Below are 55,997 nucleotides of genomic sequence, written 5' to 3'. Positions count from 1 at the left end.
TCGACGTGGGTAACTCGTCGCGCTCGAATCACACCCATCGAGAGGACGGAGAGTGCGATGGCGAGGGCGACGACTGCGCTGGCAACGAATAGGGGGTAGTATCCCGTAATCGCAGCAATACCGGTAAACACGACTGGCCCGGCCGAGCGACCGAGGAAGGTGGTGCTGTTTCGAAGGCTCAGCGCGCCGCCGCGAAGGCCCGCCGAAACGAGGTCGCTGATTGCGGCATCGACCGCGGGCATCGAAAGCCCGAGTCCGACACCGAAGACGAGCATGGAGAGCGTGATACCAACCGGAGTGGGAACCAGCCACGCACCGAACAAACCGACGGCGTAGCAGGCGAACCCGACGGCGATGAGTCCGTAGTTGGACAGATAGCGAGCGAACCAACCGTTTTTCGCGGAGACGACGACGGACGAGGTTTCGGAGATTGCGAGAACGATGCCAATCGCGAGGGCCGACATGCCGAAATTTCCTTCGAGGAGGAACGGCATGATGGTGACAACCGCGCCGAACAGCAGGAGTTCGGTCATGCAGGCCGCGCCGTAGAGTACGAGGGCGTCGGTGCCGCTCAGCACCCGAACCGCACGGCGAAGGTACGCGATTCCCTGCGAATCGCGCTCGTGGGACGGTTCTTCGAGGTGTCGAACGGCGTAGAGAGCGAGCGGAAGTCCCACCAAGTAGGCGAAATACGGCACGTTCCACGAAACGGTCGCGAGCGCTCCGCCGACGAGCGGAAAAATCGCCGCCCCCGCCGAGAGGACGGCGTTGTTCATCCCGAGAACCGCGTTTCGTTGAGTTCCCTCGAACGTGTCGCCGATAAGCGTCACGGTCGTGATGAAAATTCCTGCCGCGGCGGTGCCGCCGATGAGACGAAGTGCGAGAACGGCCTCGAAACTCGGTGCGACCGCAATCGCCCCACCCGAGAGGCTGAAAACGACGAGGCCGCCGATGAGAACCGTTCGTCGGCCGATTCTGTCCGCGAGCATGCCGATGAACGGCGACAGCACGATTCCGACGAGGAAGTACGTGCTGATGAGCAGACTCGCCTGCGCGTCGGAAATGCCGAAGGCGTCCCTAAACACGGGCAGGGTCGGACTCACGAGTGGCACGCCGAGCGGCGCGAGAAGCGTCGCCGCGAGGACGATTTGTACCGTCGGCGAACGCCACGGTGAGGTCGGTTTCGATTCTGTCGATTGGGGGGAAGTCGAGTCGGTGGTGTTGGAAGTCATGTCGAGATCTCCTTGTCCATTGGTTTCTCGTACCACAGTTGAACGGACGACTGGAATCCCGTTAGCCTCATCCGTCAACCCCTGTTTCAGCGCGTGACGCAACTGTTCACGACTTGCGACCTGTCTCACCACGTGAGACACGACATCGCTATGGCACACGGTAGCAAACATATGGTATGGGAGAGCGCGGAGCGGAACCCCAAAGTCGAAACCGGGATGCGGAGCGACGGGGTAAAAACGCGAGTGGAGACGAGCGAACGAAGAGCAACGACAAGCGAAAACCGGCGGGCGACGGCAGCAGTATCCTCGACGAACTACTTCAGACGAATCTCGAACTACAGACCGACGATTCGAGCGAGTCGGAACAGCGAATCGACACCGACCAGTTGGTCGATTTCGTCCGGCACGGGCCGGTGTTGGAAGCCCTCGTTCACGCGCCACTCGACCGGCGCGAAATCGAAGCCGAGTTGGGTGTCTCGCGGGCGACGAGCCATCGGTTCACCCGATGGCTCGGCGAACACGACCTCGCAAAAAAGGTAGACGGCAGATTCAAACTGACGGGCTACGGCCAAGTGGTCGCGGAGGAAGTACGGCGATTCGAGCGAAATCTCGTAACTGCGGAACGACTCGCGCCACTGCTCGAAGCCATCTGCCAGAGCCACAAGGAGTTCGTCATCGAACCGTTCGCCGACGCAACCATCACGGTTGCGTCGCCAGCAGACCCGTATCGCCCGGTCCAGCGATTCCTCACGCTTCTCGACGAGTCGGACACCCTCCGCGGATTCAACACGACGCACATGGTGCCGCTTTCGCTGGGCGCGTTTCACGAACAACTGTTCGAGAACGTCGATACGGAAATCATCTACCTTCCGGATGCCGTCGAGAAACTGGTCGAGACGTATCCGGAACCTGCAACCGACGCGTTAGAACGCGGGCATCTCAAACTTCGGACGCGGGAGGCGCTCCCCTACGGGCTCGCCATCTTCGACGACCGAGTCGGAATCGGCGGCTACGACGAACGAACCGGAACGATGCAGGTGTTCGTGGACTCCGAGACGACCATCGCCCGAAAGTGGGCGGAGCGCGTCTACGACGTGTATCGAGAGCGGTCTGAACCGCTCGGCGAGGCGGAAGTGCCGAAGTAAGGAGGTGCGGAGTAGGAAAGTGCCGAGGTAGTTGAAGCGCGCCCGAAGGATTAGGTGTCACCGAGTCTCAATATCGAAGAATGGCGCACGAGACGCTCGGATTCCACTCGCTCACGGACGAGATTGCGGAAGAACTCCCAGTTTCCGGAACCGTTCCGGACTGGCTCTCGGGAAGCCTCGTCCGAAACGGCCCGGGTGCGTTCGAATTCGGCGACGTGGGCGTCGAACATTGGTTTGACGGCTTGGCCATGCTCCACAAGTTCACGTTCGAGGACGGCGGAGTGACGTATCGAAATCGGTTCCTCCACACCGAAGCGTACGAAAGCGCGCGAAACGGCGCGGTCAAAAGCGGCTTTGCGACGGGAACGACGACGCTGTTCGAGCGAATCAAAGGATTTCTGCTCGACGCTCCCTACGACAACGTGAACATCATCGCCGAACGAATCGGCAGGCGGTATCTCGCACTCACCGAAACGCCGCGCCGGGTCGAATTCGACCCAGAAACGTTGGCCACGAAAAACCACGTCCAGTACGACGGCCCCGAACCGGCGGGAAACTTCGCGTGTGCACATCTGAATCGCGACCCAGAAACGGGGGAGATGGTGAACTTCGAAATCGAATTCGGACGAACCAGCAAGTACCACGTCCATTCGATGCCGAGCGCGCGGGAACGTGACCACATCTGCTCGATTTCCGTCTCCGAACCGGCGTACATGCACAGTTTCGCGCTGACGCCGAACTACGTCGTGTTGACCGAATTTCCGTTCGTCGTGAACCCGCTCGACCTGTTTCGTCCGGGAAAACAGGGGCCGTTCATCGACCAATTCGAATGGAAACCAGAGCGCGGTACCCGGTTTTTCGTTATCGACCGAGCTAGCGGCGAGGTCGTGGCCGAACCGAGAACGGAGGCGTTTTTCGGATTTCATCACGTCAACGCGTACGAATCCGACTCACGGGCGGACTCGCCGGGCGAGGAACTGGTCATCGACCTCGAAACAGTTCCCGATACGGCCGCAATCGACACGCTCACCCTCGACCGTCTTCGGGCGGGCGAACTCGGTGCGTTTGCCGGGCAGTTAGAACGGTTTCGGGTAACGCTCGGAGACGGCGTCGAAATCGAGCGGGAACTGCTCTGCGACGGCACCTCCCTACCGACCGTCTCGCCCGCGAAATGGTGTCGGAACCATCGCTACGTCTATGCCCAAGGAACCGACCAACCGGTGACCGAGTGGCCGCGAGAACTCGTCAAAATCGACACCGAAACGGGAGCAGTCACGTCGTTCAGCGACGGCGAAAATCGGTTCAGCGAACCGATTTTCGTGCCCAAAGACGACTGGAGCAGAAAAAGCGAGACAGGAGATGGAAGGAACGAGGACGAGGGCGTCGTCCTCTCCGTCATGCTCGACGTTTCGGCGGAAACGTCGTTTCTCGTGGTGGTGGACGGGAAATCGTTCACGGAACTGGCGAAGGCGCGGGTTCCGCACGCGATTCCGTTCGATTTTCACGGCCGATTCTTTTCCGAACTGGACTGAGCCAAATTCGCACTGTCGCCGTCCTCGTCCCGTCTACCCCTGCGTTTCGAACACAGCAACTCGGGGGTTCGCCGATGTCGCGGCGTCTGTGCGAATTTTCGAATTTGTCGCAAATCGTCGTCGGTCAGTCCGGTTGCCATACCACCATCGCAACTTTGTTGCATATAAGCGTATGTTTAGTAGTAATCTAAATGAGTTGTCGAGAATAGTTAAAATATCAGCGAAAAAGGCAGATACGTCTGACGGGGTTTTAAATATAACCTCGTTGCGCACAGTTTCAGACAACGAGAGCAAATCATCATGCCACCACACCAACCGACAATACCGAAAGAGACGAGTTCCGATGCGATGAAATCGCCGCAGTGCTACGCGATACGACCGAACGAACGAGCGAGCGAGGCAGTCGTCCGAGCGGTTTCGAGCGCGAACGCGACCGAGTTGCAGTTTGACGACCCCCTGTACGACCACATCGACCCGGACGCGCTGGACGACCTGTTTCGTTCCCACCCCGGACGACAGCACAACGAAACGGCGGTCCATTTCGACTACCGCGGCTACACCGTCGTCGTCACCGCCGATGCCGTCGAACTGCGCTGAGTAGTAGCGTTTCGCTTCGCCGCACGGAATCATTATCCCGTGTCGGTTTGACATCGAAATATGGACGAATCATTCGACTGGTTTTCGCCGGACGACGGCGAGGAAGTGATTTGGGCAGGCAAACAGCATCCCTACAGTCTCGTTCCCGTGTTCGCCGTCGGAATCCCGCTTACCCTCGTCGTTTTCGGACTTCTCATCATCATCAGCGCGTATCTCACGTATCAGAACACGAACTATCTGGTGACGAACGAAGCACTCTACAAAAAGACGGGCGTGTTCTCGCGGAACGTCCAGCGAATAGAGTTCGACAAGGTGCAGGACACTTCCTACCGCCAGAGCTTTTTCGGCGCGCAGTTCGGCTACGGAACCGTCGATATAAGCACTGCCGGAGGAAGCGGCGTCGAAATGAGCTTCGACAACGTCGATGCGCCGCGGGATTTGCAGTCGCTCATCAACGAGCGAAACAAGAAGCGAGGAACGGGAGCCGCTTCCGGAGACGACAAAAACGCCGTTTTAGACGAGATTTTGGTCGAACTGCGTGCAATTCGAGACGCCGTCGAGAACAGCGGTGAACCTGCGAATCCGAATACGAATCCGAGTGCGGACGGAGACTGGGACTGGAACGAATCCGAAGACGACCGACTATGACTGGCACCGACTGGCTCGTGTTGGACGACGGCGAGGAAATCCAGTGGCAGGGCCATCCACGACTGATGAGCGTGCTTCCCGCGCTCGTCGTCGGACTGATTCTCATCGGCGGTTCGCTCGTCGTCGCGGCGACGAGCGAACCGCTTGTGCTGTTGCTCGTTCCGCTCGGAATCGTGATTCCGGCGTTCTCCTATCTTTCTGTTTCCAACACGCGATTCGTCGTGACCGACCGCGCACTCTACCGAAAAACCGGAGTTCTCTCCCGAAACGTCCGTCGGCTGTCGATAGACAGGGTACAGAACAGCAATTTCCGGCAGGGAATCCGCGGGACGATGTTCGACTACGGAACAGTCTCCATCGAGGTGGCTGGCGGCGGTGGTGTCCAGTTCCAGAATATCGAAACCCCGCGGGACGTTCGCGCGACGATAGACAGGCAGACGACGACCGATTCGATTCCCGGAACGCTCGCGCAGTGGAACGACGTTCTCGAAGCAGTCCGGGCGCTTCGATTTGCAGTGGAAGACAGAATAGAACGAAATCACCGATAACGCGACTGCGACGAAAATAGATGCTGAAACGGATTCGATGAGAATATCGTAGAAAACATAACGTATTTTATCGAGTTCCAACGATAAAACAGTACGTTTCCGAGTTACCGATATTTTGTTCATAAATTATTATTTTACCGTTATCCAAAAATATATACTCACAAGACACTGCTAGAATGATATGGGAAAACACAGCAGACGATCTTTCCTTGCGGCAGGTGGGGCGGCATTGGCAAGCACGATAATCGGAACACGACGGGTTTCCGCAGTCGATTCGACCGAACGGTACATCGTCGATACACGGGATGCATCCCCAGGTGCGCTTTCTGGTGTGGAAGTCGTTCACGACCTCGACCAGATCGATATCGCGGTCGTTCGTGGGTCGGAGAGCGATTTGGCTGGCGTCAGAGCCGAGCCCGACTTGAAACTGGAACTGAGTTCGAAAGCTGGCGACAGCGGCCCTGCAGTCGAGCGCGACAGCAAGGCGGGTGGCCCGCCGGAAAACCTCGGAAAAGGCAAGAAGAAGACGAACGACCCGCTGTACGACCTCCAGTGGGACAAGCAGGCACAGGACGTACCGGCAGTGCACACGAAAACGCGCGGAGAGGGGACGAGCGTCGCCATCATCGACTCCGGTATCCTGCCGGGACATCCCGACCTCCAGTCGCTCAACGAAGACCTCTCGCGGAACTTCACCTCGGACGGCGGCACCTTCGCACCGGTTGACAGCGACCACGGTACCCACTGTGCGGGTATCGTCGCGGCGACGGACGACAACGGAGAAGGCGTCGTCGGCACCGCACCGGGCGCGGAACTGCTCGGGTTGCGCGTCTTCTCCGGGCCGTACGCAAATCTCGGGGACATCCTCGCGGCCATCGTCTACGCGGGCGACGTCGAAGCGGACGTTGCAAACCTCAGCCTCGGTGCGTACCCCGTGCCGAAGGGAACCGAAGCCGCGGAAGTCCGAATCGAGGGCTACACTCGCGCCGCCAACTACGCCAACAGTCAGGGAACGCTCATGGTTGCCGCCGCAGGCAACGACAGTGCGAACCTCGACACCGACGGCGACGTCATCAGCCTCCCGAACGAGGTTGACAACTACATGAGCATCAGCGCAACCGGCCCAATCGGCTACCGATGGGGCGGCCCCGGCAACGGAAACGCGCAGAAAAAGCGCAACTATCACGCCGCACTGAACCACGTCCAAGACGAAACGTGGTCGCCAGCGTTCTACACCAACTACGGCGAGAGCGCAGTTGACATCAGCGCACCCGGCGGAGACGCCGACCTCGAAGCACTCGCCGAAATCGACGCGGCGAAGTACGACCTCGTACTTAGCACGACGTTCGACGATTCGTTTGCCCCGACCTACTCGTGGAAGGCGGGAACCAGCATGGCGGCCCCGGCAGTGTCCGGAGTCGCGGCCCTGATTCGCAGTCTCGCACCCGACATGTCGCCGCAGGAAGTCCGCGAACATCTGATAGAAACGGCCACGCCCCGCGACCCGACTTACCACGGCGAGGGCCACCTCGACACGAAGGCCGCGCTGGACGCGCTGGAGTAATCGGTTCGCCACGAACTCCGTCGCGGTGTTCGTATTTTACAGATGCAATTTTCACAAACCCGAATCTATTTCGCCGCACTCTGTGCAGTATCGGCTAGATGATTCCAGCCGGATTTTTTACTCACGAACGAGACGGAGTATCTCCGGGTCGGTTCTCGGACAGGCGTCAGACCGACACGAAGACGCAGGACAGCACGAGAGGACGCTGACGAATGTCGAAGGGGATTGCAGAGCGATACGCGGCGTTCGTCGCGTCGAACAGCCGATTCGTCATTCTCGCATTTCTCGTCGTCACGGCCCTCGTCGGGGCAGGAGCAATCGTCGGCGAGAGCGAGGACGGAGAAATCGGCCAGTTCGAAACCGATTCGCCGGAGCGTGACGCGCTTCAGGAAATCGAATCGACCTACGACACCGACGACGCAATCGTAACACAGGTCGTCGTGCGGGAGGAAGACGGGAACGTTCTCACGCGAGAATCACTGCTGAACAGTTTGCGCCTTCAGCAGGAAATCCGCGAAAACGAGTCCATAAACTCGACGCTTCGGGAAACGGGCGGAATGGTCGGCATCGAGAACGTGATTGCGACCGCCGCATACGTCGAGGATAGACGGAATCAGCGAGGAAACGGCAGTGCCGCCGAAGCGGGTGAAAGCGGTCAGTTCCCGCCAATCGACGCGCAAATCGAGGCGCTCGAATCGCGGTCGGACGAGGAAGTAGAAAACCTCCTCCAGCGTGTACTCGACCCCGACGCGACCGTTCCGGGCGGCGATCCATACGAGTTCCTTCCGTCGGATTACGAACCCGGTGCGACCAGCGCGGATGCGCGAATCACCTTCGTCTTCCAAGCCGACGAGAGCGGTTCCGACGAAGACCCGACGGCGGCGTACGACGCACAGTTGGCAATCGAATCGCTGGTCGACCAGCGATTCGACGACGCCTTCGTTTTCGGACAGGGAATCACCGACGACGCCTCTTCGCGGGCGGTCGGTGACAGTTTCACCATCATCACGCCCGTCGCGCTCATCCTCGTCCTCGGTGTTCTCGGAGTCGCCTATCGAGACGTTGCAGACGTGCTGGTCAGCGTCTTCGGCATCGCCATCGTCATGGCGTGGCTCGCGGGCGTACAGGGCTGGCTCGAAGTTCCATCGAGTCAACTGCTGATTGCGGTTCCGTTCCTGCTCATCGGACTGAGCATCGACTACTCGCTTCACGTCGTCATGCGCTATCGAGAGGCCCGAAACGGGTCGCTCGACACGGACGGAAAATCCACCGGCATCCGCGACCAGACGACGGCGATGCGTCTCGCCGTCGTCGGGGTCGCGCTCGCACTGGCCGCTGCCACGTTCTCGACCGGCATCGGCTTCCTTTCTAATTACGTGAGTCCGCTCCGCGCGATACGGGATTTCGCCGTCCTGAGCGCCGCCGGAATCGTGGCCACGTTTCTCGTCTTCATCGCGCTCGTTCCGGCGATGAAACTGGAAGTCGAACGACTGTTCCAGCGGTTCGGACGCGACCGGCGAAAACCGGCGGTCGGCGGCGGTTCGGGACCGATAAACTACTTGCTTTCCGGAACCGTGACGCTCGCACAGCGCGCGCCAGTGGCGATTATCGCCGTCGCGCTCGTCGCTGCCGTGGCCGGAGGCTACGGCGCGACGACCATCGACACGGAGTTCAACCAAGCCGACTTCCTCCCCGAAGACGCGCCGGAGTGGGCGAAATCGCTGCCCGGCCCGTTTGCGCCGGACAGTTACGACGTTCGGGACAACCTCGCATATCTCAGCGACAACTTCCGGCAGCAGGGAGAAGGCTCGGAAGCCCAAATTCTGTTACGTGAGAACGTGACTTCGCCAGCCACGCTCGACGCGATTGAGCGGGCGGCCAACAGTCCGGGCAAAGGGAGCACCATCGTCCGCCGCTCCGACGGAACCGCGGCGGTCGAAAGTCCGGCGTCAGTCATTCGCGCAGTAGCCCGAGAGAACGAAACGGTTGCGAACGCGGTTGCGGAGCGGGATACCGACGGTGACGGCCTGCCCGACAGGGACGTTGTGGCGGTGTACGACCTGCTGTTCGACGCGGATTCGGAACGAGCCTCGTCGGTGCTCGCTCGTGGTGAAGATGGTGGCTATCAGTCGGCGCGACTGCTCGTCGGCGTGCAGGCCGACGCGTCGTCGCAGTCGATAAACGAGGACGTACAAGCGTTCGCTTCCGCGATAGCGGGCAACGCGCCGGTCACGGCGATTGCAACTGGCGGGCCGGTAATCTCCGCCGGACTGCAAGACGCGCTGCTCGAAACGCTCATCGAAGGATTCGCCGTCACGCTCGTCGTGATTCTCGTCTTCCTCGTCGCGCTGTACTGGTGGCGACATCGCGCACCCGGTTTGGGCGTCGTAACGCTCGCACCCGTGGTGGTTGCGCTCGCGTGGTTGCTCGGCACGATGGCCGTGTTCGACATCGCGTTCAACAGCGAAACTGCGGTCATCACCAGCCTCGCCATCGGTTTAGGGGTCGATTACAGCATCCACCTCAGCGAGCGATTCGTGGACGAGCGCAGTCGCCGGGAATCGTTCGGAAGCGCGCTTTCGGCGGCGGTCACCGGAACCGGCGGCGCGCTGTTGGGAAGCGCCGCCACGACCGCCTGTGGTTTCGGCGTTCTCGCACTCGCGCTGTCGCCGCCGCTCCAGCGCTTCGGTATCGTGACCGGGTTGAGTATCGTCTACGCTTTCGTCGCGTGCGTAATCCTCCTTCCGTGTCTGTTCGCGGTTCGGGAACGAGTTCTCGACTGGCGGACAGCTGCGTAGTCGACGAGGTGAGGCGGGACGATTTCAACTCGATTGGGAGAGAGGAAGGGTTTAGGTTTCCTCCGGATTGGTGTCCTGCACTTCTACGATTTCTGCCTGTGGGATAACCGTCTCGTCGCCGCCAGTTCGAACCTGAATCGTCTGACCGGGGAGGTCGGGGTCGTCGTCGGTCGGTTCCTCCGGAACGGAGATGGCGACGACTTCGTCGATGGTGATAGCTCGGCGCTGAATCGGATTGCCTTCGTGTTCGACCGTCTCCCAGACGTTGGCGTCGAACTCGCTCATGCTCTTGCCGAAGTACTCCTCTGCATCTTTGTTCACCGAATCCTCGGTTTGTGATTCCCCTGCCGTCCGATTTCCGGATTCGACCTGTTCGTGTTGGTACTGGTGAAAATGTGCGAGCATCGTCACAGGTATGCCAGCTACTGACAAAAGAATTTGGCACGGTTACTGCGCCCGATATAGTTTATTAGACTCCAGTAACGCCATGTCACAGACCGAGGCTTCGGACAGGAATTTGCAGCGAGAAACTGCTGCTAGCCAAACCGTTATCCTTTGCAATCTCCGAAACCGGATGTGAATCTCTCTGTCGTTGACCTCTCGCCAGTTCCCGACGATGGCACTGCGACCGACGCCTACGCGAACACGGTTGCGGCCGCCCAACAGGCGGAACGGCTCGGCTACTCCCGATTCTGGGTCGCCGAACACCACGGGATGGCAGGCACCCTCGCGGGGACGACGCCCGAGGTGCTGCTCGGCCATCTCGCCGCCGAAACCGATTCCATTCGACTCGGGTCGGGTGCGGTGTTGCTCAACCATTATAGCCCGTTCAAGGTCGCGGAATCGTTCGGCGCGCTGGATTCGCTCGCACCCGGGCGTATCGACGCGGGCCTCGGCCGGGCGAACGGTTCTCCGGCCGCCGACCGCGCCCTCGGAACCGAGCGCCACGTGCAGAATCCGGACGAAGACCACGCCGAGAAAATCGAGGCCGTCGTCAATCACCTCTACGACGACTACCCCGACGGGCACGACTACAGCGACTTGGAAATTCCACGCTCGGGCGAAGATGCACCAGTTCCGTGGGTTCTCGGGTCGAGTCCGTCGAGCGCGGCGCTCGCAGGCAAACTCGGCCTGCGGTACTGTTTTGCGGCGTTCATTCGACCGCAGTTCGCCACCCGCGCATTCGAAGTGTACCGGGAACAGTTCCGACCGTCGCGGCTGGCCGGAAGCACCGAGAACCCGAACGGGATGATTGCGGTGAACGCGATTTGTGCCGAAACCGACGGAAAAGCGGCGCGGCTTCGAGCGGTGGCCGAAGCGTCGTACAAACGGATGCGACGTGGCGTCGTCGGAACCACGCCGTCAATCGAAGAGTCTATCGACGAACTCGGCGGCGTCCCCGAGCAAACCCCCGCGACGCTCGATTCCGACGAATGGCCGCGGGCGATTTCCGGAAGTCCGGAGACGCTCGCCGGTCTGTTGGAGCAACTTTCCGACCGCGTCGGGGTTGACGAGGTGATGATTCAACACGTCGTCGCCGACCACGACGACGGAGTTCAGTCTCACGAACTGCTGGCCGACGGCGTCGGACTCACGCCTCGTTAGTCGGGCAGTCGGTCGAGGGAGGCGCGGAAGAACAGCGCCCGAAAGCAGCCAGTGTGGAATCAGTTCGATTTCCGAATACAAAATCTGTGTATATTTTCCATAAAATCCGTGGACAACCTATATATAATCGTTTCACATGGTATGGCATATGACGGCCGGTCCACCAATCGACCAACTACACTACGAGGATGCGCCGAACGTCGATACCGTTCCCGGACCGAACACGCGGGCATTGCTGGAAAAGCAACGAGAGATAGATAGCAGCGCAGTTGCCTATCCCGAAGACATCCCAGTCGCGTTCGAATCGGGCAAAGGTGCGACGGTTCGGGACGCCGACGGAAATACGTACATCGACATGTTCGCCGGCATCGGCGTGTTGAACGTGGGGCACTCGAATCCCTACGTTCTCGATGCGGTACACGAACAGACCGATAAGTTCGTTCACACCGTTGACTTTCCGACCGAGGTGCGTCTCGAACTCATCGAAAAACTCGACGAGATTGCTCCCGGCGAACTGCAAGGGAACAATCGAGTCGTCTTCGGCGGCCCGACTGGGAGCGACGCCGTCGAGGCCGCGATAAAACTCGCCAAGTACAACACGGGCGGAGACGGTCTTATCGCCTTCCGCGGCGCGTATCATGGTGCGACCAGCGGCGCGATGAGTCTCACCGGAAACAAGAGTTTCAAAGGACATTACACGCCGCTTCTCTCGGACGTTGTCCACGCTCCGTATCCGCACCCGTTCGGCCAGGACAAAACGCCGGAAGAAGCGGTTGACCACGCGCTCGAAGAGGTGCGGGCGATTCTCGAAGACCCATACGGCGGGTTGGCGAATCCGGCGGGCATCTTCGTCGAACCGATTCAAGGCGAAGGCGGCGTCATCGCACCGCCCGAGGGATTTCTCACAGGATTGCGAGAAATCGCCGACGACAACGACGTGCTGCTCGTCTTCGACGAGATTCAGAGCGGCCTCGGTCGCTCCGGGCAGTGGTGGGCGAGCGAGTGGTACGACGTCACCCCGGACGCGATGACGACGGCCAAAGCGCTCGGTGGTATCGGGTTCCCGCTCTCCGCGACGATGTATCACGAGGACTTCGACACGTGGGGGTCGGGCGACCACGCGGGAACCTACCGCGGCCACGTCGTGGCGATGCGCGCCGGAACGCGAGCGATAGAGTACATTCAAGACCACGACCTGCTCGCTCACGGGCGAGAACTCGGAACGACCATCCGCGACCGCCTGCGCGATGTTGCAGCGGAAACGGATAGTATCGGCGAGGTTCGAGGGAAGGGACTGTTCGTCGGCGCCGAGTTCGTGGATGCGAACGGAAATCCGGACAAAGCGACCGTCAAAGCCGTCCAGCAGTACTGCTACGAACACGGCGTCCTCGTCTGGAAAGCCGGACGACACGGGAACGTTCTCCGCCTCCTCCCGCCGTTGGTTATCACCGAAGAATTGGCCGAGACGGCGATGGACATCATCGTCGAGGGCATTCGGCAGACGACCACCGAACAGCAGACCGCGTGAACCGGATTTCCACCATCATATAGAACAGCGACCATGAGCGACACCGACCCAATCGTAACGGACGACGCACCGCGTAACGACAATCCGTACTCACAAGGTGTCCGCGCTGGCGAGACGGTGTACGTGTCCGGATACGGCCCGGTTGACCCCGAAACCGGCGACGATGTTGCGGGCGACATCCGAACCCAGACCAATCAAGTGCTAGACAACGTCGCCGCCGTCGTCAACGAGGCGGGCGGCGACGGACTCGCCGACGTGGTCAAAGTAACCGTTTATCTGACCGATTTAGACGACTACGACGAAGTCAACGAGGCCTACGGCGCACGATTCTCGGAGAACCAACCTGCGAGGGTCTGCGTCGAAGTCGCTCGCCTGCCGGGAGACGTTCGTATCGAGATGGACGCGATAGCGTCTCTCGGCTGAGGGCGAAAATCAGTCGTTCAGCTCTTCGACGCGCTGGTCGCGTTGTGCTGCCGCGGCGTTGATTTTCTCGATGAACTCGCTCATCTGTTCTTTCATATCCGAGCGCATGGACGTTGCCGAGAAATCCTCCGACTCGGCGAGTAGGCGAACGAATACGCGGAGTTCTTCGTCGGTTATATCTTCGAAGTCGCCAAATTCGAGTTTGTCGATGACTTCGTCTACGTCGATTTGTCCGACCGGGTCGACGTTGAACTCCACGTTCACCATCCGGTAGTCCGACCCTGCCAACTCCTGTTCTGCTTTGTTGACACCCTGCCCGAGCATGTCCTTGAACGGCGTGTAGTAGCCCATCGTCCCGAGATGGAGGAACGCGAGCATATCGGTGATTCCCCGCGTGTAAGCGTCTCTGGCGTCGTCGTCGGGATTGAAGACGGTTTCTCGGTCGCGGTGTTCAAGGTGTTCGAACAGAATCGTACAGTCGAGAATGGCGTTGCGGAGGCGGCGGCGGATTCGGTTTCGTTTCTGCTTTTTCGAGTGTTCGGTGTAATCCGATTTTCGTCCGATGAGGAACTCCCTATCGCTCGGCGTGAGAATGCCTCTGTCCCTGTCGGCGGAATAGGCGAGTTCGTTCGGGAACTCGGTAGCATCGGAATGGTTACTCATATACAGATTTTGTGTATGGCTCTGATTAAGGGTTGCGAAGTCCCCAATTCGGCTTTTGTCGGTCGAACAGTTACTCGGGTTCTGTTACCCCTTCGTACCGACGACGAAGTGATGTGAATTGGGCTCGGCGACCGTTTGCGGTCAATTTTAAATCCACTATATCATATCAAAAGTTCATGGTCTAATGGCTTTCGTCAGCGTGTTCTCGCAGACAACAAGTGACAAACAGGTATACTGTTATAGATATATACAGATAGCGTTCCGAACCTGATTTTGTAAACGTATTCTGTATTCATAGGATTCAATAAGCGTAACTTTTATCACGATATTTCACGACTATCATGAGGAACGTCATCATACAGCATGGCGAATGGGGGTAATCCATGAACGATAGCATACACAGATGCGAACGGTTCGGACGGAGCGGGGTACCGCCGGAGGAACACCTCAGAGTTCGGCTTAAATGCCACTCTGCCGCCGCGACGTATTCGGCGATGGACGACGCTGTGCGAAGTCACGGGTTCGACGGAGGTGATTTCGCGTGAGCAACGCCGACAAATCGGATGCGTTCTCCGAGTTCTTCGAGGAAATCGAACCGACCATCTTCGCGTTCGGCGCGGGAATCACGCTCCTATTCGTGGCGATTTTCGCATACGACCCTAACACGGCGGCAGAAATCGTCTATGCGATTCAGGACTTCATGCTCGCTCACTTCAGTTGGGCGTTCCTCGTCGGCATGCTCGGATTCGTCCTCTTCCTTGGGTACCTCATCCTCGGGCCGTGGGGAAAGCTCAAATTGGGCGATGAACCGCCCGAATACAGCTATTTCGCCTACTTTTCGATGATGTACTCCGCCGGACTCGCGGCGGGTATCGTCTTCTGGGGACCTGCCGAGGCACTCACACACTACGGGAGCGTTCCACCACTGTACAACGCAGCAGACCAGTCCGCAGCGGCGATGCCTATCGCGGTACAGTATTCGCTGTTTCACTGGAGTCTCACTCAGTGGTCGTGTTTCACCGTGATGGGTCTCGGTATCGGCTACTTCGTCTACAACTACGGCGCGCCGCTCCGCGTTTCCGCCATGCTGACGCCCTTCCTCGGAGCCGACAACGTCGATGGCTTCTGGGGAACGCTCATCGACATTCTCGCGGTGTTCGCCACGCTCGGCGGTGTCGCAACCTCGCTGGGATTCATTGGAAGTCAGTTCCTCACCGGATTGCAGTATCAATGGGGTATCGAACTGGGCGACGCCGGAACCATCGCTATCATCACGGGAATGACCGTCATCTTCACCACGTCACTCCTGTTCGGTGTTGACCGTGGTATCCGTCGGCTGTCGAACTTCAACATGGTGCTCTTTTTCGTGTTGATGATCGGTACGCTCATCGTCGGCCCGACCTTCTTCATCCTCGAAATCGGAACACAGGCCATCGGCGGTTTCATCGGTGATTTCTTCCAGATGAGCCTGTTCACCGAAGTGACCCAACGGAGTGCCGATAAGTGGACGAACTCTTGGACGGTGTTTTATTGGGCATGGCCACTTGCGTGGTCACCGTTCGCGGGACTGTTTATTGCGCGAATCTCGCGCGGTCGCTCGGTTCGAGAAGTCGCATTCACCGGCATCGGCGCGACCGCGCTGGCGACTATCCCGTGGTTCGTGATTCTCGGCGGAACCGGCGTCTGGCTACAGCACACTGGTGCCGTAAACGCCCTCGGCCCGATTAGTAATCCCGACCTCGGTTCCGCCGTCTCCGGGTACATCCTGTACGGTGCGCTTCCACTCGGCCAACTTCTCCTCTTGGGATTCCTCATCCTCGTGACGACGTTCTTCGTCACGTCGGCGGACTCCTCGACGCTCGCGGTTTCGATGATGACGACCGGCGGAAAAGAACACCCGTCGTCCGTCAACCGCATCTTTTGGGCGCTTCTGCAGGGTGCAGTCGCGTCCATCCTGATGGTTATCGGCGGTGCCGACGCACTTCAGGCCGCCGCGATTACGACCGGCGGCCCGTTCCTCGTCGTTTGTACGGTGACCGTTCTCGGCCTCATCAGAACGTTCCAAGACGAATACGGAAGCGTGCTCTTACAGGAGGAAACGCAACTGTTCGGTTCGCCCACGAAGGATGACGAACCGACAGGTCATCCGGTAGTCGGGCAGGACGACGACTAAAATAGTACATTTTTCGTCGAAGGGAAAATTACTGCTCCCTCACGACCGAACTATTCGGGACTATTCGAGACGAATCGACGGGTTCTGGGCTCGGTAGATGGTATCTACGCCCGGTTTCTCCGCCTGACTGTAGCTCTCTTCTTTCGAAATTTCGACAAGGCGTACTCACTATCGAAGAGTGCTCAAACAGCGATGCGACCACCTCGTTTGATTTCTCTTTTACCAAGTTTTTATGTACTGCATCAACGATTGCTGTATATGGATAGGGACACTGCACTTCCCGACGTTGGCGTGTTTCCGGGGAAGAACGCGCGGCAGTGGATCGAGTTCCACCATATGCACGCGGCACCGAGCGAGTTCTCACACGAGTTCGTCTGGGACGTGACGGGCGAGGCGGACGGGCCGTTCGTCTCCGACGTGGACGGCAACGTCCTCCTCGATTTTACCTGTCACATCGGTGCCGCACCGCTCGGATACAACAACGAGAAAATTCTCGAAAAACTCCGCGAGTTTTCGTTGGTCGAACCGATGAAAATCGCCGGACAGGATATGTATTTTGGTGCCGGAGAGAGTCCGGAAACCGCCGATTTCCCGGCGTCTAGCCACCTCGTCGAAACGCTCGTTTCCGTCTCCAGTCAGTACGGGATGGACACCGTCTTTCTCTCGAACTCCGGCGCAGAGGCGATGGAAAACGCGATGAAGATAACCCACGACCGGAATCCCCCTGCCAAATACGCCTTCGCGTTCGACGGGAGCTTTCACGGCCGGACGCTGGGCACCCTCTCTATCACCCGCTCGAACGAAGTCTACACGCGCCACTACCCCGAAATCGCCGGAGTTCGCACGATACCGTTCTGCGACGACCGCGACTGCACCGCCGAAACCTGCGACTGCGGGTTCTTCGCGGGAGACGGCTCACAGTTTCGGAACGCGCTTCAACCCGAGGGTGGCCACGTCAACCCCGACGAGGTGGCGTTCCTCGCCGTCGAACCGATACAAGGCGTCGGCGGCTATCGGTTCCCGAGCACCGAATTCATGGCCGAAGTGGACGATGTCTGTGAGACGTATGACATTCCCCTCGTCGTGGACGAAATCCAGTCCGGCGTCGGTCGAACCGGAAAAATGTGGGCATCCGACCACTACCCAATCGAACCCGACGTTATCGCTAGCGCGAAAGCCCTCCGCGTCGGTGCGACCATTTCGCGCTCGGACGTCTTTCCCTCGGAGAAGAATCGGTTAGGTTCGACGTTCGGCGGCGGCGACCTCCTGTCGTCGATGCAGGGTGCGCTCACGCTGGAGGCTATCGAAGAGTACGACCTGCTCGAAAACGCGACCGAACGCGGTCGGCAGGCCAAAGAGCTACTTCGTGACGGCGACTCCCCGAAAGTCGACGACGTGCGCGGAAAAGGGCTGATGCTCGCCGTGGAATTCGACACGGCGGAGCGACGCGATTCGGTCGTCAGAGAGGCAGTAAAACGGGGAATGCTCACCCTCGGATGCGGCGAGAAAACCATCCGCCTGCTCCCGCCGCTGGATTCGACCGAGCGCGAAATCGAACTCGGCATCAGCATTCTGAACGACGCCATCGAGGCGGCCTGAGCACCTGAAAAACCTCGTCAGTCCATCGTACTGTTCCCGACCGAAATTTCGTCCCGTTCGTCCAACGCATTCAGTACGTCCGAAAGATGGTCTGGCCCGCTTCCCTCCACACCGACAATCACGGGCGTTCGATTCGGGTCGTCTGCGGCGGTGCGGCGAGCGCGCTCCAGCACGTCGAGTTCTGCGCCGTGACGTTCGACCGTCGCCGCGAGGATGTCGAGAACCGTCGGCCAGTCGTCAACGCCGAGGCGTGCCTCGGCGTATCGCCCGAGTTCCATCCGTCCTGTGCGCGTCAGTTCGGCGTGCTCCGCGAGGTTCACGTTTCCGCCGGAGACGACGACGGCGACGTTCTCACCCTCCACGTCCACCGCGCCGGAGAGTAGCGCCGCGAGCGGCGCTGCGCCAGCAGTCTCGGCGACGGTTTTTGCGCGCTCGGCGAGGAGCGTCACGGCGACGCTCATCTCCCGGTCGCTGACGCTGACCACGTCGTCCACGCGCTCGCGGACGACGGCGAAGCTTTTCTCCAACAAGCGCGCGTCGGCGATTCCCTCCGCGACGGTGTTCACGTCCGACAGTTCGTGGATTTCGCCGCGTTCGAGCGACGGTTTGGCGTGGAACGCCCCCTCTGGCTGGACGCCCACGACCCGGAAATCCGGGTCGTGGGCCTTGAGTACGGTCGCGATGCCGGAAATCAGACCACCGCCACCGATGGAGACGAGGACGGTGTCCAGTTCGGGAAACTGTTCGAGCAGTTCGAGGCCGACCGTTCCCTGTCCGGCGATTATCCTCTCGTCGTTGAACGGATGGACGAACGTCAGTTCGTCCTCGTCGGCGAGGTCGAGGGCGTGCTCGTAGGAGCGTTCGTAGATGTCGCCGGAGACGACGACCTCGGCGCCGTACCCGCGGGTCGCCTCCCGCTTCGCGGATGGAGTTACCTCGGGGACGACGATGGTCGTCTCGATGTCGAGCAGTTGGCCCGCAAAGGCGACTCCTTGGGCGTGATTGCCTGCACTCGACGCGACGACGCCGCGCTCGCACTCCGCAGGCGAAAGTTGGGCCATCGCGTTGTACGCGCCGCGGATTTTGAACGACCCGGTTCGCTGCATGTTCTCCAGTTTGAGTCCGACCGACGCCGCTCCGCTTCGCTCCGCGAACGTCGTCGAACGGTCGAGGGGCGTGCAGTGAACCACGTCTTCGAGGCGGTTCCGAGCGGCTTCCACGTCGGCGAGCGTGACGACCTCCTCCGCGGCCGGAATCTCGTCGGCGTCCGAAATGCCGTCGTTCGACCCGTCGGAACTCATCGCTCGTTCGGCGCGACGGCGAGTATCGAGTTCGTCAGCACCTCGACGCCGATTTTGAGACTCCGCTCGTCCACGTCGAACGTCGGGGTGTGGTGACTCGTCGGGTGGTCGGTGCCGACGATGAGATACGTCGCCAAACCGCCTTCTTCCTGTACCCGTTCCATCAGAAACGTCGCATCTTCGCTGGCACCGAAATCCGCGGTCGGGACGACCGAATCCACGCCCTCGACACCGCGGGCTACGTCCGCCACCACCTCCACGAGTTCCGGGTCACTGTCTGCACGAGGGGACTCGCTCACCACGTCGATGTCCGCGTCGCAACCATGCATCTCGGCGGCGGATTTGAGCGTCCTCGTCAGGCGGGATTTCATGTACTCTTTGAGTTCGGTCGTTTCCCCGCGCGCCTCCGCCGCGACGTGCGCCCGTTCGGCGATGATGTTGCTCGCGGTGCCCGCTTCTGCCTTTCCGAGGTTTACACGGGTCATCCCCTCCGAATGGCGGGGAATGGCGTAGGCATTCTGAATTGCGGTACCGAGCGCCTGCATCGCGTTGTCCCCCTTCTCCGGCGCTTTCCCCGCGTGCGCCGACGTTCCCTCGAACGTCACGTCGAGGTGGCACATGGCGAGCGGTCGCTCGATACCGGCGACGACTTCGCCGGTTGGGTGGTCGAGACCGACGTGAACGGCGAAGAGGTAGTCGAGGTCGTCCGCGAACCGGCTTTCAGCCATCGGGTGGCCGCCGCCCGACACCTCCTCGGCGGGTTGGAAGAAGACGACGAGTTTCCCGTCGAAGTCGCTCTCCTTGATAGCTTCGAGGGTGGCGAGTCCCCACGTCATGTGGGCGTCGTGTCCGCAAGCGTGCATGGTTCCGTCGCCTTCAGACCGGTACCCTCCTGCCGCAGGTGCGTGGTCGTCCGCGGTCGATTCCTCAATGAACAGGGCGTCGATGTCCACTCGGAGTCCGACCGTCGGCCCGGAACCCCTATCGAGGACGGCGACGACGCCCGTATTTCCGCCCGCCATTTCGTCGAGGAGGCCGGAGTCGGCACCCCGTTCGAGCGCCGTTTCGTACCAGCGTTCTATTTCGTCCGTTTCGGGAACGGCCATCCGGTCGTCGCTATCGTACACTTCGGTTCCGACGGCGAGTTCGTCGACGCCGATTGCGCGTAGTTCTTCGACGAGTCGGTGAGTCGTGTGGAACTCGCACCACGCGGGCTCCGGATAGCGGTGGAACTCGCGCCGAACATCGGAGAGACGTTCTCGTATCGATTCAGCCATGTGTGACAGTGACACCCTCAATACACTTAATTGTAAACGCTTTTCGTGGACATCGACTACACAAAGGGCTAAGGTGGACAGTGACAATGATTCTATTATCGATTCGCGTCAGCTGACGCGGTGGTGAAAGAATGAGTACAAATCCGGATGTAGTCGTCCTCCGCGAGGGGACCGAAGGACTCTCGATGGAATCGTACGCCGAGGAGTTGCGCGAACGCCTTCCCGACCGAACGGTCGCGCTCGCTCGGACGCCAAAACAGGAGCGTGAACTCGTCACCGACGCGCGGGTCGTCACGGGCATCACGGTTGACGAAAACCTCCTCGCGCGCGCCGAGCAACTCGAACTGTTCGCGTGCACTTTCGCCGGAACCGACCACGTCCCGATGGACGCCTTCGCAGAGCGCGGCATCGCCGTAACGAACGCTGGCGGAATCCACGCCCCCGGAATCGCCGAGCAAGCCATCGGCAATATGCTCGTCTTCGCGCGCCGCCTCCACGAAGGCTGGCGGCGCAAGCAACGCGCCGAGTGGCGGCATTTTCAATCCGGTGAACTCACCGATAGCACCGTTACGGTCGTCGGGCTAGGCTCTATCGGAAAGGCCGTGGTTCAACGCCTACAGGGCTTCGACGTGGAGACTATCGGTGTCCGGTACTCGCCGGAGAAAGGCGGCCCGACGGACGAAGTCGTCGGCTTCGAGGAGGACGCCATCCACGACGCTTTTTCCCGAAGCGAGTACGTCGTCATCGCCTGCCCGCTCACCGAGACGACGCGCGGCCTCGTCGGGGAATCGGAGTTCGCAACACTCCCCACGAACGCCGTCCTCGTCAACACCGCACGCGGCTCTATCGTCGATACTGACGCGCTCGTCTCCGCGCTTCGGTCGAACGCGATTCGCGGGGCGGCGCTCGACGTGACCGACCCCGAACCACTACCGGAAGACCATCCGCTCTGGAATCTCGAAAACTGTCTCGTCACGCCCCACACTGGCGGACACACGCCGCGACACTGGGAGCGTCTTGCTGACATCGTCGCCGAAAACGTCCAGCGTCTCGCCGACGGCGAGACGCTGGACAACCAAGTTCTCGCTCCGGAGTCCGACTGACGAAACGAGGTGATGTCGCGCTGAGGCGAAAAGTGAGAAAAAGAGCCGTCAGGTGGAGAACAGTTCCCGTGGGAACTCGGCCAGCACTTCGACACCGTTCGCGGTGACGCGGAACGTCTCGCTGAGTTCGACGCCGAAGTCGTCGAACCAGAGTCCGGGAATCGAGTGGAACGTCATGTTCTCTTCGAGCACCGTTTCGTCACCGGGGCGGAGACTGGCTGTATGTTCGCCCCAGTCCGGCGGGTAGCCGAGTCCCATCGAGTAGCCGATTCGGTCCTCTTTCACGATGTCGTACTTCTCGATAACGTCGCGCCACGCTCGCTCGACGGATTCGGCGGTGACACCGGGTTCGACGTGGTCGAGCGCCGCTTCGAGTCCTTCGACGACGATTTCCGCCCTGCGTTGCATCTCCTCGGGTGGGTCACCGACGAAGGTCGTTCGCGCCAACGGGGAGTGGTACCGATTTCGACAACCGGAGAGTTCGATGATGACGGGGTCGCCGCGCTCGAAGGGGCGGTCGGTCCACGTGAGATGTGGCGTACCGGTGTGGTCGCCGGACGGCATCAGGGGAACGATAGAGGGGTAGTCGCCGCCGAACTCGTCCGTTCCTCTGATGAGGCCGTCGTAGATTTCGGCCGCGACTTCGTATTCGGGGACACCTTCGCCGACCGCATCGAGTCCGGCCTGCATCGCGTTTTCGGAGATGCGGGCGGCCTGTCGCATGAACTCCAACTCCGGTTCGGATTTGATGATTCGAACCCAGTTGACGAGAAGTGTGGCGTCGTCGAACTCGGCGTCGGGGAGGTTCTTCTGGAGGCGAGTGTAGGATTTCGCGGTGAAGTAGTAGGCGTCCATCTCGACGCCGATGCGAGCATCGTCGGCGTCGAGTTCTTCCAATATCGCGGCGAAGAAGTCCATTGGGTGAAGGTCGTACGGCGACTGAACGTGGTCGTCGCTGTACGAGCGAATGTTCTCCTCGGAAAGCCACGTCGTTGCGCGTGCGCCGTTCGCGTCCATCTCTCGTCCAATCCAAACTGGTTCGTCGCGGTCGTGAGTGACGATAACGGCCTGATGGACGTAGAACGACCAGCCGTCGTATCCCGCGAGGTAGTTCATGTTCGCCGGGTCGGAAACGACGAGTGCGTCCAACTCCGCTTCGCGCATTCGTTCTTTCGTCCGCTCTATCCGCCGTTCGTATTCGCTTTTGTCGAAAACGGCTTGTGGCATGACAACGTCACTCTAGTGCTCAACCGGATATTGTTTAACCTTTTTGTGTACGACACAAACGGATTGTGTGTATTTCGTGAGTTCGTTTCCGTCCGGTTGGTTCGAGCGTTCGCTGAACGACGGTGCGAACGGAGTGAGCGGGGAAAATTAATCTACGCGGCTCGTCCGCGGTTGCGCATTCTGTAATAAAAACGACTTGCCACAGCAACCAAGCCGGTTATCGGAAAATACGTTGCGTTAAGCCGTATGGCAGAACTTGAAGCCGAGTTTGAAAAAAGCCGGTCTGAAATCGCGTCGTACCTTCGTGAGTTCGCGACCAAACTGGACGCGAACGAAGCGTCCCTCACCGAGTCGGGTGGTCGAACGTCTCACTCCGCCGAGACTGCGTCCCCGACGGACTCGGTGGATGACGGGACGGAACAACCGTCCGAGACACGCAGTTCGGAGAAAGTCACGATTCTCGTCGGCAACGACAGCGCAACCGTGAACCCACCCGAGATGCTCTCGTTCAGTGTCGCCGTCGATTCGGACTCCTCACTGATGGAGTCGGGTGCCGAAGAAAGCGTTAGCTTCACCCTTCGGTGGGCCAGCGACGAAGTGGCAGAAGACGACGAACTGAGCGTTCACTGAACGAATTGGCCGAGGGGACGAAACCAGTCGAACGGGGCTCTCACCCATCAACCGCCGCTACGCGCGGAGCCAAGCCTTCGGGTGATTTTTCCGAAGATGGTCGTGGTACCACTTCGTCGCTTTCGGGTAGGTCGAACAGAGCATTTCCGAACCGCAGTGACGACAACGGGCCGCAGGCATGCGATAGCGTGCGAATGAGTACCATATAAGCGTTCGCTTTCAGGCAAGGAGGAGGTCGAAGGAGAGCGGAGAGAAAAATGTGCCGCAATTCTACCGTTTCGCGTGTTCTCCTCTCACGTCGCTCCAGCTACCACGTCGGCAATATCTCGCCGCTTGAGCAGGACGAACCCGGTGAAAACGACGAAGAATCCGACGATGGTGAGTGACGTTATCGACTCTTCTAACACGACGACGCCGACGACAGTTGCGACGATGGGTATCAGATAAGAGACGAGAGACGTTTCGAGCGCGCCCCGAACGTCGAGGAGTGTAAAATAAATCAAAAAGGCGATGGCTGTAGCGAAGATTCCGAGATACGCGACGGCGGCACCACTTCTAACACCAGTCGGGAGTGAGAACGCCTCCCCAGTGCTGGTGCTGACGATGTGGAGAAGGAGGCCGCCCGTGAACATCGACCAGCCTGAGAGTGCGGCCTTGTCGAGGGTTGGTTCGAATCGCTGAATGAGAACACCCCCGAGCGCCACGCCCGTGACCTGAACAAAGATTAGCAGTCGGCCGACGACATCGGTTCCGAGCAAGTTTGCCGGATTCGGGCGGATGATGAGGCCGACACCGATGAATCCCAGCACGATACCGGCCGCATCTGTTGCCGAGACGCGCTCTTCAGGGAGGAGTCCGACCGCCCATAGCGACGTCATGATTGGAAGAAGGCTCTGGAGGATGGCGGCCATTCCACTGGCAACGGTCTGTTGGCCGATAAAGAGGAACGCATTCGCGCCAACGAGAAAGACGCCGCCCGCGAGGACGGCACCGGCGTTTGATTTGTCGGTCGGACGCCACACGGAATCGCCATACGCTGCATACCCCAGTAACAGAATCGCAGCGATGTCGTACCGGAACGCCGCGAAGAGAATCGGTTCGAGCGATTCGAGTCCGACGGAGATCGCCAGAAACGAAAATCCCCAGAGTGTCGCGAGGACTCCGAACAGTCCGATAATGAAGAAACGACGGTTCACGAACGATTGCATGGTCGCCAGCTAATTATCGCCCTCGGTTTGTTGCTCGCAGGACTCACTCAGGTATCGCACTCTCAACGGCCAGTACAGCAGTAAATCGTATAATTAGTCGCCGAACAGCCGTTCGAATATCGTTCGACTGTCGGGACGCTCCGCGAGCACCACGGAACAATCGACCTCGTTGAGAACGTCGAAATGGAGGGACTCGGTTACGAGTCGCGAGAGGAGTCCTTTTTCGGTTGCGCCGACGATTACCAACGAGTGTTCTCTCGATTCACGACAGATTGCGTCTCCAACGTCACCCGAATCGTCGACTACGAGTTCGGCATCGCCTAAATCGTTATCTGCGGCCCACTCGGCGAGAAACTGTTCACCCGATTCGTGCTCGTTGGGACTGTCTACGACGTGCAGTACGGTAATTGTCGAGCCGAGAACAGATCTGCATGCTCGTGCAACCTCGGCACCCAACACCGAATCTGGCCCTCCTGCGGTCGGCAGCAGGATTTTCGAGGCGTCGAATCCACGGTCTTTGAGTACGAGAAAATCACAGGGAAGCCGACTCGTCAACTCGTCTATCGGCCGCTCTGCGCGAGCATCTCCCCACGGCCGGTCGGTTCCCCATCCCATAACGACGAGGTCGGCCCGTTCGCGTTCGGTCGTCGTAAACACCTCTTGAAACGAGCGATGGGAAACGACCGTCGATGACTCATACGACACATCGTAAGAATCCACGATTTCACGGACGCTTTCCATGAGTTCGTTTGATTCCGTAATGATTCGCTCTCGCTGATTGTGGTCGTAGCTCATCGACGCACGAGGTGGCGTCTGCACGATGTGAACCGCGTGGATGACCGCGGACGGACGTTCGCTAGCGAGGATGCACGCCAGATTTACGATTTCTGACTCGGTGCGGGGATTGCCGATTGGAACCAGTATTCGATATGTATCGTCGTCAACAACCGCCTCGCTGGTGTCTATCATCGAAACGTACGACCGACCCACGAGCGTGCCGAACAACCACTCTCGAATCGACAGTTGGCGGTCGACCCCTTCGAACCGCGCCGATTCGAGTCGGCGTTCGCTCGTTTGGAAATAGTTGACGACTGTCACTAGTACGACGCCGCCAACAGTGTTGCCGAGCAGTACCGGCCCGACGAACTGCGTTATTCCGATGGAGAGTCCAACGTCCCCTGCGAGAACCAAGTACACCAATTCCGTGAAGGAGACGACGACGTGAAAGAGGTCACCGAGTGGAATCGCAAGGAATGCCAGGTAGATAACCACGAGCCGGGAAATCGTATCACGGGAGGCGTACACCACCCAAACGACACCGGCGACGATGAGTCCGGCAAAGACCGCCTTCGCAAACAGTGATGCCACTGGCGTCTCGATACCGTGTTCAGCGTGGCTCAAGGCCGCCCTTTTCGCCTCAGGAGAGAAAACATCCCCCCACGTGAGCGCGACCGCACCGATGGCACCGCCCGCGAAGTTACCACTGAGGACGATGAGCCAGTGGCGAAGCAACTCTGGAATGCTGGCGAGTCGCTCTAACGTTAGTGCAACCGGCGGGAGCGTGTTTTCAGTGTACAGTTGGTAGCCACCGATGATGATATAGATAAATCCGAGAGGGTACAGGAGGACGCTCAAAAGCGGGTCGCCGTCCATCGTCGCCGACATAGAGGAGTACAGTAAGAACGTAATCGTGATAGCAAAACCACCCGCGAGCGCGCTGAAAAACAGTTCACGGGAACTCGAAGTGACTTCTTCGTCGGCAGCGGCGATAATCCGCTGAAAGATTTCGTCGGACGAAAACCGATCTCGCACGACTGCTCCGACGGCAGGAGCACCGCTTCGCGCGCTTTCGACAGCGTCTCGAACTGTCTCTTCGTCCTCCTGTTCCGAGTCTACCATGTCCACAGTACTGTTCGACAAGCTAAACGATTTGTGCCAAATTTTGTCTAAATACGAAGTGCCGAGAGAGGTGGGAAGCGATACTTACGTTCGAAGAGATGTCCGTGAATACGGTCCGTTCTTACGTTTGCCGACAATGCTCTGCAACCGTAGAATACCGCTCGCCGGTTCGGTCACCTCTCGCATCTGATTCGATGTCCAAACGATACGAGCCTTCCTCGTATCGTGCACGGAAAATCCCGTAACCTGTAGAATCCTTCTCTTTGGAATTACGTCTCGTGCTTCGCCGACAGCATCGACCAGGGGGCAATTCACTTCTCATTACGGTTCTAAGCGGAAGTGGATGGCCATTCAATAGAAGTCGCGAAAGTAGGGGGTTTAGGGCTTGAAACAGCCGTCTTTCAAACTATAAATTAAATGTCGCTATATCAAATTCGGTCGGAGGGTTCTAAAGCGTAGTACAGAAAGTGAAGGTTCGAATCCACGATGGTCATTTCCGACACCGCATCCCGAATTCACCCAAAGTCGAGAGTTCGGCGGATTCCTGCCGCAATTCGGTCGGCATCGGGCAGATAGTCGTCTTCCCGCGCGAACATTGGAAACGGTACGTCGTACCCAGTCACTCGCTCCATCGGTGCTTCGAGATAGAAAAACGCCTCCTCAGTAATTCGGGCCACGATTTCTGCGCCCATCCCGGCGGTCATCGGTGCTTCGTGAACGACGACACAGCGCCCTGTTTTCTGTACCGAATCGACAATCGTCTCCGTATCGAGGGGATACAGCGTTCGAGGATCAACAACCTCCACGTCCGCGTCAACAGTTTCAACGGCGTCGAGCGTCTCGTGCAACATCGAACCCCACGCGATGACCGTAAGGTCCTCGCCGGGGTCAACGACCCGTGCCTCGCCCAGCGGAATTTCGTGTTCGTCGGGAACTTCCTCGCGGAACGACCGGTACAGACGGGTTGGCTCCATGAAAATGACAGGGTCAGGATGGCGGATGGCAGCCGTGAGCAGGCCTTTTGTCTCCGCCGGCGACGAGGGGAAGACGACTTTCAAACCCGGAACGTGGGCGAATCCTGCCTCGAAGCTCTCGGAGTGTAGTTCCAGCGCATGAATACCACCTCCGTAGGGCGTTCGTATCGTCATCGGACATGCGATCGTTCCTCGGGTTCGACTTCGAATGCGTGCGACGTGTTGAGCGAGTTGATGAAATCCTTGGTACAGAAAGCTCTGGAACTGGATTTCCGGAACCGGCCGCATTCCAGTTGCGGCGAGCCCTACGCCGACGCCGACGATTCCGGCCTCCGCGACAGGCGCGTCGAACACGCGATTTGGATAGTCGTGAACGAGTCCTTCAGTCGCTCGGAACACCCCGCCAGCGCGACCAACATCCTCCCCGTAAACGACGACGTCATCGTCGCGTTCCAACTCCGACCGCAACGTCTCTCGAACGGCCTCTATCATCCTGAGTCGTTCAGCCATGCGTACCACCCTCGAACGCTTCGAACTGCCGTTCGACTTCCGCTGGTATCTCCTCGTATGCGAACCGGAACATGTCCGCCGGGTCGATTGCCTCGCGTCCCGCCTTTGCCCGGTCGATTGCGTCGCCGAGTTCGGTTTCGATACGCTCGTCGATTTCGGATTTTGTCTCCTCGTCGAGAATCCCCTGGTCCATCAGGTACACTTGAAAACGAACGATTGGGTCGCGTGCCTCCCACTCCTCTTCCTCTTGGGCCTCCCGGTAGACGGACGGGTCGTCGGACGTCGTGTGCATCGAACGGCGATACGTGAGTGCCTCGATGAGCGTCGGTTCCCCGTTTCGAGCCTTCTCGATGGCGTCCTGTGCGACGCGATAGACGGCCAGAACGTCGTTGCCGTCAACGCGGACACCGTCGATTCCCGCCGCGACGGCCTTCTGTGCGAGCGTCTCCGCGGCGGTTTGATTCGCGAGCCGCGTCGAAATGGCGTATCGGTTGTTTTGGCAGACGAAAACGGTCTGAGCGTCGTAGACCCCGGCGAAATTGAGTGCCTCGTAAACGTCTCCCTCGCTGGTCGCGCCATCTCCAAAATACGTAATCGCGACGTTCGACCGGCCCTGTAATGCCTCCCCCCAGCCGACCCCGACGGCGTGGAGTGGTTGGGTTCCGACGGGAATGGCCGGTGGAAATGCGTGTTCGCCCTCCGGAATTTCGGCCCCCTCTTCCATTCCCAGTGCATACCAGAGGATTTGATGCGGCGGAATACCGCGAACCAAGAGCGCGGTTTGCTCACGGAATGATGGAACGACCCAGTCCTCGTCCGCCAAGGCGAACGCGCTGGCGACCTGTGCCGCCTCCTGTCCGATAGCGGGGGCGTAGGTTCCCAATTCGCCGCGACGCTGTAGCGAGATAGCCCGCTCGTCAAGGCGACGCGAGCGTTTCATCTGTTCGTACATCTCCAGTAGTTGGTCGTCGGTCAATGAGGGGACGAGATCTTCATCGACGGTTCCCTCTTCGGAGAGAACCTGTACGGATTCGATTGTGAACTGCGCGATGTCCTCGATTGGCATGACAACGGTAGTCGCCCTATAGCCTTAACCCGTTTCTGGCAGTCGTTGATGCCGACCGTACAACACCACCGAGAGGAGAGGTTACTGACAGCCGATTGCAGTGAGCGTGAGCGCCGCGGATGACGATTTACGACTCGACGCTCGGGAGGAAGTCGCCAGTTTCTCGGCGGACACCACCGAGGAGGATAATCGCCGCAACCAGCGGAAGAACGGCACAGGAGAGGTAAATAGGCTCGAAGCCGATGCTCTCGACCAGCGGAAGTGTAACGATTGGGCCGAATCCGCCGCCAATATCGCCGAAGACGTTGTTCGTTCCCACGGCGCGCCCCATCTCGCCGTCGGGGACGAGGTCGCCCAAGAGTGCCATCAGCGGGCCGCTCGTTCCGCCCTGTCCGATACCGACGAACAGACAGGCGATGACCAAGGTCGGTATCGAATCCGCGAGGGTGAAGAGAACGAATCCGAGCGACGTAGCACCCAGAAAACAAAGAAGTATCGGAACACGTGACTGTTTGCGGTCGCTCACGTAACCGCCGAAGTACATCGACACGCCCGCGGCGACGACGGTAATACCCATGAAAATGCCCGACGACCCCTGCGCGTCGAACCCGAAGACGCTGAGCTGATTCTGGTCGAGGAAGACGACGAGCGTGGCGAACAGCGCGCCAATGTAGACGAACAGGACGGCGAAGTTCACCAAACCGACCGTGAGCGCTGGGAGGCTCGTGTTGATGTCCCACGGTTTGACCGACTTGTCTATTCCACCCTCGACGTGCGTTTCGGGAACCGTCACGTAGGCGACAATGCTGGCGAAAAAGGCGAAGACGGTGGCGACGGCGAAGGCGACGACGGTTCCCGAGAGTTCGCTCACGACGCCGCCTATCACCACACCAGTCGGGAATCCGAAGAGGACGCCACCCCTGATGAGTCCCATGTTCGCTCCACGAGAGCCGCCGTCGCTAACGTCGGCGGCAATCGTGTAGGCGGTTGCAAAGACGAGCGCGCTTCCGACGCCCCAAAGGAGGCGAGCGACCATGAACCACGCTTCAGGCATCGGTGCGAGCATGGCGAACACGTACCCGAAGGTGGCGAACCCCTGCACGAACATGCCGATGACGAACGGTTTTCTCGTTCCGATTCGGTCTACGAGACTCCCGGCCGGTGCGTTCGCGAGCAGCCGCGAGAATCGATTTGCGCTCAGAATTATCCCGACCAGAAACGGGGAGATGCCGAGGACTGCACCGAGATTCGGCAAGATAGGGAAAATCACGCCGCCGCCGAAGCCGATGAAGAACGTACTGACGATGACCGCGCCGATGACGACGTACTGACCGCCGACCACTCTCTCAAGTCGGTTGGACAGTCGCTCGACTGCCTCGTGCAGGCGTCTCGGGAGCAGCCTCACCATGACTTCTGGTCGGCTATTCGTACCGTCGCTCTCGCCGAATCCGTGCAGGTCGTCAGTTTTGTGAAATGCGTCACGGGAACAGCAAGGGAGAACCGAGAGAGCGTTCTGGTCGTATTCATCTTTCACTAGTTGCGGAAATATCCCAAAAAGGATTCGGAAACGCCGTGCGGGGTACTGTATGCTAACGATCAGGACGAACATGTCGTCGCAAGCTCCGTCAGCAGACGAGTTAGATTTTAGATGAGTCGATGAAAGCGTCGGTCGGCGACATCTGTGGAATCTCCCGAAGAGTGGTTACAGAGTTGTCAAAATACATGGAGGCTCTGATTTAACGAAAGTTATTTACCGACGTCGAAAAGACGTCTAGACAGTTCGGTTCGGCCTTTCTTTCTCCCGAAGGCGCTCGGTCAGCACGCATCCTTCGGCGAGATTGTAGTGCGAACAGTATTCATCTCTACCCATGAAATGCCTTCCATCTCCGGAATCCGGTATAGTGCTCGAAACGTCGGTCGATGTGGAATCGGCGAACGCCGCGACGAAAACGGCGGAACTGGAAAAAATCGTCGAATGGGGTTGCCGCCACATTCGGCACGTTCCATCCGGCACAGCGTTCCGACTAGCGGGGAAACGATGACCGCATCCGACCCCATCGACTCCTATTTCGAGGGGACCGTCGTCGACGACCTCCCGTCGATGGCCGATTCGGAAGCGGTTTTGCTCCTCACGGGGTCGGTGGAACGCCACCGAACCCTTCTCGGATTGTGGTTACTCGAACGATGTCGGAACGAATCGGACTCCATCACCCTCGTGACGACGGAACTGTCCGCCGAGACGCTCACCACGGAATACATTCCCGACGAACGGAGTAGATTGCCCGCACTCGGAATCGTGGATACGACGTCGAAACACGAGAGTCTCACGATGGTGTATCAACCGACACCGACCATCTACACGCCGCGACACGGCGACGTAACCCGAACGTCGCTCGCAATCTCGGAACTGGACGACGTGCTCTCTCGTCCGGACGGGAGACGGCATCTGCTCGTCTCGTCGTTCAGTTCGATTCTAGCCGACACGACCCTCGAACAGGCGTCTCGCTTCGTCGATTCGGTCACGGGGAAGTCCGCCGATTTCGGCTGTACGCTACTAGATGTCGATTTTACAGCCCACGATGACGAAACGCTGACTGCACTCCGGTCGAAAGCGGACGGTATCATCTGGGCCGAAGAGCGGACGGATGGAACGCTGTCGGTGGAGTACGACCGACTGTAGCGGAACGGCGAACGAACCGTCTCGCCGGACGTTCCTTCGACAACTACAACAGCAGTGCACCACGAACTATCCATATTCGATGGCCAGAAACGAGTCTCCTTGGCACGCGACCGCTCGGTCGCTCGGAACCGCCATACTCGGGTGTCTCTTCGGTCTGACGCTCATCGACGTCGTACTCGCGAGCAACGCGGCCGTCGGGCTTTCCGACGCTTCGAGTGGGACGCTCGCAGTCCCACAGTGGTTGTACTTGGCGACCGGCGGCGCGGTAATCGGTGCATCGGCCCTCTTGGCGAGCGTCGTCACCGACCGGGAGTTCATCCGGTCGGTTCACGACTGGCGGAAACCGGTTTCGACAGGACTACCCCTCCGGCAGGGAATCCGCTATCTCACCCGGTTCATCGGTGTTGCCGGACTCGTAATAATCGTCTATCGGGGATTCGTCGGGCCACAGGTTCCGACCGCGAACGCCGCCGTCATCCTCGTGTTTGCGGGCGTTCGCGCGGGGCTGACGATGTTCGTCTACCTCGTCGGAAACGTCTGGCCCGCCCTGAACCCGTGGCGGACGATAGCCGAACTGCTTCCCACCCTCAATCGTCAGTATCCGGTCCGTCTCGGGCGGTGGCCAGCAGTCGTCGGACTGCTAGCCCTCGTGTGGTTGGAGACGGTTACGCCGGTCAACAAGGAACCAGCGTTGCTCGCAACCGCGATTTGCGTATATTCCGTCGTCACGCTAGCCGGAGCGCTCGTCTACACGCCGAAATCGTGGTTTTCGAACGCCGACCCAATTTCGGTCACGTTCCGATTCTACGGAAGCGTCGGACCGCTCAACTGGTCGGAAAACGGCATCACGCTCCGGCCACCGGGGTTCGACCTCCCCAAATCCGGAATCGTGTCCAGTCGGGCCGACATCGCGTTCGTCGTCGCGTTAATTTGGGAACTTACGTTCAGCGGGTTCGTCACGACGACGACCGGCGTCGAGTTCGTCAGGACAGTCGTCGGATGGGGACTCCCGCCGCTCGTCGTCTACGCCGCACTGTTCGTCGGTGGCTACCTCCTCTTCCTCGGCGCCTTCTGGCTGGCGTCACAGTTCGCCCGAAAAACCGGTGAAACCTACCTCACGCCGCGAACGATGGCCGTCCAGTTCGCGCCGCCCCTGCTCGCCATCGCCGCGGGATACCACCTCGCGCACTACTTCGGCTTTTTCGTCTCGCTGCTTCCGTCGTTCGTCAACTCGGTGATTTCGCCGTTCTCGCCGCCAGCGAACCCACTCGTGTTGACCCAGCCGGCGTGGTTCGGTGGCCTCACCATCGCGTTCATCCTCGTCGGGCACGTCCTCGCGGTCTGGCTCGCGCACGCGGAAGCCTACGCGACGTTTCCGAGCCGAATCCAAGCAGTTCGAAGCCAGTACCCCTTCGTCGTCGTGATGATAGCCTACACTGTCATCAGTTTGTGGCTCATCTCGCTTCGGACGGCCGACCCGGCATTCGTGTCGTGAGAATTCGAAATTCGAAAAAGAGATTCAGACGGAGAACTCCATCGGCGGCATCTCCATGAACGCCGTCTCGTAGCCGTCGTGGCGAGCAATTTGTGGTGGTGAATCGACCGTCAATCGAAGCGTGTCACCGGATTGGATGTCCTCGACGGCGGTTCCGTAGTGATTGTCGAGTTCCGGGTCGAGAGCCGAGGAAAGCGACCCCGTAGAAATCGTTTGGTCGTTTCGTAGGAGTTCCATCGAAAGCGACATCCGGGGAAGCACGATTCGGTTGTACGGCGTCCGCGGCGATACTGCGAGATACGATTTGTCACCGTCGGTGAATCGGTTCGACGGTTCGACGACCGTCGCGACGAAATCAGCATCCCCGGACGATTTCGTTCCGACGACGGTGCCCGGCAGTTCCTGCGGGTCGGGTGCCCGACCCGCAGGAACGTTTTCCATCATCGGTTCGATGGCATCGCGGGAACCCTGTTTTTCGCCGATTTCACGGTACTCCACGTCGTAAATCTGCTCCGTATCGAAATCGAAGTCGATGGTCGTGGACGTGCCGCCTTCCAATCGGGAGGCAAAGTCCCCGGTTCGGCGCGCGCCTATCGACCCCACAGCTACCGTTGCGGTGTACGAACCGTTGCCGTCGAGCGTGACGTTGTCCCCGTAGTGGAACCCCATCGTCTGTGACAGCATCGGCCACGGCGCGCGGTCATCGACCGTTTCGCCGTCTTTCGTAATCGTCACCTGCATGTCCGCCGGAACGACGGTGTTCGTCTTCGCGTCCCAGAGAGACAGCATGAGGTGGAGGGAATCGTCCGACTGGACGAGCACTTTGTTGCTCGACTGGCCGGTGACGTTCCAAAATCGGTGGGGATAGGAGTACATCAGCGCGAAGCGGAAATCACCGTCTTTGGCCATCCCGTACATCTCCATCCCTTCTATGTAGGCGGGGTAGTAGACGGCGTCGGGACGGTTTTCGACGATCGGCGGGTCGCGCCACGCAGACTGTGTCCTGAATCCGAGTGATTCGAGACAACCCGTGAGGGCGGTTCCTCCTGCCAACGCTGTGCCGGTGCGGAGAAACGTTCGTCGGTTCATTGGGAGGTAGTTGTGTGAGTGTTCGAATGAGGATGTTGGTTCACGAGTCGAATCCGACGCCGCTATCGAAACTGCTGACCCGGCTTTGCCGACTTTGACTGATTTCGTTCGGACTATCGTCTTCGAGAATCCTAGGCACCGCTGACTGTTGGACCTGTCGAAGCTCGTTTTTCGTTTTCGTCACACAGATGGAGCTAATCACTGCTGCCGTGACAGTTATGGAAATCGCTGCTGAACGATGTTCCGGAATCATGGCAACCGAAACGATGCAGTTCACGGTCGAGGACATGATGTGTAACGGCTGTGAAGACACGATTCAGCACGAACTGAAACACGAGGACGGCGTCCAGCAGGTCAGCGCCAACCACATCGAAGGCACAGTCGAGGTCAGGGGTACTATCAATCCGAGTTTGCTCGTCGAACGAGTCAACGCGCTCGGGTTCAACGCGAGCGAAGAGTAGCGAAGTTTAGCGACTACGCCAATTTTCCGCGATACTGTCGCCAAATCATCATCGCGGCCCAACTGTCGAGCGGGAGGACGACGGCGAGTTCCGGAAGCGCAATCGCCTCCGAACCCGCCGAAATGATGCTAAACAACCAGAGGTTACTGACGACGGCGACGATTCCGAGAGCGACTGCAATTCCGCCAAGTCGTGAGGCACCGCGGAGAACGCTCCCAACACCGAAAATCAGTAATCCGACCGGAATCAGAACGAACTGGACGAGCGCAATCGGCGTATGCAGTGGCTGTGGATACGGAAATAGACCGACGAAAACGTTCAGCACGTATGCCAGCATGAGGAACGCGGAACCCACCCATTCACCCCTACGGTCGCTATTCGAGAAGACGCCGAAAGCGATAACGGAGAGAAAAGACCCGCCAGCAATCAAGCCACCGTCGAACAGCCAACTTCTGTCCGCACCGACCGCGCCGAGGTCGGAGAGCGCATTTCCCGTCCACTGAAACGTGGCGACAGCGCGATTACCGAGATGAGCGTTCCGTAAACGATGAGCAGACCTACGGCACCGAATCGGGCGAACGTCGAACGCTGGAAAGCCCGCTCATATCGGTGAATCACTCCGTTCATGGAGAACTGTGAAACGGAGCCGAGATAGGGATACTGATTGGAAAGTCAAGAGAATTTTCAGTTTCGTGCGCGAACGACGAAGGAATCAGTCCGCGTCCTCGTCGCGTCCCCACTCGCTGATCAGTTCGTCGGCGGTCGTCAGTTCGGCGTTGTACACATCGTCGAGATACTGGAGTCCACTGCGGTGGTCGTCCTCCGTGAAAGCATCGACGCAGTCCTCGGGGACGAGGATGGGATAGCCCCGGAAGAAGGCGCCGGCGGAGGCGTGCCGGATGCACATGTTCGTGTGGAGTCCGGTCAGCACGACTCGGTCGATCCCGAGGCTTCGGAGGTGTTCGTCCAATCCGGTTTCGTAGAACGCATCGTAGGTTCGCTTCTCGAACACGTGGTCGTCCGATTCGGGTTCGAGTTCCGGAATCACCTCCGCACCTTCGGTTCCTCGCATCGCGTGGAGTCCCCAAACGTCGAGCTCGAAATCCTCGGGTCGGTGGGCGTCGTTCGTGTAGATGACCGGAATACCGTGTTCCCGAGCCGCGTCGGTAAGTCGGTCGAGCGGCGAAATAATTCGCTGTGCCCGCTCGGCGGCGATTTCCCCCGTCACGAAGTCGTTCAGCATGTCGATGACGATAACTGCGTCTGTCATAGCTCCCCCGAGCATCCTTGGTGGTGGACGGGGAAATGCTTCGCTGTCGAAAAACGTCGAAAAGGAATTTCATTTTTCGTTTGAGTGGTTTACGCGACAAGGAGTTGATACGAGAGGCGTTCTACCGCTCGTTATCTCCCGTGAGTGGTCTGTATTTCCTGTGAACGGTCTGTATCTCCGGTTCCGTCCACTTTTTATCGGTCGCATAGAGAGCAGTAGGGTGATGGCAACAGGTGTGTCCGGCCGATTTTCGCGCGTTTTCCACTACGACACGCTGTTGTTGACCGCCGGAATTTGGTTTCTGGCGAAATTCCTCCGGTACGCGCTTCCGGCCCTTTTTCCCGTCTTCCAGACTGAGTTCGACGTTTCGAACGCATTTCTTGGAACCGCGTTCACCGCGATGATGATAGGCTACTCGCTCATGCAGTTTCCGAGCGGCGTGCTCGCCGACCGCTTCGGGGCCGTGCAGGTCATCGTGGCCGGTGCGGTGGTCGCGGCCAGCGGCGCGCTGGTGCTCGGGATTTCCGCGCCGCTGGTCGTTCTCCTCGGCGGAATGCTCCTCATCGGCCTCGGAACGGGAGTTCACAAGACTGTCTCTATCAGATTGCTCGCGCGCGTGTATCCGGACAGAACCGGGCGTGCGCTCGGCCTGTTCGACACCCTCGGCGCATTCGGCGGCGTTGCAGCACCCACCGCGGCCGTCATCGCGACCGACGCCGGAAACTGGCACGCGCTGTTCCTCGTCGGCGCAGTCGTGGGGGTTGCACTCGCCGGTGGCGTCTTTTCGCACGTCCCACGGAGAGCGTCCAACGGAGTGGGCGATGCTGACGGCAGGGACAATGCAGACCACACGAACAGCGACGACGACACGAACCATCCCAATCCGGAAACGAACTCGGAGACGAACGTCGGCCTCAGACGGTATCTCTCGCTGTTCCAAAATCGTCGATTCTCTCTGTTCGTCGGCGTGACGCTCTGTTTCGGCTTCGCGTACAACGGCGTGGTCGCGTTCCTCCCGCTGTATCTCACCGACAACGGACTGACCGATGGAACGGCGTCACTCGTCTACAGCGCGCTGTTCGCCGTGAGTTTCGTTCAAATCGTTACGGGTGACCTCTCCGACCGAATCGGACAATTGCCACTCACCATCGCGGTTCTCGCCGTCGCGGCGGCGGCGCTCGGGGCGTTAGTCGTCGTCGGGCAGGCAAGCGCGCTCGTCCTCGGCGCGACTGTCGTCGCGTTCGGACTCGGCAGTCACGGCTTTCGCCCGATTCGCGGGGCCTATCTGTCGGCGACGATTCCGGGCGACGTGGCTGGTGGCGGCCTCGGACTCGTTCGAACCTTGCTGATGGGTGTCGGCGCGATTGCCCCTGCAATCGTCGGGATAATCGCCGACACCGCCGGATTCGCCGCCGCGTTCGGCCTGCTCGCCGTCGTGATGGCCGGAGCGGTCGTTTTTGCCGGAGCCACCGCGCTCTCGAAATAATTATAACTGAATCAGTCCGGCGATTCGTTCGGCCGCAAAACCAGCGCGTAGCCGAACAGAGTCGCGGCTATCGAAAGAAACACGATGTCGAGGGCGGGGTACAGCGACCCGGAAACGTCCGAATCGGGGAAAAATTCGCCTCCGGTAGCAAAGTTGAGGACGACAAACACGACCAGCGAAGCGACACTAAACGCGAACGTTTTCCCGAATCCGACATCGGGGCGATAGGCGACGAACAGAACAGCGACGAAAAGTGCTCCGATTTGTGCGAACGCCATCGAAGAGAGTGGGAGCGGGTGAACGAACCACGCATCGAGAAACAGGGAGAGAAAACCGCTGATGGAAATGGACAGGCACCACCAAACACCGATGATTCGAAGCGGTTTGTCGAGTGCAGTGTTGATGCGCCGGATGACGCCATCTCCACCTGCATCGCTTGCGCTTGCTGTGTTCTCGCTCGTCATGCTTCCTCCAGTGCGACTATCGTTTCGCCGATGCCGACGTACACTCTTTCGCCGACGACAGCAGGCGGCCCACCGCCGGCTGTCGAATCCGAACGAAACGCGAACAATTCGTCGCCGGTTTCGGTGTCCAGTGCGACCACGCCGGAATCGACGCCGACATAAATCGCGTCGTCCGTGACTGCGAGGCCGGAAACGACGGTCAACGCGTTGGCCGACGTTTCCCAGCGCATACTACCGTCGGACGCGTTGAGCGCGACGACGTGGCCGTCTCGGGCGCGGTAGACGGCGTCTCCGTCACTCGCCATCCACGGCCCGACCGCGTCGGCGGACCACTGTACTGACCCGGCTTGAAGATCCACCGCGTAGAGCGTTTCGGTGCCGCCAAAGAGCGTTCCGTTTGCGATAACGGGGCCGAAACGAAGCGGCGAGGAAATGTTACCGGGTAATCCGACTCTGGACAGTTCCCACAGTTTCTCGCCTGTTTTCGCGTCGAGTCCCACCACGACCCCTGAACCGCCGGTTCCGACGAGAACGTCGTTCGCGTAGGCGAGGGGAATCCACTCCGTCGTTGCTTTCCAACGTGGAATCCCGCTTCCAGCGTCGAGTGCAACGAGGCCGTCCGAACTGCCAACCCGCGCCGGAATGAAAATCGTATTTCCGACGGGGAGGATTTCGCTGAAGCTACTGGTCGTCTTGAACTTCCACTCGGCACGACCACCGGCGACGGCGTACAGGCTGACTCCTGCGCTGTAGCATGCTCCCCCCTCGATAGCGACTGGGCCGCCCTGTACAAATTCCTTCCCGAACCGCCAGCGTTCGGTTCCCCGCTCGGCGTCGAGCGCGACCAACTCGTTTCGCGTCGTCGTGTAAACCGTGTCGTCGCGGACGGTTGCAGAAAGATAGAAACCGGGGTCACCGACGTCGGTTTGCCAGACGGCGCGCACCTCGTTCGTCGGTGCGTCCGACGCGGGTGCGTATCCCGACCGGGACGGGGTTCGACCGGCCATCGGCCACGCGTTGTCCGGCACCGTCGAATCGAGTGACTGCTCGTCGGTGAACTCCGAAGGACGGACGTACCACGCGCCGAGGGCAGCGAAACCACCGGCACCGAGCAGTTGTCGGCGCGAAAGAGTTGGTTGGGATGATGGAGGGTCGGCGGACATTTCCGGAGGATAATCAGTCAGTCGACAATACTATTTCCATCTGTAAAATCGGACGATTCGTCGTCCTTAAAGACATTATACGACCTATTTGAATACAATTTATTCAACGATTAGCGTTTTATACCGGTTTTTAGTTTTACAAAATGGTGAAAATGAAGACCAAGAACCCTAGTTTGAGTTTTTTGCTGGTAGATTGTGGAACAGTTGTTCAGGAACAACCGGCGGTTCTCGACGGAGAGTTCGAATGACGACAGCCTCCTTTCCCTCTGCGGAGATACGCACCGATGACGAGGACATGCAAATCGTCCACCGACAGGTGACCTTGTTCATCGAAGAGTACGTAGCGCAGGCAGGCGTAGATGATGTTATCATCCCGATGAGCGGCGGCATCGACTCGACGCTGACGGCGTCTCTCGCCGTCGATGCACTCGGTTCCGACCGGGTGACCGGCCTCCTGCTTCCGTGCAATCTCTGCGGCGAAACCGGAACGAACGAGGCCCGAATCATCGCCGAAGCGCTCGGCATCGAACGCCGAGAAATCAACCTCCAATCGCTGCTGAAAGGTTTCACGGAAACCGTCGCCAGTCAGTTCGGCGACAACGAGAGGGTTCGTGACGACACGGGTCGGGAACTCGGCAACGTCCTTGCACGCCTGCGAATGACCTGTGCGTACTATCTGGCGAACGCTACGTCGGGACTCGTGGTCGGGACGAGCAACCGTTCGGAACTGCTGTTGGGCTACTTCACGAAATACGGTGACGGGGGTGCCGACCTCCTTCCGCTCGGCGACCTCTACAAGACGGAAGTCAGGGCGCTGGCGCGGTACGTCGGGATTCCTCGCCGAATCGTCGAAAAACCCTCCACTGCCGAACTGTGGGCCGGGCAGACCGACCGCAAGGAGTTGGGTGCATCCTACGACCGCATCGACACAGTGCTCCACTACTCCGTGGACAGGGGATATCGCGCGGAAGCCATCGCACACGAACTCGGCGTCCCCGTCGAAACCGTGTGGGACATCGTAAACTGGTATCTCGACTCTTATCACAAGCGGCAGTTACCCGCGATGCCGGACGCCGGTTTCGACCACGGAAATCGATTCACGCCGGGAAGGAGACGCGAGAGGGGACAGTGAAAATCCGATGACTGCACACCGCCTCGACGCAGTTCGGAGTTTCGTTTCCCGCGTTACCCCCAGCAGAAAGCCGGAACTGTCGCTTCCGCCTCACTCGTTTACTGACGGGAAAAACCGCGAGATTCGCCTCCGGACCTACGAAGACGAGCTGTTCGAATCGCTGGTCACGCTGTACGTGACGTTCGACCCGGCAGACCGCGCGCAGGGAACGCCGCCGCTCGGCGAACCGGCGGTTCGGGAATGGTTACAGACGGTTCTCGACAGCGTGTCCGTCGTCGCGTTTCACGGCGACCACCTCGTCGGGCATGTGATGTTCGTTCCGGATGGGGTTGGCCGCCACGAACTCGCGATTTTCGTCCATCAAGAGTACCAGCGCGCGGGAATCGGAAAACAGTTGCTTCGAACCGGCCTCGGTCAGGCGAAACAACAGGGACTTTCGAAGGTTTGGCTCACCGTCGAATCGTGGAAGGGAAGCACGCAGAAACTGTACACCGACGTCGGGTTCGTCACCGACAATCCGTTCGGGACGACGTATCGGATGTCCCAGTATCTGTGATGAGGGTTTCTGTAGTGAGACGGTGACGCCGAAGAATAAATATAATACAACGTACTATTTAGACATGACAATGGAGCAAACGGAGTCCACGCTTGCCGACCATCTGGGAATGGCAGCATTCTTCCTCTTTATGCCGGCTGCGGTTTTCATCGGGCCGCTCGAAGCGGCGATAGGGATAGCAGTGTACTGGTTTTTCGAACCCGACCGGTCACCTGCTGAAACGTCGCCCGCAGAATAGACATTTCGGAATCGACATTCCAAATCGACAGGTCAGTTTTCGGCTTCCAACGCCCGCAGACTAGCGATTCGCTCGTCGGTGGATGGATGGGATTGCACCGAAATCGGAAGCGATTCGAGGTCGCTATCGCCCGTTTCCGTCCCGAATCCACCGGGCAGGAAACAGAGTTGCCGAACGCCGCCGACTGCGCGAGCGTCTTGTTCTGGAAAGTTTTCATCCTCTGTCAGCGTTCGGAGCGCGGAGGCCATCGACGCTGGACTCCCGGCGAGAACCGCACCCGCGCGGTCGGCGATGAACTCCCGGTCGTGGGAGAGGCGACTGGCGAGCGAGACGACCGGCATCGCCACGATGCCGAGTGCGACGCCACCGAAGAGGACGAGACACGCGACGAGCAGGCCGAACAGCAGAGTGTACTGGAGGCTGAAAAGCGGCGCGTCAATAACGGTGGCGCTTGGAACGTAAAGCAGAGCAAGCGCGACGGACCACACCGTGTATCGTGCGGACTGACTCAGTCCGAGGTCGCGGAGCAGGGAGTAGTCACCCGCGAGCGACGGGACGAACGTCGCGAGCGTCATCACCATCGCATCTCGATTTTTGATGTGCGCGAGTTCGTGCGCGAGAACGGCGTCCAGTTCGTCCTCGCCAAGCGATTCGAGCAGTCCGGTCGAAACGACGATAGTCGCGCTTCGCGGCCCACCGACCGTAAACGCGTTCGGGACGGCCGTTTGGGTGACTGCGACGGTCGGAACCGGAACGTCTGTCCCGCTGGCGTCGGTGTCGGATTGGCGGTTGCCGCCCTCTCGTTCGTCGGCCCCATCTCGCTTCCGACGGACACGTGGCGTGGCTATCTCGCGCTGGCACTGCTCCTCGTGGCGGTCGTCGCGTTCGCCCTCCTCCTCGGAGACGAAGACGAGTAGCGCGGAATGAACCACAACATCCAGTGGATTTAACGAGTCGGAGGTGAACGACCGAGTAATGCAGTCCATCGACGAAGTTCACATCGCACCACTCGGCTACGAGTACGACAGAATCGTCGAACCAGTCCGGGAGCACGGTGTCGATGTCCTCTATCTTCTCGAACACGACGGCCCGGCGAGCGAACGCCCGACCTATCACGACGAACTGAAATCCGTTCTGGCGGACGAGGGAATCGACGTTCGAAGCAAGGCCGTCGATTTGCTCGACATCTACGACGTTCTCGGCGTCGTCACGACACTCGTTTCCGACCACGTGGACGACATCGTGCGCGTGAACGTTTCGAGCGGGTCGAAACTCTCCGCGGTCGGCGCGGCCATCGCCTGCATGGCGACGGACGCCACGGCGTACTACGTCCAACCAGAGGGGTACGCACACCAAGACCGAGACGAGCGACAGAGCTACGGCTACGTCGGCGAAGAAGTGCTTCCGACCTATCCCATCGAATCACCGTCGCGCGACCAAGTCGCCGTGATGGGTTATCTGGAAGAAGCAGATACGGAAGTGTACACCCCGAAGAAAAAGGACATCATCGACTACGCCGAGAGTGCGAATCTGTCGTTCATCTCGGAGAGCAGTCCGGCGAACGACAAGGCGAAGTTCGCGCTGTTGAACGCCAACATCGTCGACCCACTCGCCGAGGACGGCTACGTCGATGTCTCGAAAGTTGGCCGGCAGAAGCAGGTCACCTTGACCGAAACGGGTCGAGACGTGCTTCGTGCATTTCGGCACAAACTATAACGGGGGAGGCTACTCCGAAAACAATCACCAGTCAGAATAGTATAGATGGTTTTGATACTACGAGTAGTTTCGATACTGTCGATAGTTTCGTGGTAGTGCTGAATTAGGTATCCCACGAAGCAGTAACTGATGACGACGTAGCACCCACCCCACCTGTCCGCCCCCGACGATACCCGAACCCCATTGGTTCCCCCTCGGCACTCGCTGGACTCCGGCGCAACCGGAGTCCAGTCCGCCACCGAACCTCCATCCGCCCCCTGATTCCCCGCTGACGCTTCGGCCCTCCCCCCACACCAATCGTCGCCGGACAAACTCTACTCGTCATCGGTTTGCACCCTCCCCTCTCCCCTCGAAAATAGCGTTATCACGACTCCTTCTGCTCGAAACGAAAAATACGGCTACTCCACTGGAGTTACTTCACCCGCCTTCAGTTCATTCGAATGTATTCCATCAATCCGCGTATCGTCGCCTGCAAGTCCGCTTTGTCCACCGGTTTTTCGAGAATCGTCTGTGCCCCCCTGCTGACCGCCTTCTGACGCATTGCGGGCGGAATCTGTGCGGCGAGGACGAGCATCGGAATATCGCGGTCGTTGAGTTGCTCACAGCGCTTCCAGATGTCCTCTGTAAAGCCGTCCACGTCGAGGACGGCGAGTGCCACGTCGTCCCGAACGGAGAGCAGTTCGTCGAACTCGGACATACTCGTCGCGATTTCGACGTCGTAACCACCGTTTTCGAGCAGTCCGGCGAGCAGTTCGAGATTCCGCTCTCGCTTCCCGAGCGCGAGGATAAGGGCCGCCTCACCCATCGTGCATCTCCGATGGCTGTTGCGCCACCTCCGGAGAACCCGAGAGGACGCTGTTGAGTTGGGTCAGCGGTTCTCCGACTTTGAGTCCGTGTTCGGTGATTTTGAACTCGCGAAGCGTGCGTTCGAAGTCGCTCGTCCGCTTTTTCAGCACGCCGATGGCCTTGCGCATCTCGCCCGTCACTTCGAGGTGGCGGAGGAAAACGATATTGTCCGCGAGATAGCTGATTCCCGCCTCCGTCGCTTGGAATTCACCGGTAATGGTGTCGATTTCGTCCACGAGGATGACGGTGACGCCCATGTTTTTCAGATACCGGCAGAGCGAGTGGAGTTTCCGCACCAACACGCGTTCGTCGTCGTCTCGAAGGGAGAGTTTGTAGCCGTCGATACCGTCTATCATGACGATGCTGGTGTCGTTTTCCTCCACGTCTTTCCGAACGCGGTAGGCGAACTCGGTGGCAGAACAGTCGAGCGGTTTCATCTCCTCGACTTCGAGCGCCCCTTGCTCTTGCATCCGTTTGACCGGGATGTTGATGGTTTTGCTCCGTTCACGGAACGTCTCCACCGTTTCCTCGAACATGTACATGACCGAGCGTTCGCCCCGTCCCGCGGCCTCCTTCATGAACTGCGTTCCGACAGTCGTCTTGCCGACACCCGTTGGGCCGCTCAGAATGCTGATCGTTCCGCGTTCGAGACCACCGTGAAGCAGTTGGTCAACTTCCGGAACGCCCGAGGAAACGGATTCGATTTCGAACGTGCGGGAGTGTTCGGTGGGAGAGATTTCCGGATAAACTGCGAGGCCACCCGTTTTGATTCGCATCGCGTGGTCGCCCGCGTTGACCGATGACCCGCGGAATTTCGGGACGCTGATGGTGCGTCCGTGCGTCGAGTGTTCCAGTTCAATCGTGCCGTCGGTCATGTACTGCAAGTCGTCGTCAGACGATTCGTCGCTGTGCTGAGACGTAAACAGAACCGTCGCACCCTGTTCTTTCAGGTAGTGCATGAACGCGATGACCTGCTTCCTGAACTGGTACTCGTCCGATGTCAGATGACGGAGTCGAGTGAGTGGGTCGATGAACACTCGGTCGGGGTCGATGGATTCGACCCGTTCGGTAATCGCTTGTGTGAGCGGTTCCTGTTCGACTTCGCTGGGTGTGAAAATATCGTAGGATTGTTCGTCAACGAACACGTCGGAATCTGGACTCAAATCGAGAAAGTGAACGTCCGAGAGGTCGATGTCGAGCGTCGATGCGTTGTCCCGAATGTCGTCCGCGGATTCCTCCAGATTGACGAACAGAACCGTCTCGTCAGCCTCGACGCCAGCAGTGAGGTAGTTCATCCCGAGAATCGTCTTTCCTGTTCCTGGGTCACCCCGAAGAAGGTAGCTTCGTCTTGCGATGAACCCCCCTCGCAAAATTTCGTCAAGCCCCGTTGTTCCGGTCGATATTTTTGTCAGTTGAGTGTTACTCATACGCTGCGTTGCTATACCTGCTCAGTGAAGCGGTATATTTCTACCGGAGTCTGCACTCTTGAAAATTCGGGGCAGTGGTAGTCGTACCATGATTTATAAAATCCCGACCGAACCGCGCAGTTTTATTTCAACGCCACATTCGGACGAACGAGGATGTACCTCGATTGTTCCCACCCGCTCGACTCGGGCGCGACGGTGTACCCCGGCGACCCACCCGTAAACCGCACGCCACATGCGACCCACGAAACCGACGGCTATCGGGTTATCGACCTCGAACTCGGGAGCCACAGCGGAACCCATATCGACGCCCCGTGTCACACCGAACCCGAGGGGCAAACGCTCGATTCGTTCCCCGTCGAGACGTTCGTTTTCGACGCGCTGCTGGTCGATTGCCGCGAAAAGGCGGCTAGAGAAGCGATTCGCCCCGCCGACCTCCCGGAACCGACCGACGACGACCTGCTCGTCTTTCAGACCGGATGGGACACGTACTGGGGAACGGACGACTATTTCGACCATCCGTATCTAGCTGCCGAAACCGCGAGATGGTGTGCAGTCCACGACTACCACGTCGCTATCGACGCGCTGAACGTCGATCCGACGCCCAGCGAAAACGCAAGTGGCGACGAATCGAGACGCGAAGACGCCGAAGACGAACCCGAAGGAGTTCCCGCCCACCACGAACTCCTCGGAACCGACCACCTCATCGTGGAAAATCTGACCAATCTCGATGGGTTGCCGCGGCGGTTTACGCTTTCCGCATTTCCGCTTTCTGTGGCGGAGGCTGACGGTGCGCCGGTTCGTGCAGTTGCGGAGCATTGAACGTAAACGCGGGTTCTCCTGCGTTTACGTTCAGCGCAGATGACACGCGAACACGTCGTCGTGAAGCGTCTCCGAAACCGTCTCCAGAATCGTCTCCAGATTCTGCGTGTCGTACTGGTTGTACCGAACGAGCGTCTCCAGTGCCTCTTCGTCGCCTGCTTCGTACTGGTGCCAGAGTCGAACCGCGTCCTGTCCGCCGATGTCCATGCCGCCGCGGCTGACGCCGAGTTCGTTTTCGACGGCGCTCAAGCCGCCGGAGAGGCCGAGTCGCTTGCAGGTGTACATCAAATCGAGGTGCGGCGCGTCCATCGACAGGTCGAAGTTGTGTTCCAAGAAAGGCTGGTCGAACCGCTTGCCATTGAACGAGACGAGCAGGTCGGATTCCGAAAATTCGCGCCGGAGGGCCTCGGTCGTGAGGTCGTCGCCCCGAACCAGCGTCTTCGTCTCACCGCCGCGGTGCAGACTGACGGTCGTGACGACGCTCGAATACTTGCTCAAGCCGGTCGTTTCGATGTCGAAAAAGCAAGTGTTCTCCCGAAAATTCTCGTATAGTCGCCAGTTCTCGCCGCTCGGAAATTCGGACGCGAAATATCGCGAGTTGCCGTCGTCCAGATGCTCGCTCGCCGTGGCGATGAACGACTCGATTCTGTCGCCCGTCGCGCTGCCCACGAGCGACGGGTCGAACTCGTCCCAATCTGTTGCGCCGTTTTGCCACAGTTTCTGCTCCGTCTTCTCGCCCACCCCGCGGACGGGAATGAAACTGTTCTCGATTCGCATTGCCGAACCATTTGACGAGAGGGTTAAAGACGTTGCCTCTCGCGGGCGAGAACCACCAGCTCGATGAGAGCGACTACGAATCCGAATCCGGGTTGGCCATTGCTAAGCACGTCCTGTGTTTGCGCCGTGCCGGTGGTCGTCACCGTCGGTGTCGTTTTCGCGGCGTTCGTGGTTTGAGTGTCCGTGTTCGACTCTGGCGAATCCGACTGCCGGTCGTCCGGGGAGTTCGTTTCGGTGCCAGTTCCGGAATCGGGTTCCGTTTCCGCGTTCTCACCAGCGACGCTCACCGCGATGGTCGAGAAGGCGGAAACAGTCGCCGAAAATTCGGCTCCGTCCCGCGTGCTGCGAACGGTGCGCCACTCGCCGCCCCGTCGTTGGGAGACGATAACGTCAGAAAGGGCTGCTCCTGCCGGTAGTTTGGCAGGCGAAACCGAGAACCGAACCGTCGCGGAATCCACGTCGCCGGTTCGGACGTATCGCTCCCGCAGGTCGAGGAGTGCGAGGGCATTCTCCGGTGCGTCGGAAGCGTCATCGACGGAGTTTCCGTCCGCAGTAATCGCGATATTCGCGTCGTTTCGGTCGAACTCGATGCCGACCTCGGTGAACGAAACGGCGGCCGTTTCCTCGCCGGAGAGGTCGGCCCACGCGGTTTCGCCGTCGCGACCGTTCAGCACGTCGATTGCCACGCCGTCGTCGCCGTGCGACGTTTCGACGATTGCTTCGCTGAACCCGGCACCGCCGCCTCCACCCGCACCGCCAGCGCCGCCGTCAGTACCGTTCCCAGCACTACTGTTGTTCCCGGGGGCACCGCCGCCTTCCTCGCTCCAATTTCCAATTTCGAACGTTCGGGCCGCGGAATCGGCGTTTCCGGCGTCGTCATACGCCGTAACCCGCAGCGTTTGTAGGCCGACCGTCTCGAATGTGTTCGAGACGGTCGGAGAGTTCGTTTCTTTCGTCGTTCCGTCATCGAACTCCCAAACGTACCGAGCGATTTTACCCTCGTCCGCCGTCTCCTCGGCGGAGAAGGTGACCGGAACGCCGGAGAGTATCATCGGCGGAACGGAGATGTTCGCAGTCGGTGCGCGCGTGTCCGCCACCGAAATCGTCTCGCTCGTGCTCGCGGTTGCGCCATCGTCGGCAACCGCCGTCACGGTCGAAGAGAACGTCCCGATTTCGGCGTAGCTGTGCGAAACCGTCGGTTTCGTGGTCGTCTCGTCGGTCAGCCCGTCGCCGTCGAAATCCCATCGGTATTCGGAAACAGCGCCGCTCGCGTCCGCGGTGAGCGAAGTCGAATCGCCGAGTTCGACCGAACTTGGGCCAGAGAGACCGGACAGTTCCGGCGGCGCTTCGTCCAGCGAAACCGAGACGTTCGTCGAATCGCGAACGTCGAGGGAGCGAACCGCACCGCCGACGAATCGGTCGGAATCCGGCGGCGACACCCGAATTATCACACGTCCGGCGAGTTCGAGTCCGGGCGACTCGTCGGCGGCGAGTCGCCCGTTTTCGTCTGTTCGGAACGTTTTGCTCGCCGTCGCTCCCGTCGGACTTCGGTGGGTTACCGTAACGTCCGCGTTCGCAACCGGCATCCCGTCGTCGTCGGTGACAGACAACGCCGTCGTGTGGGCCTGTGGGAGTTGCTGGTCGAAATCGACGGATTCCGTGCCGTCGATTCTATCGACGGCGAACAGGTCGGGTGCGCCATCGTGCCGGAAGTCGGATTGGGCAAACGAAACGTGGTGGAACGTCATCCCTTCCAGTTGCTGATTGAACGGAAGCGTCGCGTCGAGTGCGCCGGAATCGTCCAGCGCGAACGAACGATTCTCAGTGTCAGCGAACGTGCGTTCGGTTCGAATATCGACCGAACCCGACGTTGGTGTCCCATCGAATCGGCTGAAACTACCGGACACGTCGATAGTTTCTTTCCCCTCGTCCAACCGAATCGTCAGCGTTTGTTCATTCGTGACGGGTAGATTTCGGCGATACTGACGCTGGACGAACCGCTCTTGCGTCGCCGGGGAGCGAACCGCAATCGAGACGTTTCCGGCGACTTCGACACCCGTGAACGGCGCGCTGTCGGCGCGGTAGAATCCGTCTTCGTTCGTTTCACCGACGATGCCGACCGATGCGCTCGAATCCGCCGCGTGGTCGCGCAGACGAACGCTCACGTCGGAAACCGGATTTCCGTCGGCATCGAGAACGCGCACGTCGAGAACGTGCGCGTTCGGAATAGTAATTTTACCCATATTTTCCAAACTATGACAGATTTCATACATATCAGCGACTCCGTCGCGCTGCCAGTAGTGGTCGTCAGTTTGCTGGTAGAAACCGACCGTTCCGTCTTCATCGAGGCTGAACGAACCGGTTTCGTCGGTCGACGCGTATTGGTGTGTCCCACCGTCGAACGACCAAACGGAGTCGCCGGTGAGTGGGGAACCGTCAGCGGTGGTCAGTCGTCCGGTGGTCGTCGTTTGCGTCGATGCCGCCAGTGGTGTTGTCGGGTCTGTCATCGTCGCTGGCGTCGGTTCGCTTGCTGTCGTCGGAACGTGAGCAACTGCCGGGGCTACGGCCGAGAACAGCACGATGGCGACAACGACGATGCTCGTGATGGTGCGACCGGAGATCAGGTCAGTCGAGTCGGCGTCTGAATGTATCCGTGAAATCATCGCTCGGGGAGTATGGTATGGATACTGTGATAGACAAATTACAAACAGGTAAGAAATTGTGTGTAACTGGACAGACTATATAAACTAATCAGACAGTTAGAGATGGTCGAAAACAAGGAAGGGGAGTGATTCACTGCATCAGCATGCCGCGAATCGTCGCCCGTAGGTCGGCCGTATCGACCGGCTTTTCGAGGATAGAGCGAACCCCACGGCTGATTGCCTCGCGCCGGACGTGCGCAGGCGTCGATGGGGTGAGAACGACGGACGGGATACCCTGTTCGTGCAGATAGCCACATCGCTTCCACAAGTCTGCCGTGAACCCCTCGGTGTCGAGGACGGCGATTTCGATTCGTTCGTCCCCGCGGAGAACGGTGTCGAACTCCCCGACCGTGGTCGTGATGCGCGCCGTGCATCCTTCCTGGTCAACGAGGTCGGCGAGCAGTTCGAGATTTTTTTCGTTCTTGCTGAGGACGAGAACGAGCGATTCATTCTCCATTGTCCAGTGTGGATTCGACTTCAGTCCACTCCGGTGCACCCGACAGAACGCCTCGAAGTCCGGTGAGCGGCTCGCCGACTTCGAGGCCGTGGTCGGTGATTCTGAACTCGCGGAGCGTGCGCTCGAAGTCGCTCGTCCGTTTTTTCAACACACCGATGGCCTTGCGCATCTCGCCCGAAATTTCCAGATGACGGAGGAAGACGATACTGTCCGCGAGGTAGCTGATTCCCGCCTCCGTCGCTTGGAACTCGCCGGTGACGGATTGGATTTCGTCCACGAGAATCACGGACACACCCATATCCTTGAGGTAGCGCGACAGTGTGTGGAGTTTTCTGACGAGCATCTCGTCGCTTTCACTGCTGACCGACAGCTTGTATCCTTGCAAACCGTCGATCATGACGATGTCCGTATCGTTCTCCTCGACTTCGCGCCGAACTTCGCGGGCGAACTCCATGGCCGAATGGTCGAGGGGTTCGACTTCTTCGACTTTGAGCGTACCCTGTTGCATCATCTCCTCGACGGGGATGTCGATGGCCTCGTTCCGCCGCATGAACGTCTGCGTACTTTCTTCGAACATGTAGATGACCGAGCGTTCACCCCTGCTCGCGGCCTCCTTCATGAACTGCGTTCCGGCGGTCGTTTTGCCGACTCCAGTCGGCCCGCTCAACACCGTGACCGTTCCGCGCTCGATACCGCCGTGAAGCAGGTTGTCGATTTCGGTGACGCCGGACGGAATCGGTTCGGCGACGTACTCCCGGTCGTGACCGTTCGTCGCCAGTTCCGGATAGACGGCGAGGCCGCCCTGCTCGATTCGCATCGAGTGTTTGCCCTCTCGAATCGACGACCCGCGGAACTTCGGAACCGAAATGACGCGGCCCATCTCCGGCCGTTCGAGTTGGATGGTGCCATCGGTCATATACTGCAAGTCGTGGTCGGGTGAATCCGGCGTGCTCTCCGACGTGAGCAGTATCGTCGCCCCCTGCTCTTTCAGATAGCGCATAAATGCGATAACCTGTTTTCGGAATTGGTAGGTGTCCGACGTGAGGTGGCGAAGTTTCGTCAACGGGTCGATGAACACCCGGTCGGGTTCTATCGACTCGACACGCTCCGTAATCGCCGTGGTAAGCGGTTCCTGCTCGACTTCGCTCGGCGAGAAAATATCGTAGGACTGTTCGTCAACGAAGACATCGGAATCAGGACTCAAATCGAGGAAGTGAACGTCCGAGAGGTCGATGTCGAGCGTCGATGCATTGTCCCGAATGTCCTCCTCCGATTCTTCTAAGTTAACGAATAGAACCGTCTCACCGGCCTCGACGCCAGTGGTGAGATAGTTCATTCCGAGAATCGTCTTTCCTGTTCCCGGGTCGCCCCGAACGAGATAACTCCGTCCTGGAATAAGACCACTGTGTAGTATCTCGTCCAGTCCAGACACGCCCGTCGATATTCGCTCTGGTGGACTGTGAGTCATACCCTAGTATAGAATCACTGTAACTCGCATATATCTCTATTGGGCGTGAAAGGAAGAAATCACCAGACGGGGAGGTTGTAACACTGTTTTAGTCGTTTTCGGTATGTAAATTTGTAATAGATAATACCAAATCTGATAAAAGTGGGTGCAGTCGCCGAGGACAAAAACATCAGTAAATAGAAAATTACTCAAACGATATTCCGAGTAATCGGTGCGGACTGGCGAATTGGCGACGAATAACAAAGAGCGGTGAATCCCTAGCCCTCCACGATTGCGTGTGTACAAACCTTCGTGATGACACGATTGATGACACGATGTTCCAACCGCGTGCCATCACGAGAGTTCCAGTAACAGACCACGCAAGGTGAACAACACGATGTCAGAGGCGGACAAATATCCGGAAGACACGTCCCGTCGTCGCTTCGTCAAGGGAGTCGTTGGAAGCGCGGCGTTGGCAGGTATCGGGACTGGAACAGTGGCAACGCTAAACTCCGCGACGGCACCGTCCGGCGAAGGCGGTGGTATCATTCAATACTACGGCGTTGAGAACACCGCGGGACCAGCGCCGCGACCGATGCCGCAGATTCCGGTCGAAATCGAGGACAACGGGGACATAAAAGGCGTCTGGCCGGAGGTGCAACAGCAACAGCAGGAGGGTCGAACTATCACCGTCGCCGAACAGCAAATCGGCGGCGTCACGTACTCGTCGGAGTGGTTCCAATACTGTGGCGTCCAGACGTATCCGGGTATCGCGCCGGATGCAGACCAAGACAACTACTTCCGGTACGCGGATTCATCCCAATACGAATGGCAGTCGTCGGACGTAGAAGGCGGGGCAATCGTCAACGTCAGCGACTTCGAAGATTACGAGACGTGGGGCAACGAAATCGGTCAGTCAGGACTCGGAAAGCCCGCTGTGGCGACGTGGCGCTCGCAGGACGTTCCCGCAAGCGGGACGATTCCCGTCCAAATCATCAGAAGCACGCGAATCGAAGAAGCAGCCAACAACAATCAGTGGTTAGGGGCGAGCACGCAACAGGGCTTCATCGCTATCATGGACAAATGCACGCATTTCTGCTGCGTGCCGCTGTTCAAGGGCGACCCCGGAAGCGCGAAGTTCGGTGCCGCGGACGAGATTTACTGTCCGTGCCACCAGTCGGTGTACGACCCCTTCAGCATCGAGCGAACGTCGTTCGTCGCTCTTCCGCGCCCCGACGACAGTTCCGGAAATTCTAGCGAGTGAGACGACTCCGGTTTGACGAACGCAGTCCAGTTGTTAGTCGGCCTGTTCGGGGCGCACGGTCGAACGCGGAGAAAACGGGTCTGCGGCCGCACGAATGACGGCGACGGCCCCGACGGCGAGACAGCCGAATCCGGCCAGTGCAACCAACGGCGAGGTGGCGTCAGCCACCGCGCCGCCAGCAGTTCTGGCGACCAGAAAGACGAGCGCGTGAACCATCGAAACGCCGCTGAGCGTAGTCGCCCGTCCGTGAGAGGCGACGCGGTCGTTGACGAACGTGCTTCCGAGCGTGTCCGTGACCGTGTTCGCGCCGCGGGAAAGGAAGAAAACGGGTAGAGCGACGGCGTGAACCGAACTGGCGACGAGGAGGACGACGGCGAGCAGTGTCGGCCCGACGACGAACCAGCGCCCGACCCCGATTCGACGGCCAATCGCGTCGGCAGTCGAGGAACCGACCGCCGCGGCGAGCATCAGGCCCGCGTACAGCGGGCCAAGCGTGGACGGCCGAAAGCCGATAGATAGCGCAACTGGTTGGACGAACACCTCGACCGTTTCCGGCACCGCGAGGACGATTCCGGAGAGGAGGACGAACGAGCGAACCGTTCGGTTCGAAACGACCGAGACGAGGGCGGTTCTCGCTTCCGCGAGCGAGAACCCTTGGTTCGAGCGGGAGGCGGCGGGTTCTGGAAGCGTTAGAACGACCAGCGCGCCAATCGCGGTCAGCACGCCCGCGAGGAGAAACGGCAAGGCAGACCAATTTTCGTAGAGCGCGCCGCCGACCAAGGCGGAAATCGCGGCAGAGGCGTAGAAAACGCCAGTCGCTCTGCCCCGGACCCGGGTGTACGTCTCGGTCGCGTCGTGGTCGGTGAGCGTGTCGTACAGCCACGCGTCCGTGCTTCCGGAGCGGAAGGTCGCTGCGACGCCCCAGAAGCCCCAGAAGAAGACGAAACCGGCCAAAGAATCGGCGAACGCGAAGCCGAAATGGGTGACGGAGATGAGGACAGAACCAACGAAGAGGCTGTTTCGGCGACCGATTCGGTCGCCGACGTAGCCCGTCGGAATCTCGCCGAGAAGCGTCCCGGCGAAAAACATCCCGGCGGCGAGGCCGACGCCAGCGAGGTCGAGGCCCTGTGAGAGCGCGTGCACCGTCAGAATCGGATAGACGAAACCGCCGGAGGTGAGGCCGCGATAGCTGTAGAACCGAATGATGAGCGAATCGGTGGACGAATGGGTGTGTTGTGACATCGAGCGTAGTGTTCGTAATCGAAGATGCAGACGGGGGTAATAATCGCTCGTAGAAAATCGGTTCAGTTGCCGAGATTACACGAATGGCGTTCGCCTCCGACTCCAATCAGTAGCTTTTGTTCGGTTCTCCGTGTCGGTTCAATCGATGGATTCTGTGCCGGTCGAGGCAACCAACGAGCGCATTCGAGACGCCTTCCAGCTGCTGGCGAACGAAACCCGACTGGAGATCCTCTTCGCGCTCTGGAACGCGCCGGAGTGGACGGCGACGTTTACGGAACTGAAAGACGCCGTCGGAATGCGTGACAGTGGCCAGTTTCAGTACCATCTGAACCAACTCGCCGGAACGTTCATCCGACGAACCGATGACGGCTACACCCACCTTGCTAGCGGAATCGCCCTCTACCGGGCGATGCTCGGGAGTGTGGCTGGAACCGAATCAATCGACTCGATTCCGCTCGATGAATTCTGTCCCGACTGCGAAAATCGCCTCCGATTGACCTACGAAAATCAGGTGTTTTTCGCGCGCTGTTCGGCCTGCGACGAGACAGTGCTGAGTTCGCCGTTTCTCCCTGCCGGACTCGACAACCGAATCGACGACGAACGCCTCTGGGCGTTCGACCGCTGGACGCGCCGACTGGTCGGGAACCTCCGCGACGGTGTCTGTCCATGGTGTGCGAGCAGGGTCAACCACGAACTTTCCGTCGAGGATTCGACGGAAAGTTCAGCAGAAAGCGAAGGAGGGTCGAACGTCCGAATCGTCCATACCTGCAATCGCTGTGGCGGATTCTTGAAAACGACCGTCGGCGAGAACGTCATCGACCATCCGGCCGTGATTTCGTTCTTCTACGACCGCGGGAAAGACATCACGTCGATTCCTCACTGGAAACTCGATTTCTGTACGAGCGATGAAGGAGTCGAACTGATTTCGGAAGAGCCGGTAGAGATACGGCTGACGATTCGAGAGGCGGGAGACGAACTGCGCCTTCTGTTCGGCGACGATTGCTCTGTCACCGAAATCAGTCGGGCGGAACCACGAGATAGCACCCACAAGTAATCGATAGGACGCCGTTTGTCACTCCCTCTCTCCGGAGACGACCCGAGCGAAGCTTTATAGCCGAAAACGAAGCAGTCGAAGGCGATGGCCGACGAAACCGGGAGTCCCGAGTCGCGCAATCCGACGCCTCGCTACAAGGGCCGCCCCTCTCCGACAAACGTCCGCGAAATCGCGCGGTTTTTCTTGAAAATCGGGTTCGTCGGATTCGGTGGCCCACTCGTCCACATCGCCATGATGGAAGACGAACTCGTCGGCGAGGACAGTCGGGAGTGGACCGACGAATCGACGTTCATGGAAGGCCTCGCCATCTGCAACATGCTTCCCGGCCCGGCCTCGACGCAACTCGGGATTTTCATGGGATGGATTCGCGGCGGCACTCCCGGCGCGATAGTGGCCGGGGCGTGTTTCATGTTTCCGGCGTTCGCCATCATCATCGCGCTCTCGTATCTCTATTTCGCCTACGGGGAACTGCCCGCGATACAGGACGGACTCCTTTACGCGGTCAACCCAATCGTCATCGGCCTCATCGTCGGGTCGGCCTATTCGATGGCCCGGAGCGCGCTGGGGCAGGCTGACGCCGATTTCGGGTTCGAAATCGGCGGCGATTCGTGGACGATAGACACGAAACTCCTCTTCTTGCTGGTCGCCGCACTCGTCGCCACGGTGCTGTTCAATCCGAACCCGGTGCTCGAATTTGCCGTGGCGGGAATACTTGCCCTCGTCATCTACCGCCGAGAGTGGGTCACGTCGAATCTCGGCCGAGTGTCGCTCGCGGCAGTCGTCGGCCTCTCGCTTGTGGGACTGTATCTCGTCCGCGATAGCATCGCTGAACTCGTCTGGTCGGGGGCCAGACGAATCGGCGTGTATGCCGCGGCCACCAGCATCGCCGGAACGCTGTGGGCGAACACGTGGCTGAAACTCGTCTTGTTCATGCTCTACACCGGGTCGTTCATCTACGGCGG

At 59.3% G+C, this 55,997-nt stretch carries 53 protein-coding genes (2 of these 53 cut by a window edge); 28 read left to right on the top strand and 25 right to left on the bottom strand.

Going from position 1 to position 55,997, the window contains the following annotated elements:
- Positions 1–1,232, bottom strand: the 5' portion of a protein-coding gene (locus tag BW974_RS19115; protein WP_076432275.1) for an MFS transporter. 13 nt of this gene lie to the left of the window's left edge; the window shows 1,232 of its 1,245 coding nt (coding positions 1–1,232); its start codon is at positions 1,230–1,232; its stop codon lies off the left edge, out of view.
- Positions 1,233–1,408: 176 nt separating this feature from the next.
- On the opposite strand from BW974_RS19115, the gene BW974_RS19110 reads away from it, so the two are divergent.
- The 7 genes from BW974_RS19110 (at position 1,409) to BW974_RS19080 (ending at position 10,064) form a co-directional block, all read left to right on the top strand.
- Positions 1,409–2,377 carry a helix-turn-helix transcriptional regulator gene (locus BW974_RS19110; RefSeq protein WP_217694366.1) on the top strand — a complete coding sequence of 323 codons (969 nt, stop codon included), beginning with the start codon at positions 1,409–1,411 and terminating at the stop codon, positions 2,375–2,377.
- 80 nt (positions 2,378–2,457) lie between these two features.
- The gene (locus BW974_RS19105) at positions 2,458–3,909 is read left to right on the top strand and encodes a carotenoid oxygenase family protein (protein ID WP_076431927.1); all 1,452 of its coding nucleotides are present in this window, start codon (positions 2,458–2,460) and stop codon (positions 3,907–3,909) included.
- 300 nt (positions 3,910–4,209) lie between these two features.
- A complete protein-coding gene (locus BW974_RS19100; RefSeq protein WP_245800199.1) occupies positions 4,210–4,506 on the top strand; it encodes a HalOD1 output domain-containing protein in 297 nt (98 codons plus the stop codon).
- A gap of 60 nt (positions 4,507–4,566) precedes the next feature.
- Entirely contained in the window at positions 4,567–5,154 is a 588-nt protein-coding gene (locus BW974_RS19095; protein WP_076431925.1) for a PH domain-containing protein, read from the top strand.
- Positions 5,151–5,702 carry a PH domain-containing protein gene (locus tag BW974_RS19090; protein WP_076431923.1) on the top strand — a complete coding sequence of 184 codons (552 nt, stop codon included), beginning with the start codon at positions 5,151–5,153 and terminating at the stop codon, positions 5,700–5,702. Before BW974_RS19095 ends, BW974_RS19090 begins: the two co-directional genes overlap by 4 nt.
- Before the next feature lie 181 nt (positions 5,703–5,883).
- On the top strand, positions 5,884–7,266 hold the full coding sequence (locus tag BW974_RS19085) for a S8 family peptidase (protein ID WP_076431921.1): 1,383 nt from the start codon (positions 5,884–5,886) through the stop codon (positions 7,264–7,266).
- A gap of 212 nt (positions 7,267–7,478) precedes the next feature.
- Positions 7,479–10,064: an efflux RND transporter permease subunit gene (locus tag BW974_RS19080; protein ID WP_076431919.1), complete on the top strand. Its 2,586-nt coding sequence runs from the start codon at positions 7,479–7,481 to the stop codon at positions 10,062–10,064.
- 51 nt (positions 10,065–10,115) lie between these two features.
- Here BW974_RS19080 and BW974_RS19075 read toward each other — a convergent pair whose 3' ends face one another.
- Positions 10,116–10,469, bottom strand: coding sequence for a hypothetical protein (locus BW974_RS19075; RefSeq protein WP_076431917.1), 354 nt, complete (start codon positions 10,467–10,469; stop codon positions 10,116–10,118).
- A 171-nt stretch (positions 10,470–10,640) separates the two neighbouring features.
- Here BW974_RS19075 and BW974_RS19070 point away from each other — a divergent pair, with 171 nt between their 5' ends.
- From BW974_RS19070 to BW974_RS19060, 3 genes are all read left to right on the top strand, one after another.
- A complete protein-coding gene (locus tag BW974_RS19070) occupies positions 10,641–11,669 on the top strand; it encodes an LLM class flavin-dependent oxidoreductase (protein ID WP_076431915.1) in 1,029 nt (342 codons plus the stop codon).
- A gap of 148 nt (positions 11,670–11,817) precedes the next feature.
- Complete coding sequence (locus BW974_RS19065; RefSeq protein ID WP_076431913.1) at positions 11,818–13,197, top strand: aspartate aminotransferase family protein; 1,380 nt, start codon at positions 11,818–11,820, stop codon at positions 13,195–13,197.
- A 33-nt stretch (positions 13,198–13,230) separates the two neighbouring features.
- Positions 13,231–13,620 (top strand): Rid family detoxifying hydrolase, encoded by a 390-nt coding sequence (locus tag BW974_RS19060; RefSeq protein WP_076431910.1) that lies wholly within the window; start codon positions 13,231–13,233, stop codon positions 13,618–13,620.
- Positions 13,621–13,629: 9 nt separating this feature from the next.
- Here the strand turns inward: BW974_RS19060 and BW974_RS19055 are convergent, their stop codons facing one another.
- Entirely contained in the window at positions 13,630–14,283 is a 654-nt protein-coding gene (locus tag BW974_RS19055) for a DUF8102 family protein (RefSeq protein WP_076431908.1), read from the bottom strand.
- Positions 14,284–14,666: 383 nt separating this feature from the next.
- On the opposite strand from BW974_RS19055, the gene BW974_RS25855 reads away from it, so the two are divergent.
- The 3 genes from BW974_RS25855 (at position 14,667) to BW974_RS19045 (ending at position 18,055) form a co-directional block, all read left to right on the top strand.
- Positions 14,667–14,828: a hypothetical protein gene (locus BW974_RS25855; RefSeq protein WP_175609745.1), complete on the top strand. Its 162-nt coding sequence runs from the start codon at positions 14,667–14,669 to the stop codon at positions 14,826–14,828.
- Positions 14,825–16,456 (top strand): BCCT family transporter, encoded by a 1,632-nt coding sequence (locus tag BW974_RS19050; RefSeq protein WP_076431905.1) that lies wholly within the window; start codon positions 14,825–14,827, stop codon positions 16,454–16,456. Before BW974_RS25855 ends, BW974_RS19050 begins: the two co-directional genes overlap by 4 nt.
- Before the next feature lie 258 nt (positions 16,457–16,714).
- Positions 16,715–18,055 carry an aminotransferase class III-fold pyridoxal phosphate-dependent enzyme gene (locus tag BW974_RS19045; RefSeq protein ID WP_076431903.1) on the top strand — a complete coding sequence of 447 codons (1,341 nt, stop codon included), beginning with the start codon at positions 16,715–16,717 and terminating at the stop codon, positions 18,053–18,055.
- A 17-nt stretch (positions 18,056–18,072) separates the two neighbouring features.
- Here BW974_RS19045 and ilvA read toward each other — a convergent pair whose 3' ends face one another.
- A complete protein-coding gene (gene ilvA, locus BW974_RS19040; RefSeq protein ID WP_076431901.1) occupies positions 18,073–19,356 on the bottom strand; it encodes a threonine ammonia-lyase in 1,284 nt (427 codons plus the stop codon).
- A complete protein-coding gene (locus BW974_RS19035) occupies positions 19,353–20,633 on the bottom strand; it encodes an amidohydrolase (RefSeq protein WP_076431899.1) in 1,281 nt (426 codons plus the stop codon). Before BW974_RS19035 ends, ilvA begins: the two co-directional genes overlap by 4 nt.
- Positions 20,634–20,764: 131 nt before the next feature.
- On the opposite strand from BW974_RS19035, the gene BW974_RS19030 reads away from it, so the two are divergent.
- Positions 20,765–21,736, top strand: a complete 972-nt coding sequence (locus BW974_RS19030; protein ID WP_076431897.1) for a D-2-hydroxyacid dehydrogenase — start codon at positions 20,765–20,767, stop codon at positions 21,734–21,736.
- A gap of 48 nt (positions 21,737–21,784) precedes the next feature.
- On the opposite strand, the gene BW974_RS19025 is transcribed toward BW974_RS19030, so the two are convergent.
- Positions 21,785–22,963, bottom strand: a complete 1,179-nt coding sequence (locus tag BW974_RS19025; RefSeq protein ID WP_076431895.1) for a M24 family metallopeptidase — start codon at positions 22,961–22,963, stop codon at positions 21,785–21,787.
- 246 nt (positions 22,964–23,209) lie between these two features.
- On the opposite strand from BW974_RS19025, the gene BW974_RS19020 reads away from it, so the two are divergent.
- Positions 23,210–23,593: a hypothetical protein gene (locus BW974_RS19020; RefSeq protein WP_076431893.1), complete on the top strand. Its 384-nt coding sequence runs from the start codon at positions 23,210–23,212 to the stop codon at positions 23,591–23,593.
- Positions 23,594–23,886: 293 nt separating this feature from the next.
- On the opposite strand, the gene BW974_RS19015 is transcribed toward BW974_RS19020, so the two are convergent.
- The 5 genes from BW974_RS19015 to BW974_RS18995 all read right to left on the bottom strand — a co-directional run bounded on the left by BW974_RS19015 (position 23,887) and on the right by BW974_RS18995 (position 30,658).
- Entirely contained in the window at positions 23,887–24,801 is a 915-nt protein-coding gene (locus BW974_RS19015; protein ID WP_076431891.1) for a DMT family transporter, read from the bottom strand.
- A 93-nt stretch (positions 24,802–24,894) separates the two neighbouring features.
- Entirely contained in the window at positions 24,895–26,700 is a 1,806-nt protein-coding gene (locus tag BW974_RS19010) for a formate/nitrite transporter family protein (RefSeq protein WP_076431889.1), read from the bottom strand.
- A 515-nt stretch (positions 26,701–27,215) separates the two neighbouring features.
- Complete coding sequence (locus BW974_RS19005; RefSeq protein ID WP_076431887.1) at positions 27,216–28,184, bottom strand: alpha-ketoacid dehydrogenase subunit beta; 969 nt, start codon at positions 28,182–28,184, stop codon at positions 27,216–27,218.
- Positions 28,177–29,250 carry a pyruvate dehydrogenase (acetyl-transferring) E1 component subunit alpha gene (gene pdhA / locus BW974_RS19000; protein ID WP_076431886.1) on the bottom strand — a complete coding sequence of 358 codons (1,074 nt, stop codon included), beginning with the start codon at positions 29,248–29,250 and terminating at the stop codon, positions 28,177–28,179. The genes BW974_RS19005 and pdhA overlap by 8 nt, the downstream gene beginning before the upstream one ends.
- 127 nt (positions 29,251–29,377) lie before the next feature.
- Entirely contained in the window at positions 29,378–30,658 is a 1,281-nt protein-coding gene (locus tag BW974_RS18995) for an MFS transporter (RefSeq protein WP_084186399.1), read from the bottom strand.
- A gap of 460 nt (positions 30,659–31,118) precedes the next feature.
- Between BW974_RS18995 and BW974_RS25850 the strand changes: the two genes are divergently transcribed.
- The 3 genes from BW974_RS25850 (at position 31,119) to BW974_RS18985 (ending at position 33,425) form a co-directional block, all read left to right on the top strand.
- Positions 31,119–31,292 (top strand): hypothetical protein, encoded by a 174-nt coding sequence (locus BW974_RS25850; RefSeq protein ID WP_175609744.1) that lies wholly within the window; start codon positions 31,119–31,121, stop codon positions 31,290–31,292.
- Positions 31,289–31,930, top strand: coding sequence for a DUF7504 family protein (locus BW974_RS18990; protein ID WP_139328938.1), 642 nt, complete (start codon positions 31,289–31,291; stop codon positions 31,928–31,930). The genes BW974_RS25850 and BW974_RS18990 overlap by 4 nt, the downstream gene beginning before the upstream one ends.
- A 79-nt stretch (positions 31,931–32,009) precedes the next feature.
- Entirely contained in the window at positions 32,010–33,425 is a 1,416-nt protein-coding gene (locus BW974_RS18985) for an ABC transporter permease family protein (RefSeq protein ID WP_076432267.1), read from the top strand.
- Positions 33,426–33,449: 24 nt separating this feature from the next.
- Here the strand turns inward: BW974_RS18985 and BW974_RS18980 are convergent, their stop codons facing one another.
- Positions 33,450–34,514, bottom strand: coding sequence for a twin-arginine translocation signal domain-containing protein (locus BW974_RS18980; RefSeq protein ID WP_076431882.1), 1,065 nt, complete (start codon positions 34,512–34,514; stop codon positions 33,450–33,452).
- Between the two features lie 251 nt (positions 34,515–34,765).
- Here BW974_RS18980 and BW974_RS18975 point away from each other — a divergent pair, with 251 nt between their 5' ends.
- Entirely contained in the window at positions 34,766–34,975 is a 210-nt protein-coding gene (locus tag BW974_RS18975) for a heavy-metal-associated domain-containing protein (RefSeq protein ID WP_175609743.1), read from the top strand.
- 13 nt (positions 34,976–34,988) lie between these two features.
- Here BW974_RS18975 and BW974_RS18970 read toward each other — a convergent pair whose 3' ends face one another.
- The 3 genes from BW974_RS18970 to BW974_RS18960 form a co-directional block, all read right to left on the bottom strand.
- Entirely contained in the window at positions 34,989–35,420 is a 432-nt protein-coding gene (locus tag BW974_RS18970) for a DUF998 domain-containing protein (RefSeq protein WP_394329573.1), read from the bottom strand.
- Positions 35,402–35,602, bottom strand: coding sequence for a hypothetical protein (locus BW974_RS27480; protein WP_076431876.1), 201 nt, complete (start codon positions 35,600–35,602; stop codon positions 35,402–35,404). The genes BW974_RS18970 and BW974_RS27480 overlap by 19 nt, the downstream gene beginning before the upstream one ends.
- A gap of 85 nt (positions 35,603–35,687) precedes the next feature.
- A complete protein-coding gene (locus BW974_RS18960; protein ID WP_076432265.1) occupies positions 35,688–36,245 on the bottom strand; it encodes a cysteine hydrolase family protein in 558 nt (185 codons plus the stop codon).
- A 223-nt stretch (positions 36,246–36,468) separates the two neighbouring features.
- On the opposite strand from BW974_RS18960, the gene BW974_RS18955 reads away from it, so the two are divergent.
- Complete coding sequence (locus BW974_RS18955; protein ID WP_076431874.1) at positions 36,469–37,731, top strand: MFS transporter; 1,263 nt, start codon at positions 36,469–36,471, stop codon at positions 37,729–37,731.
- Between the two features lie 11 nt (positions 37,732–37,742).
- Here the strand turns inward: BW974_RS18955 and BW974_RS18950 are convergent, their stop codons facing one another.
- Complete coding sequence (locus BW974_RS18950; RefSeq protein ID WP_076431872.1) at positions 37,743–38,195, bottom strand: hypothetical protein; 453 nt, start codon at positions 38,193–38,195, stop codon at positions 37,743–37,745.
- Positions 38,192–39,358 (bottom strand): outer membrane protein assembly factor BamB family protein, encoded by a 1,167-nt coding sequence (locus BW974_RS18945; RefSeq protein ID WP_245800196.1) that lies wholly within the window; start codon positions 39,356–39,358, stop codon positions 38,192–38,194. Before BW974_RS18945 ends, BW974_RS18950 begins: the two co-directional genes overlap by 4 nt.
- 244 nt (positions 39,359–39,602) lie before the next feature.
- Here BW974_RS18945 and BW974_RS18940 point away from each other — a divergent pair, with 244 nt between their 5' ends.
- The 3 genes from BW974_RS18940 to BW974_RS25845 all read left to right on the top strand — a co-directional run bounded on the left by BW974_RS18940 (position 39,603) and on the right by BW974_RS25845 (position 41,284).
- A complete protein-coding gene (locus tag BW974_RS18940; protein WP_076431870.1) occupies positions 39,603–40,490 on the top strand; it encodes an NAD+ synthase in 888 nt (295 codons plus the stop codon).
- 7 nt (positions 40,491–40,497) lie between these two features.
- A complete protein-coding gene (locus tag BW974_RS18935; RefSeq protein ID WP_084186389.1) occupies positions 40,498–41,046 on the top strand; it encodes a GNAT family N-acetyltransferase in 549 nt (182 codons plus the stop codon).
- 70 nt (positions 41,047–41,116) lie between these two features.
- Positions 41,117–41,284, top strand: a complete 168-nt coding sequence (locus tag BW974_RS25845; protein ID WP_217694365.1) for a hypothetical protein — start codon at positions 41,117–41,119, stop codon at positions 41,282–41,284.
- 32 nt (positions 41,285–41,316) lie between these two features.
- Here BW974_RS25845 and BW974_RS18930 read toward each other — a convergent pair whose 3' ends face one another.
- Positions 41,317–42,270 carry a M48 family metallopeptidase gene (locus BW974_RS18930; RefSeq protein ID WP_084186388.1) on the bottom strand — a complete coding sequence of 318 codons (954 nt, stop codon included), beginning with the start codon at positions 42,268–42,270 and terminating at the stop codon, positions 41,317–41,319.
- Between BW974_RS18930 and BW974_RS18925 the strand changes: the two genes are divergently transcribed.
- Positions 42,260–43,000: an HFX_2341 family transcriptional regulator domain-containing protein gene (locus tag BW974_RS18925; protein ID WP_076431868.1), complete on the top strand. Its 741-nt coding sequence runs from the start codon at positions 42,260–42,262 to the stop codon at positions 42,998–43,000. The genes BW974_RS18930 and BW974_RS18925 overlap by 11 nt on opposite strands.
- 427 nt (positions 43,001–43,427) lie before the next feature.
- Here BW974_RS18925 and BW974_RS18920 read toward each other — a convergent pair whose 3' ends face one another.
- Together BW974_RS18920 and BW974_RS18915 are read right to left on the bottom strand one after the other, a co-directional pair.
- Positions 43,428–43,805, bottom strand: a complete 378-nt coding sequence (locus BW974_RS18920) for a response regulator (RefSeq protein WP_076431866.1) — start codon at positions 43,803–43,805, stop codon at positions 43,428–43,430.
- Positions 43,798–45,273, bottom strand: a complete 1,476-nt coding sequence (locus BW974_RS18915) for an ATPase domain-containing protein (RefSeq protein WP_076431864.1) — start codon at positions 45,271–45,273, stop codon at positions 43,798–43,800. The genes BW974_RS18920 and BW974_RS18915 overlap by 8 nt, the downstream gene beginning before the upstream one ends.
- 153 nt (positions 45,274–45,426) lie before the next feature.
- Here BW974_RS18915 and BW974_RS18910 point away from each other — a divergent pair, with 153 nt between their 5' ends.
- On the top strand, positions 45,427–46,092 hold the full coding sequence (locus tag BW974_RS18910) for a cyclase family protein (protein ID WP_076431862.1): 666 nt from the start codon (positions 45,427–45,429) through the stop codon (positions 46,090–46,092).
- A gap of 30 nt (positions 46,093–46,122) precedes the next feature.
- Here the strand turns inward: BW974_RS18910 and BW974_RS18905 are convergent, their stop codons facing one another.
- The 4 genes from BW974_RS18905 to BW974_RS18890 form a co-directional block, all read right to left on the bottom strand.
- Positions 46,123–46,869 (bottom strand): ribonuclease H-like domain-containing protein, encoded by a 747-nt coding sequence (locus tag BW974_RS18905; protein ID WP_076431860.1) that lies wholly within the window; start codon positions 46,867–46,869, stop codon positions 46,123–46,125.
- 23 nt (positions 46,870–46,892) lie between these two features.
- Entirely contained in the window at positions 46,893–49,532 is a 2,640-nt protein-coding gene (locus tag BW974_RS18900) for a PKD domain-containing protein (RefSeq protein ID WP_076431858.1), read from the bottom strand.
- A gap of 130 nt (positions 49,533–49,662) precedes the next feature.
- Positions 49,663–50,028 carry a DNA-binding transcriptional response regulator gene (locus tag BW974_RS18895; RefSeq protein WP_076431856.1) on the bottom strand — a complete coding sequence of 122 codons (366 nt, stop codon included), beginning with the start codon at positions 50,026–50,028 and terminating at the stop codon, positions 49,663–49,665.
- A complete protein-coding gene (locus tag BW974_RS18890) occupies positions 50,018–51,496 on the bottom strand; it encodes an ATPase domain-containing protein (protein WP_076431854.1) in 1,479 nt (492 codons plus the stop codon). The genes BW974_RS18895 and BW974_RS18890 overlap by 11 nt, the downstream gene beginning before the upstream one ends.
- 376 nt (positions 51,497–51,872) lie before the next feature.
- Here BW974_RS18890 and BW974_RS18885 point away from each other — a divergent pair, with 376 nt between their 5' ends.
- Positions 51,873–52,739 (top strand): QcrA and Rieske domain-containing protein, encoded by an 867-nt coding sequence (locus BW974_RS18885; protein ID WP_076431852.1) that lies wholly within the window; start codon positions 51,873–51,875, stop codon positions 52,737–52,739.
- A gap of 33 nt (positions 52,740–52,772) precedes the next feature.
- On the opposite strand, the gene BW974_RS18880 is transcribed toward BW974_RS18885, so the two are convergent.
- Positions 52,773–53,981, bottom strand: coding sequence for an MFS transporter (locus BW974_RS18880; RefSeq protein WP_076431850.1), 1,209 nt, complete (start codon positions 53,979–53,981; stop codon positions 52,773–52,775).
- Between the two features lie 145 nt (positions 53,982–54,126).
- Here BW974_RS18880 and BW974_RS18875 point away from each other — a divergent pair, with 145 nt between their 5' ends.
- Both BW974_RS18875 and chrA read left to right on the top strand, forming a co-directional pair.
- Entirely contained in the window at positions 54,127–55,035 is a 909-nt protein-coding gene (locus tag BW974_RS18875) for a winged helix-turn-helix domain-containing protein (RefSeq protein WP_076431848.1), read from the top strand.
- Positions 55,036–55,119: 84 nt separating this feature from the next.
- Positions 55,120–55,997, top strand: the 5' portion of a protein-coding gene (chrA, locus tag BW974_RS18870) for a chromate efflux transporter (RefSeq protein WP_076431846.1). The gene runs 484 nt beyond the window's last position; only the first 878 of its 1,362 coding nucleotides appear in the window; the start codon lies at positions 55,120–55,122; the stop codon falls past the right edge of the window.

The sequence above is a fragment of the Haladaptatus litoreus genome, assembly GCF_900156425.1.
Taxonomy (GTDB): Archaea; Halobacteriota; Halobacteria; order Halobacteriales; family Haladaptataceae; genus Haladaptatus; species Haladaptatus litoreus.
Note: the sequence above shows the minus strand (reverse complement) of the source record. Positions and strands in the feature narration are given on the sequence as shown.

What these genes read in the sequence shown, in the direction of transcription:
- BW974_RS19110 (WP_217694366.1), top strand. Translation starts at nt 1,409, where the DNA reads ATGGGAGAGCGCGGAGCGGAACCCCAAAGTCGAAACCGGGATGCGGAG.
- BW974_RS19105 (WP_076431927.1), top strand. Translation starts at nt 2,458, where the DNA reads ATGGCGCACGAGACGCTCGGATTCCACTCGCTCACGGACGAGATTGCG.
- BW974_RS19100 (WP_245800199.1), top strand. Translation starts at nt 4,210, where the DNA reads ATGCCACCACACCAACCGACAATACCGAAAGAGACGAGTTCCGATGCG.
- BW974_RS19095 (WP_076431925.1), top strand. Translation starts at nt 4,567, where the DNA reads ATGGACGAATCATTCGACTGGTTTTCGCCGGACGACGGCGAGGAAGTG.
- BW974_RS19090 (WP_076431923.1), top strand. Translation starts at nt 5,151, where the DNA reads ATGACTGGCACCGACTGGCTCGTGTTGGACGACGGCGAGGAAATCCAG.
- BW974_RS19085 (WP_076431921.1), top strand. Translation starts at nt 5,884, where the DNA reads ATGGGAAAACACAGCAGACGATCTTTCCTTGCGGCAGGTGGGGCGGCA.
- BW974_RS19080 (WP_076431919.1), top strand. Translation starts at nt 7,479, where the DNA reads ATGTCGAAGGGGATTGCAGAGCGATACGCGGCGTTCGTCGCGTCGAAC.
- BW974_RS19075 (WP_076431917.1), bottom strand. Translation starts at nt 10,469, where the DNA reads ATGCTCGCACATTTTCACCAGTACCAACACGAACAGGTCGAATCCGGA.
- BW974_RS19065 (WP_076431913.1), top strand. Translation starts at nt 11,818, where the DNA reads ATGACGGCCGGTCCACCAATCGACCAACTACACTACGAGGATGCGCCG.
- BW974_RS19060 (WP_076431910.1), top strand. Translation starts at nt 13,231, where the DNA reads ATGAGCGACACCGACCCAATCGTAACGGACGACGCACCGCGTAACGAC.
- BW974_RS19055 (WP_076431908.1), bottom strand. Translation starts at nt 14,283, where the DNA reads ATGAGTAACCATTCCGATGCTACCGAGTTCCCGAACGAACTCGCCTAT.
- BW974_RS25855 (WP_175609745.1), top strand. Translation starts at nt 14,667, where the DNA reads ATGAACGATAGCATACACAGATGCGAACGGTTCGGACGGAGCGGGGTA.
- BW974_RS19045 (WP_076431903.1), top strand. Translation starts at nt 16,715, where the DNA reads ATGGATAGGGACACTGCACTTCCCGACGTTGGCGTGTTTCCGGGGAAG.
- ilvA (WP_076431901.1), bottom strand. Translation starts at nt 19,356, where the DNA reads ATGAGTTCCGACGGGTCGAACGACGGCATTTCGGACGCCGACGAGATT.
- BW974_RS19035 (WP_076431899.1), bottom strand. Translation starts at nt 20,633, where the DNA reads ATGGCTGAATCGATACGAGAACGTCTCTCCGATGTTCGGCGCGAGTTC.
- BW974_RS19030 (WP_076431897.1), top strand. Translation starts at nt 20,765, where the DNA reads ATGAGTACAAATCCGGATGTAGTCGTCCTCCGCGAGGGGACCGAAGGA.
- BW974_RS19025 (WP_076431895.1), bottom strand. Translation starts at nt 22,963, where the DNA reads ATGCCACAAGCCGTTTTCGACAAAAGCGAATACGAACGGCGGATAGAG.
- BW974_RS19020 (WP_076431893.1), top strand. Translation starts at nt 23,210, where the DNA reads ATGGCAGAACTTGAAGCCGAGTTTGAAAAAAGCCGGTCTGAAATCGCG.
- BW974_RS19015 (WP_076431891.1), bottom strand. Translation starts at nt 24,801, where the DNA reads ATGCAATCGTTCGTGAACCGTCGTTTCTTCATTATCGGACTGTTCGGA.
- BW974_RS19010 (WP_076431889.1), bottom strand. Translation starts at nt 26,700, where the DNA reads ATGGTAGACTCGGAACAGGAGGACGAAGAGACAGTTCGAGACGCTGTC.
- BW974_RS19005 (WP_076431887.1), bottom strand. Translation starts at nt 28,184, where the DNA reads ATGGCTGAACGACTCAGGATGATAGAGGCCGTTCGAGAGACGTTGCGG.
- pdhA (WP_076431886.1), bottom strand. Translation starts at nt 29,250, where the DNA reads ATGCCAATCGAGGACATCGCGCAGTTCACAATCGAATCCGTACAGGTT.
- BW974_RS18995 (WP_084186399.1), bottom strand. Translation starts at nt 30,658, where the DNA reads ATGGTGAGGCTGCTCCCGAGACGCCTGCACGAGGCAGTCGAGCGACTG.
- BW974_RS25850 (WP_175609744.1), top strand. Translation starts at nt 31,119, where the DNA reads ATGAAATGCCTTCCATCTCCGGAATCCGGTATAGTGCTCGAAACGTCG.
- BW974_RS18990 (WP_139328938.1), top strand. Translation starts at nt 31,289, where the DNA reads ATGACCGCATCCGACCCCATCGACTCCTATTTCGAGGGGACCGTCGTC.
- BW974_RS18985 (WP_076432267.1), top strand. Translation starts at nt 32,010, where the DNA reads ATGGCCAGAAACGAGTCTCCTTGGCACGCGACCGCTCGGTCGCTCGGA.
- BW974_RS18980 (WP_076431882.1), bottom strand. Translation starts at nt 34,514, where the DNA reads ATGAACCGACGAACGTTTCTCCGCACCGGCACAGCGTTGGCAGGAGGA.
- BW974_RS18975 (WP_175609743.1), top strand. Translation starts at nt 34,766, where the DNA reads ATGGCAACCGAAACGATGCAGTTCACGGTCGAGGACATGATGTGTAAC.
- BW974_RS27480 (WP_076431876.1), bottom strand. Translation starts at nt 35,602, where the DNA reads ATGAACGGAGTGATTCACCGATATGAGCGGGCTTTCCAGCGTTCGACG.
- BW974_RS18960 (WP_076432265.1), bottom strand. Translation starts at nt 36,245, where the DNA reads ATGACAGACGCAGTTATCGTCATCGACATGCTGAACGACTTCGTGACG.
- BW974_RS18955 (WP_076431874.1), top strand. Translation starts at nt 36,469, where the DNA reads ATGGCAACAGGTGTGTCCGGCCGATTTTCGCGCGTTTTCCACTACGAC.
- BW974_RS18950 (WP_076431872.1), bottom strand. Translation starts at nt 38,195, where the DNA reads ATGACGAGCGAGAACACAGCAAGCGCAAGCGATGCAGGTGGAGATGGC.
- BW974_RS18945 (WP_245800196.1), bottom strand. Translation starts at nt 39,358, where the DNA reads ATGTCCGCCGACCCTCCATCATCCCAACCAACTCTTTCGCGCCGACAA.
- BW974_RS18940 (WP_076431870.1), top strand. Translation starts at nt 39,603, where the DNA reads ATGACGACAGCCTCCTTTCCCTCTGCGGAGATACGCACCGATGACGAG.
- BW974_RS18935 (WP_084186389.1), top strand. Translation starts at nt 40,498, where the DNA reads ATGACTGCACACCGCCTCGACGCAGTTCGGAGTTTCGTTTCCCGCGTT.
- BW974_RS25845 (WP_217694365.1), top strand. Translation starts at nt 41,117, where the DNA reads ATGGAGCAAACGGAGTCCACGCTTGCCGACCATCTGGGAATGGCAGCA.
- BW974_RS18925 (WP_076431868.1), top strand. Translation starts at nt 42,260, where the DNA reads ATGCAGTCCATCGACGAAGTTCACATCGCACCACTCGGCTACGAGTAC.
- BW974_RS18930 (WP_084186388.1), bottom strand. Translation starts at nt 42,270, where the DNA reads ATGGACTGCATTACTCGGTCGTTCACCTCCGACTCGTTAAATCCACTG.
- BW974_RS18920 (WP_076431866.1), bottom strand. Translation starts at nt 43,805, where the DNA reads ATGGGTGAGGCGGCCCTTATCCTCGCGCTCGGGAAGCGAGAGCGGAAT.
- BW974_RS18915 (WP_076431864.1), bottom strand. Translation starts at nt 45,273, where the DNA reads ATGAGTAACACTCAACTGACAAAAATATCGACCGGAACAACGGGGCTT.
- BW974_RS18910 (WP_076431862.1), top strand. Translation starts at nt 45,427, where the DNA reads ATGTACCTCGATTGTTCCCACCCGCTCGACTCGGGCGCGACGGTGTAC.
- BW974_RS18905 (WP_076431860.1), bottom strand. Translation starts at nt 46,869, where the DNA reads ATGCGAATCGAGAACAGTTTCATTCCCGTCCGCGGGGTGGGCGAGAAG.
- BW974_RS18900 (WP_076431858.1), bottom strand. Translation starts at nt 49,532, where the DNA reads ATGATTTCACGGATACATTCAGACGCCGACTCGACTGACCTGATCTCC.
- BW974_RS18895 (WP_076431856.1), bottom strand. Translation starts at nt 50,028, where the DNA reads ATGGAGAATGAATCGCTCGTTCTCGTCCTCAGCAAGAACGAAAAAAAT.
- BW974_RS18890 (WP_076431854.1), bottom strand. Translation starts at nt 51,496, where the DNA reads ATGACTCACAGTCCACCAGAGCGAATATCGACGGGCGTGTCTGGACTG.
- BW974_RS18885 (WP_076431852.1), top strand. Translation starts at nt 51,873, where the DNA reads ATGTCAGAGGCGGACAAATATCCGGAAGACACGTCCCGTCGTCGCTTC.
- BW974_RS18880 (WP_076431850.1), bottom strand. Translation starts at nt 53,981, where the DNA reads ATGTCACAACACACCCATTCGTCCACCGATTCGCTCATCATTCGGTTC.
- BW974_RS18875 (WP_076431848.1), top strand. Translation starts at nt 54,127, where the DNA reads ATGGATTCTGTGCCGGTCGAGGCAACCAACGAGCGCATTCGAGACGCC.